We start from the raw sequence: 57,671 nt of genomic DNA, 5'->3' as shown, positions 1-57,671 counted from the left end.
GACATTGGCTTTTTTTCCCTACCTTTGCAAAGAAAAAGAATAATGATAATATAAAATTCAAAGCTTATGAAACATCTATTTTTCCTTGTAGGTTTGCTTTGCCTGACGGCAGCACCTATCAGTTCATTTGCCCAGGCACAGAATGCTAAGGACTTAAGAAAAGAACGCTTGGAGATGCTCAAGGCATCTAAGTCTGAACTCAACGAGAAAGCATCAAAGGCTGCTAAGAAAGAAGCCAAGAAGCTTCAGAAAGAAGGCTGGCAGACAGCTCCTGGTGCACTCCCACTGGAAAAGCAGTTGGATAAGTCATACGCTATGCAGTATCAGTATGACGAATCTATGTACCCAATGTACATCATGGGTGAAGCCATGAGTATCGGTGAGAACTATGACGGCGCCAAGATGCAAGCCATGGAACTGGCCAAGCAGAACCTTGCAGCTCAGATTCAGACAGAAGTTTCAGGTCTTATCGACAACTCTGTAGCTACTCAGCAGCTTGCCATGGAAGAAGCAGTTACCGTTACCAAGAGTATCATGGCCAGCAAGAGCCTCATCGTACAGAGCATCGGCAGAACTATCACTGTCATGGAGTGCTACCGTACCTTGAAGAACAAGAACAAGGAAGTACTCGTCCGCATCGCATACAATGGAGCCATGGCTAAGGCTGCAGCCAAGAATGCCATCCGCCAGAGCCTCGAAAACGAGAGTGCGGAGCTTCACAAGAAACTTGATAACGTATTGGGAACAAAATAATATTTGCAAAGTCACATGAAAAAGACTACATTGGCAATTGTTTGCCTCTTAGGATGCACTGCACTCAGCTCTCTGCACAGGAGGCTGAGAAAAGCAGCTGCACGAAATCAAGGTAAAATTCGATAAGGTACCAGACGGACTTGCCAACTACTATAGTGGCTACTACTACTACAATGGCAAGGAAATCTATAATATGCGTAACTACCTGATGTACACAGGTAATCGCATCAATGCACTTACCATCAACCCAAGCGGCAGTTCGTATGCCTTCATCGACAGCAAGAAAGACAAGAATACCGTAGATGTATTTAGTTTGATGACCAAGGATCAGCAATTGGGCAAGATTACCACCAATAAACAGTTTAAGCCACTGGCTATCTGCTATTCACCAAACGCCAAGTTCCTCTACGTGATGGGATCGGATTCCAAAATCCACATCTTTGAAACCCGCAAGACCCGCGAGGTGAAGAGTTTCGCCATCAACGAACCAGCTACTCGCCTCGATGCAAGCCCTAACGGATTCTTCCTCATCGCCAGCACCAAGGATAAGCTTCAGGTCATCAACCTGGAGAATGAAACCGTGCGCACTACCCTTCCGCTCAAGGCAGCTTTCAAGGACGTAGCCTTCTCAAGCAACAGCAAGCAGATGGCAGTTCTCACAGCAGACGGAACCTGCGATGTATATGATACCAAGACTTTCACCGTGAGCAAGCACTTCGATGCCATGGGTATCGCTGAAAGATGCTTCTTCCACCCAGAAAACAAGTATCTGGCTATCGTAACAGGCGACCAGCGTGTGGCTTTCATCAACCTGCTCAATGAGGACGACCGCCAGTACGTGGATGCCAAGGAAGGCGGAATCAAGTACATCAACTTCTCCAAGAACGTGAAGAATGATATCTACCTGGTACACAACTATACCAGCGGAATCGTCTTTACCCCGGTAGGATTCCTGAGTCCTAACCGTCAGGAGAAGCTGAAGAATGAGTTGAACAGCCGCATGGATGAGTGGATGAAGCGTATGGAAGGCGAGAGCCTTGACGACTACAATGCCCGTGTGAACGAGGAATCAAGATTGAAGCAGATGCGCCTCTTCGAGTCACAGATTGCTACCAATATGGCAGATAATCTCCTCACCACATCCGACGTAAAGCTCGGTAACTATAACTCAGATATGAATATGTTGACCCTGGAATTCAACAACATGCCAAGCATCTACCTGACAGTACCTGTTAGCGAGTTGGAAGGCATGGATGCAGGAAGCCTGGAATTCACCAATACCCAGTATGGATTGAACGACAAGGATGAATTCGAGCTTGTATATACCGAGGTTATCAACAAGAAGACAGGCAAGAAATACGTGTTCGACAACACCGAGCGTAAGTCATTGGCATTCTTGGAGTCAGACGACAACTTCGTACCATTCGAGCAGCTTCAGGGTGCCAAGATGGAAGAGTTGAAGCTTGAGGAAATCAAGAACAAGATCATGAAGAATGCCCAGGAACAGAACATCATCTCCGATCATACCAAGATTGATGTACATACCAAGGTAGCCAACGCCACCGATGCATCAGGTAAGAACATCTTCAACTATGATGTAGATGTATCTTATACCGTAGATGAGGAGTACTCGGCCAAGGATGACTTTGCACCAGGTCGCTTCAAGGTAGAAGAATCCAATGCCGCTCAGGCAATGCTCGCCATCGTGAAGAAGGCTTTGGAGGAAGATTTCGCCAAATATACCGCAGAGGGCAAGCAGGTGAAGATTCAGATTACCGGTATGGCAGATGCCTTACCATTCAGCCGCACCGTGGCATACGATGGCTGCTATGGCGACTTCGAGCAGGAACCAGTACACAAGAACGGCGAACTGAGCAATATCACCGTAACCAAATCTACCGGTATCGGCGAGAACGATCAGCTGGCTTACTTGCGCGCTATGGGTGTGAAAGATTATATCGAGAAGAATATCCCAGCACTCCAGAAGATGAAGACCTCTTATGATACTTATATCGAAGTATCTGAGAACAAGGGTGGAGAATACCGCCGAATCGGCGTGAAGTTCACCTTTATTGATGTATTCTAATATTGATGGATTCTATAATGAAGAAAGTATTTATTGCAATATCTATTTTACTCTTATCGTCGGGCAGCAAACTGGCTGCCCAGACGATAACAGACTCTAACGACGCGTACAGAGAGTTTGTTCAGCTCGCCAACAAGGACGAGGACAAATCTCAGATGTACGACGCGCTATATCGTTGCTATACGGCAACTTACGCCATCATTACCCACTCAGAGAAGACGAGTGCCGAATATTCACAGGCGATGGCCAACATGAAGAATATCATTGCTTTCCTGCCTAATGCCGCAGCCTATAACAGTAACAACCAGAGCACAGGAAACGCCATCAAGTTTGCACGCGCCTACGTGGATGTTGTCGGCTTATCCGACTTTGCCGATGGTGGCTACACCTCTCAAAAAGCCTATTCACAGCTCTCTTACTTTGCGGCAGCCAATCTGGTAAACCGCCGCCAGTATGAAGAAGCTATTCCATACCTGCAAGCTTATCTCCGTTCTGGTGACGAGAAGTACCGCAAATCGGTATTCGTCAACCTCATCAAGGCTTGCGCACAATCCAATAAATATCAGCTTGCCGTCATCACTCTCGAACAGGCATCTGATAACTATCCTACCGACTATGACATCATTTCGTCGGCAGTAAACCTCTGCATCGACCACAAGGATAATGCCAACCTACAGAAGTTCGTAGGCAAGGGTCTTGCCCTCCGCCCAGACGATGAGACCCTTCTCAACATCCAGGGAAAACTCTACGAGGAAGGTCATCATTTCGAGCAGGCACTTGACATCTATAAGAAACTGCAAGTATCTCACCCTAAGGCTCTTGACGTGTTGAAGCACCTGGCTATCAACAACTACAATATAGGTGTGCAAAACTATAACCAGGCGTTGGAACTCAAGGAAAATGATCCTCACATCAAGGACCTGGAGACCGTATATAAGGATTACTTCACCTATTCGATCGGTCACATCAAGAACATCATCATCAGCGACCCTCTTTCGCTGAAATACACCCAGGCGCTCGCTATCGCATATAAGTGTGTAGGTGATAAGGAGAACTTCAATATCATCAACAACAAGCTGGCTTCGCTCGGAGGTGGTAAGATTGAGTCGAACTTCATCCCTCAGCTCATCGAATTCAATGGCGATGTCAAGCCAACCATCGCTGCAGCAGCGCCTCAGGTACATACCGAAAGCAACGAGCAGAGTGCTGAAGAGGAGAAAGGAATCCCGGCTTACTCTGCCTTCGCCATCCCGTTCATCGAAAACCGTATCGACAAGTGGCAGAAGAAGGACAGCTACGAAACACTGGATGAATATCGTGCGCGCATGACCGAGAAGAACCGCGATGCCAAGATTGCAGAGATGCAGCGACTCGCACAGCAGGAATACATCAGCAAGTACGAATCAAGAGTAAACCTGCGCCATCTGGAACTGAAGCCATACGATGCCGACCACGAGGTATTCCTGGTAACATCGCCTGATCTCGGAGAGATGATCGTACCGGTGCCAAGAGCCAACAACGAGGCACGCATCTTCGCTTCCAACTGGAACGGTATGCAGTTTAAGGATCCAGAGTACTTCATCGACAAGGATCACCTGGCACTCGCCAAGCTCACCATCATCACCCCTTCGGGCAAGCAGTATCAGTACGATAACGCTGCAGCGCTCAACTATACCGCCACCAACGTAGAGGTACACTTCGACCCTATCAATGCCAATATGCTGGCATCCAACGAGAATGCCAACAAGCAGACGGTACAGCAGCAGAACGTGAAGCTGGGAACATCGGATGTGGATGAGAATATCCCAGAGAATCCAACCAGCAACACCAAGACCTTTGCCGTGGTCATTGCCAACCAGAACTACAGCAATGTGGCAGGCGTTCCACTGGCTCTGAACGATGGACTTGCCTTCTCCAAGTACTGCGAGAAGACACTGGGTATGCCGGCAGAAAACGTGCGCTACTATGCGGATGCATCATACGGTACGATGCTCCGCGCCATACGCGATATCAAGAACATCGCCAGCGCATTCAACGGCGACATCAACATCGTATTCTACTATGCCGGCCATGGTATTCCTAACGAATCAACAAAGGATGCCTACCTGCTTCCTACCGATGCCGATGGCACGCAGACAGAGGGTTGCTACTCTCTGAACAAGCTCTATGCCGAGTTGGGCTCTACCAAGGCAAAGGAGATTGTAGTGTTCCTGGATGCCTGCTTCAGCGGCTCGAAGCGCGAGGAAGGTATGCTGGCTTCTGCCCGTGGAGTAGCGCTGAAGGCTAAGCAGGAAGATCCACGTGGCAACATGGTGGTATTCAGTGCAGCATCGGGCGATGAAACCGCATTCCCATACTCAGCAAAGGGTCATGGCCTCTTCACCTACTATCTCCTGAAGAAACTCCAGGAAACCAAGGGTGATGTAAGCCTCGGCGAACTCGAAAGCTACATCTCTGAAAATGTGAAGCAGCAGTCAGTGGTTATCAACCGTAAGGTTCAGACTCCTACTGCCACTCCTTCTACCTCGCTTGCAGTAGGCTGGAAAGAGCTGAAGCTGAAATAAGATACAGAACTTTTGTATATCGTGGAGTTAAGAAGTTAAGGAGTTAAGAAGTTAAGACGTATGTCTTGTTGTTTAAGAACTATGCCAAAAGACAATTGTCTTAACTTCTCAGCGACCGTAGGGAGCAATAACTCCTTCAACTTCTAAACTCCTAAATTTTAATAACATTAAAAAAATCAGCAAGGATGAGACACTACATTTTTGTGATGATTCTGATGCTTTTGGGCGTAGCTACAACCAGCTATGCCCAGCGCACCAGGAAAGTGCACGGAGAATACATCTACCATGCACCGGAAAACGTATCACTGGAGCAAGCCAAGAAGACGGCTCTGAGCAGAGCGCAGATACAAGCCCTGGGCGATGAGTTCGGCACCGTGGTGGCGCAGCATAACGCTACCCTGATGAACAATACCAACGGCTCTACCCAGACGGATTTCACCTCGCTGAGCAGCAGCGATGTGAAGGGTGAATGGCTGGAAACCATCGGCGAACCTAAGTACGAAATCAGCTACGAACAGGGCATGCTGGTAGTGAAATGCTCAGTAAGCGGAAAGGCGCGGGAGCTGGTTGCCACACAGAACAGTTTCGTTGCCAAGATTCTGAGAAACGGTACAGAAGATAGATTCGAAAGCGACAACTTCAAGAGTGGCGACGATCTCTATCTTTCCTACCAGTCATCTACCAAGGGATACGTAGCCGTTTATCTGATAGATGGCAGCAAGAATGCCTACTGTCTCCTGCCTTATCAGTCATCGCAGGATGGCAAGGTGAGGTAGATGCCAACACGAGATACGTATTTTTCAATTCCAAGACGGCTGCACCGCTCTTTCAGCCAGCAGATGTAGATGAATATAACATGACCTGCGAAAAGGCGGCAGAAACGAATTATATCTATGTAATCAGTTCGCCTAACCCATTCATCAAGGCGATAGATAATGCCGCAGCTGGTTTGCCTAGAGAATTGAAGTACGAGGATTTCCAGAAGTGGCTTACCAAAAACCGTACAGCCGACAAGGATATGCAGGTAGAGATCAAAAACATCTCCGTGAAGAAATAACAGCAAAATAAAAGCCCAGGGCGGAATGCTCTGGGCTTTTATTTTTATATAGAGTTTGCACTATCTACCGTGCAAAAAAGTACTAGCGTAAAATGAAGTGAAACGCAGAAACGCTCAGCTGTTATAATCTCTTGATTACAGATTCCAGCTGCTCACCCAATCCGATGGTATAACCCTGAGAGAGGAATACCACTCTGTTGAAGGTATCAGAAATCGTGAAGATAGGAAGCAGGTTCTTGTTCTGAAGCTTCATATTCTCCACCATCTCCTTGCGGCAGGAACCATCCTTGTCGATACCGAAGATGATGTTCTTTGGCAAACCAGGGAACTCTGAGATTCTGAACTTCTTGGCAGATGCCTCATCCTCAAACAGAATAACGATAGGACGACCCCACTTCTCGAATACCTGTGCCACCTTGGCGATGTCCTTCAGGGCGTGGTTGGTTGGCTCCTGACCTACACCGATCATACCTGTTACGAAGTAGCCGCGACCAGTCTGGCTCAAAAGGCTAACCTCCTGATTGCTTGGCAAGAGGATGAACTTGGATTCTGAATTGAAGTTACCCTTTACGGTAATCTCTGTCTCAGAACTGCGCAGATTCATATCCACCTGGGTAGTGGCACCCTGCTTTACATGAAACAACTGCATCTCTGCCAGCACACCACCATTGGCAAGACGGGTACCAGAAACCAGGGCATAATCGCCCTCATCCAGATCTACACCATTCTTGAAGGTACCGCTCCATGTACATCCCTCCTCTGGATACTCCAGGAGCGAAGTAGAACCATCAGGTTGATTCGGTGGATAGTGAAGTGGCTGTAGTACTTAGGATCATCCACAGCACCATTATCCTTATAGTTCATCACGAATCTTCCCATGGCAGAAGCCTTCTGCACAGCATTGTCGAAATCTACGTCAATCCATTCGCCACCATTGGCATTCTTATACTGAGTCTTCTTGGTCACCTCATCCACCTGAGCCTCGATGCCCAAGCTTCTGGCTACATCTACGAAGAAAACCTTGCGAGAGCGGGCATCCGTAAGGCGTGAACGATATACGCCGATAGGTGTCTGGGCAATCTGCAGAGCCTTCAGGTCTGGATTGATGCGGATATTCTTCTTCACCCACTCTACCAGGAGATTAGGATTGTTCTTGAAGGCAACCTGCTGCTTGGCAAACTCCTTCTCGAAGAACTGCTTGAACGGAGTGATGATCATCTCGTTTTCCACGCGAGGAGAAAGCTGATCGCTCTTGGCATTGAAGTTATCTTCCAGGATATCCATCTGCATATCTCTCAAGTCCTTGGCACTCAAGGTACCGAGCAGCTTGATGGCACGGTCGATACGGTCCTTGTGATTCTTCAGGAAGGTGAGGATGACACGGTGGTTACCGCTTGAACCTACCAGATACTTCACCATCTTCTGGGTATTCTCCTCAGAACCTGCAGCAAGACCATTATCCTTCAGAGCCTGCAATGCACTCTCCTTATTATAGAAGGTAGCAAGATAGGCATGACGGATAGAATCCTCGTAGGCAAAGCGCTCCAGGTTCTTGGCTCTTGCCTCGGCAGAAACCTCTGGGATGTTGGCATGCTCTGGAGGAGGAACGATATCGAAGGAGTCGCGGAAGAGGATGGTCTTCTGCTCTGCGCCAGGTACAGTTACCTGATGATCCATACGAACCACTACCTTCTTGTCCTTGCCGAAAGATGCCTTGGCAAAGCCATACTTGCCGTTCTTGGATGCCCAGATCATCATATCGCCCTTGCCGGCAGAAAGGAAGGTGGCACCATCAGCACCTGTATATTTGGTTACTACGGTGCAGAACTCTGCATAGTTGTAGATTTTGAAGTCCACCTTGGCACCATCTACAGGATTGCCTGCTGCATCTACGATTTCGAAATCGATGCGGGCAGAAGAACCGTAGTTGTCGATGAGGTTGATCTCGGTATAGTTGGAAGTGCGGAGCATTACCTCCTCAGGACCATTGTAGTCGCCGAACGCCTTGGTATGCATCAGCATCGCACGGGATGCAGGAGCATTAAACCAAGCCAGGTTCAGTACAGCTTCCGGCTCGCAGGCTCCCAGGAAATACCAGGTTCCATCTGCCCAAGCCTCTACCCAGGCGTGGTTATCATCGGTATGTGCCCAGCGTGGGGTATAAACCTGGCGTGCAGGAATGCCAATAGCTCTCAGGGCAGCTACCGTAAAGGTACTCTGCTCACCGCAGCGGCCGTAAGCCGAACGGATGGTTGAAAGAGGAGCCGAAGTACGTCCATCGGATGGCTGATAGGTTACCAGCTCGTGGCACCAGTGGTTTACCTCGAGGATAGCATCCTTCATACCCATACCCTTTACGCGCTCCTTCAATTCCTTGAAAAATACCATACGCGAATTATCCAGGTTCTCATTGTTGATGCGTACAGGGAGCACGAAGTGGCGGAAGAGCAACTCTGGCACCTTGTTTCCCCAAGCCATCTGCTGGCGTGCCTCGAAGCTGGTGCGCACATTCTCCAGGAAGAAGCTGGTAGGATAGTCGGTTACATCAGCCACAGGCATATAGGCATAGAGGAACTGCAAGGCTCCCTGCTCATCGGCTGTAGCTTTCTGCTGCTTGAGCATCTTCTGGTCATAAAACTGCTTACCTACAAGATTTACCTTCTGTTTGAAGGCCGTTTCCACTTTCGTGCGATAAGCTGCATCGGTAATGAAGTGGCCGTTTGCTGCCAACATTGTCTGCCAAGAGGCTAAGAATGTAATGGCGAACATTACTAAAAACTTTCTCATTGTTAGTTAGCTTTTTAATTATATTTATTATATTCCAGTTAATATATTGATGTTACGTTACAAACTTTCTGCAAAAATAATGTTTTTTTTCGAAATAATAGCCATCCCCAAAAGAAAAAATGTTATCTTTGCAGCAAATATTGAGAAATCAAGTAAAAAGAGAAAAAATTAGTAATAATCAAATAACTAAATAGAAAGAAAAAATAGAAACTATGAACAGAGACGATTTTAAGTTTGAAATATGCGCCAACAGCGTAGAGAGCTGTCTGGCTGCGCAGGAAGGTGGAGCCAACCGTGTGGAACTGTGTGCAGGCATACCTGAGGGTGGCACTACCCCATCGTATGGCGAGATAAAAGTTGCCCGAAAGTTGTTGGATAAGACCTTGCTCCACGTCATCATCCGCCCTCGTGGTGGCGATTTTCTCTATACCCCTCTGGAGATTGAACGCATGGAGGAGGATATCCGCCTCTGCAGAAAACTGGGCGTGGATGGCGTAGTGATAGGATGCCTCACAGAGGATGGAGAAGTGGATATGGAGGCGAACCGCCGACTCGTGGAACTGGCGAAAGGCGGCAAAGAACTGAAGCGATGAGCGTTACTTTCCACCGTGCCTTCGACCGAACAGCCAATCCTCAGAAAGCCTTGGAAGACATCATCTCCCTGGGTTGCGACCGTATCCTTACATCGGGTCAGCAACCTAAGGCAGTAGAAGGCGTAGCGCTTCTTTCAGAGCTCAAGCAGGCAGCAGCCGGACGAATCATCCTCCTTGCCGGATGTGGCGTAAACGAGGATAACATCCGCACCATCTTCGATGCTACCGGTATCCACGAATATCACTTCTCAGCAAGAGTCAACGTGCCGAGCAAGATGAAGCAGCTCAACACCAACGTGTATATGGGTGCCGAAGGCGCTGATGAAAGCAACTCTCCTGTTACCTCTGCAGAAAGAGTAAAGCAAACCATAGCCAACCTTTTGGGATAGGATTTTTCTACAACGAAAAAGATTTTTCCGATAATAAGAAAGGATTGTTTCCGATAACGCAGATAGCGTTTTTTCACAAAACAAAAAAGTGTCACAATTTCCAATATTCCAGGAGATTACGACACTTTTCCAATATAATATTCACACAATCTTAGAGTGCGATTTCCACAACCTTATCCATCTCTGTAGGAACCTCACCGAGATTCAGGAGCACACCGCCTTCGCACTTCTGAACCTTCACCGGCTTCTTGCTGGCAAAGTCGAAAGCCTTCTTCACCTTCTTGTTTCCGAGAGGCAGGAAGAGGCTCTTATCCTTCAGGTTCAGGATATGAACGAAGAGACGATTGCCCTTTTGGGTAGTAACACCCCAATCGTGAGGAGCCACGATGCCGCCACGGGTACCATAGATGGTTTCACCGTAAGTCTTCATCCACTCTCCCATTTCTGCCAGGCGCTCCAATGCAACTGCTGGAAGCTCACCATCTGGCTGAGGGCCGATGTTCATCAGCAGGTTGGCATTCTTGCCAGCTGCATTCACCAGGTAATGTACCAGCGTCTTGGTAGATTTATAATCCTGGTCGGTAATCTTATAACCCCACATGCCGTTCATGGTCTCGCAGGTTTCAAGAGGCAGGCGACTGATGTCCTGACCCGACAATCCTGCCTTATTCTCTCCAGGAAGATCACGCTCGAAAGCCTGAACATCCTCACCCTCGAAAGGAGAAGAGTGATGGTTGTTTACGATCAGGCAGCCTGGCTGCAGGCGATGGATAAGCGCATACTGCTCTGGCAACTGCCAATCGAAGTTAGGATTCTGATCCTGATCCCACCATCCATCAAACCAGATACATCTCACCTTACCGTAGTTGGTAAGAAGTTCTGTAAGCTGGTTGTTCATAAACTGATAGTAGCTCTTCCAGTTACCCTCAGGGTTAGGGCGTCCGGTACCTCTACCTGTTCTTCCCCAAACAGCATCCTCACGATACCAGTCGATATGAGAGTAATAAAGGTGCAAAGCGATGCCCTGCTTGTGGCACTCATCCGCCAGTTCCTTCACGATGTCGCGGTGGAAAGGAGTAGCATCTACTATATTATAATCAGAATACTTGGTCTTGAACATAGAGAATCCCTCGTGATGGCGAGTGGTAAAGCAGATGTACTTGGCACCTGAAGCCTTGATGGCAGCCACCCATTTAGCAGCATCAAACTTAGAAGGATAGAAACCGCCAGCCAGCTTGGCATACTCCTTGTAGTTCAGGTCCTTATTGGTCATTGTCCATTCGCCGGTAGCGAGCATGCTGTACAATCCCCAATGCAGGAAGATACCGAACTTATCGTCCTGGAACTGCTTGCGTGATTCCAGGTTTTCTGCAGATGGCTGATAATGCTGAGCCTTATTTTCCTTGGCAGCATCATTCGCAACCATGGCATTAGCCGAAAGGCAAGAGCAACCCAAAGTAAGGATTGCGGCACATAATTGTGACTTAAAATTCATTTTAATTCCCATAATAAAATTGTTATAGTTAGTTATAATGGTGCAAATATACAACTTTTTTTTCAGAGCAAAGCGATAAAACACAAAAAACTATATATTATAGGATAAAAAAGATGTCTGCAACGAGGATAAGGAAGACTGGGAATGGGGATAAGAAAGGAGTTTTGGGGAAGAATTTGGGGAAAAGATACAATGTTATCATAATTTAAAAGATATAATAAAATTATAATTTATTCAATTTTATTTGGAAGTTAGAAAAACTATTTGTATCTTTGCATTGTCAGTCAGAAAGAAGTGCAGCAAAGCATCTGAAAAATAGGATATTCCCAGATATACAGCAGTACTTGTCTGATAACGACTACAAGAACAAGATTATTAATATAAAAAGAAGAAAGGAAACATTATGAAGAAATATGTATGTGACGTTTGTGGTTGGATTTATGATCCAGAAGTAGGAGATCCAGAGGGCGGCATCGCTCCAGGTACAGCATTCGAGGATATCCCTGATGATTGGGTTTGCCCTCTTTGCGGAGTAGGCAAGGACGATTTCAGCCCTGTAGAGGAGTAAGACTCTTTTGGGGAATCACCCGAAAGAAATCCTCACAAAGGAATCATCTGAATGAAAAGCCTGATATTCAGGCAACACATTCATAAAATAATAGGAGGAACCATTATGACGAAGATTAGAGAAATCTACCGCTGCCAGATTTGCGGCAACGTGGTAGAAGTAGTAAACCCAGGAGCCGTGCTCAGCTGCTGTGGCCAGCCGATGAAGCTGATGAAGGAAAACACCAGTGATGGCGCCAAGGAGAAGCACGTGCCTGTGATAGAACCTATCGAGGGCGGTTATCGCGTAACAGTAGGAAGTGTGGAGCATCCGATGCTCCCAGAGCATTACATCCAGTGGATAGAGCTGCTCACCCCTACCGATGTGCTCCGCCATGAGTTGAAACCAGGCGAAAAACCGGAAGCCATCTTCATGACAAGCGCTGAAGCCAAGGATGTTACGGCTCGCGAATACTGCAATCTCCACGGATTGTGGAAGGGGGTATTTGAAGGATAAAAACCATCATACCAACAAAAGGTTTCATGTCATTTTCCCAATGTAGGGAATATGACATGAGACCTTTTTACTTTATTTACATTCCATTTCTTGCAAAGGAATTACTTTCTACCTTTAAAGGAAAATGTTTCTAGAGTTAGCAGAAAGCTTCGTTCAATGATTTTGAATGTCCGTTCAATAGTTTTGAACGGAACTTTCTTCTAGTCTTAAAAACAATTTCGACCTGTACGATTGAAAAATCTCCTATAATACTTATATATTTCCGTTCTATAATAAAAGAGAATGATTTCATCAGCAGTTATGCATCCGAAGCGTTTCACTTGTTTTACCAACATCAATTTTCCCTCATCTATGATTTTTAGTTAATTTTCTACGATTTCTTTGTATCTTTCATTTATAATGTGTAACTTTGCACCCAGAAATTTAAACGTTTAAAGATAAAATGGCATTAAAATGTGGTATTGTAGGTCTCCCAAACGTGGGTAAATCTACACTGTTCAACTGTCTGTCTAGTGCAAAGGCACAGGCAGCTAACTTCCCTTTCTGTACTATCGAACCAAACTTGGGTGTCATCACCGTACCAGATGAGCGACTCAACAAGTTGGCAGAGATTGTTCACCCAGGACGCATCGTCCCAGCTACTTGCGAAATCGTAGATATCGCAGGTCTCGTCAAGGGTGCCAGCAAGGGCGAAGGTCTTGGTAATAAATTCTTGGGAAATATTCGTGAGTGCGATGCTATCATCCACGTAATCCGCTGCTTCGACGATGATAACATCGTTCGTGAAGGTGGCGCCAAGGTTGACCCATTGGAGGATAAGAGCGTCATCGATACAGAGTTGCAGCTCAAGGACCTGGAAACCATCGAATCTCAGCTCGCCAAGCAGCAGAAGACAGCCGCTGCCGGCAACAAGGATGCCAAGCTGATGGTTACTGTTCTGGAGGCTTACAAGGCTGTTCTGGAGCAGGGAAAGAACGCCCGTGGTGTAACTTTCGAAAGCAAGGAAGAGCAGAAGGTGGCTCACGACCTTTTCCTCCTCACAACCAAACCTGTGCTCTACGTAGCCAATGTAGATGAAGCTTCTGCCAAGACCGGCAACGAGTATAGCAAGAAGGTAGAGGAAATCGCCAAGGAAGAAGGTGCCGAGTGCATGGTCATCGCTGCCAAGACTGAGGAAGACATCGCTTCTCTCGAAACCTACGAGGACAAACTGATGTTCCTCGAAGAGCTCGGCCTGGAAGAGAGCGGCCTAAACCGACTCATCAAGAAGGCATACGCCCTGCTGAACCTTGAAACATTCATCACCGCAGGTGAGATGGAGGTGAAGGCATGGACCTATCACAAGGGCTGGAAGGCTCCTCAGTGTGCCGGAGTGATCCACACCGACTTCGAGAAGGGATTCATCCGTGCAGAGGTTATCAAGTATGATGACTATATCAAGTATGGGTCTGAAGCTGCTGTGCGCGAGGCTGGTAAGCTCGGCATCGAGGGCAAGGAGTACATCGTACAGGATGGCGACATCATGCACTTCCGCTTCAACGTATAACGATTATGATGGCAAATCTGCTTAACTATATCGTATGGGACCCGGATCCTGTTCTGGCTAACCTGGGTCCTATCTCCATCAGATACTACGCCACCTGCTGGATGGTAGGCTTGCTGCTGGGTTATCTGATGATGCACCGCCTCTACAAGGAGCAGAAGCTGGGCGAGGATAAGTTTGAACCGCTCTTCATCTACCTCTTCGTCGGCATCCTGGCGGGTGCCCGACTGGGACACTGCATCTTCTACCAGCCGGAATACTTCCTCACCCAGTGGGATCACGTGGTAGAGATGTTCATCCCGATGCATCACATGGCAGACGGCAGCTGGAAATTCACGGGATATGAAGGTCTGGCTAGCCACGGAGGCGTACTGGGACTGTTCATCGCCATCTGGCTCTACTGCCGCAAAACGAAGGTGGGCGGCTGGACATTGCTCGACAACATGGGTATCGTATCAGGCATCACCGCCTGCTTCATCCGCCTGGGCAACCTGATGAACTCCGAGATCATCGGCAAGGTAACCGATGTGCCTTGGGCATTCATCTTCGTCAAGGAAGATCAGTATCCGCGTCATCCCGGCCAGCTCTACGAGGCGATAGCCTATCTCGTCATCTTCCTCCTCATCCTCTTCATCTATAAGAAGAAGGGTCCTAAAAGTGTGGGAAGCGGACTTTATTTCGGCCTTTGCCTTACCCTCATCTTCACCTTCCGTTTCTTCGTGGAATACACCAAGGAGATTCAGGTGGCTTTCGAGGCAGGATTGCCTATGGATATGGGCCAGATATTGAGTCTTCCGCTCATCATAGCGGGTGTATGGAGCATCGCCTCCAGCCCTAAGCGAGCTGCGAAAAAGGAAAACAAAGCATAAATACGATGATAGAAGTTTCGTTCCATCCAGATGTGTGGGGCGGAACTTTTATTGTTATTACTAAATAGGGAATTTAAAGGAACTAAGGGAAGTAAGAAGAAAGTTAAGTGACAAATGTCCTACGTTTTACGGCTAAAGACTATTGTCTCTTAACTTCCCAAACGACCGTAGGGAGTGATAACTTCAGAACTCCTTTAACTTCTGTACTGCTTATATATATATAATAAGGTATAAACAACAATAAGAATATGAATAGAAGCATCATTCTCCACCTTCTCGCCGCACTTCTTCTGATAAGCTGCGGATATCAGGGCAAATCATCCTCTCCTTCCTCTCAGGATGGGGGCAAGGACAATCTGCCCGCCCACGTAAGGCTCATCAGCACCACTCCCGTCAAGGATCAGGGCGAGAGCGAACTCAGCTGGGCATACGCCATGCTCGCTACCATAGAGAGCGAACATATCATGAAGGGTGACTCCGTGAACCTCTCCGTGGCTTACATCGCCCGAATGATGCTGCAGGAGAAAGCCATAGAGTACTATCTCTCGCAGGGCAGCAAGCCCATCAGCATGCGAGGCATGGCTTCCATGCTCATACATTATATAGATAAGTATGGTGCACAACCCTACGACAGCTACGAAGATCCGAAGGATATCAACTACAAGACGCTCTGCCGGAAGGTGGAGCAGCTCTGCGATGCAGCCATCTCACAGAAGTCGGGGTTCGGAAAGCTGAAGGATGATCTCGACAATCTCTTTGATCAGGAGATAGGCTACATGCCTGCCAAGCAGGTTCACATGCTCGGTGCCGAATATACCCCGCTGGAGTTCGCCCACAGCGTATGCTACCCGGAAGAGTATGTATCGCTCACCAGCTTCACCCATCACCCTTACCGCGAGTACTTCGCCCTGGAGATTCCCGACAACCGTCAGCACGACTCCTACCTCAATCTGCCGCTGGATGAGATGATGCTCCATATCCAGAAGGCGATAGAGAACGGTCACCCGGTATGCTGGGAGGGCGATATTTCGGAAGAAGGCTTTATCCACGCCAAAGACAACTATGTGGATATCTCCAAAAACGAACGCCCCGTAACCCCTACCTCCCGCCAGAAGGAGTTTGAGCAGCTGCGCACCACCGACGACCACGTGATGGAAATCATCGGCACTTTCCTGAAAGACGAGCAGCGATACTACGTCTGCCGCAACTCAGCAGGAAAGAAATGGGGTAACCAGGGACTCATCTATCTCTCAGAAGACTATCTCCGCCTCAAGACCATTGCCGTCTTCATGAGCGAAGAAGCCTTTCTCTTCGATAGGAAGCAAAATGGTTGATGTAGGTCAAATATCTGCTTCATAACACTTGTGTGCGCACACACATAGTTGACATACATCAAAAATTCGGGCTTTTTTCGCATTTTCTCCATAAAAGTTTTGGTGGAATGGCAAAATCGTCGTACCTTTGCATCGTCAATAAGACAAAAGGTTATTAGGTTTTTAGGTTAAGATTGTTAGTTGTTTATAGGTTATTAGTTATAAGGTAATAAAAAAGATTGTTTATTCAAGGACGACGAAAAGAAATTTTGTTTAGGTTATTAGGTTTTTAGGTTTAAGATTGTTAGTTGTTTAGTTTTAGGTTATTAGTTTTAAGGTAAGAAAAAAAGATTGTTTATTCAGTGAGAACAGGATAATGTCGATAGGTTAAGCGTAACTTAAGGTAAAAAAAGACATGTATCGGATAACAAGATGATGCCTGTGAGCAGTAAATGACTGCTTCGGGCGCCGCAATGGAGAAAAGCTTGTGAAAGCGATAATCTCCTTTGAGTTATGAAAAATTTGGGAATATAGCATTAAAGGTGCGCAATTTCGAGAGAATCGAAGTTGCGCACTACTTTTTTTATGCCACACGTCAAGTTCTTATATACAATCCGCACCCTTCCTATGGGCATTCTAGAGGTATTTTAGGCATAATCCCCTCATTTTTATGATAATATACACTAAATAATTTTGTATTACCACCGAAAAGTTGTACTTTTGCAAAAGATAATAAATAACAAGGTAATATGGCAAAACATCCTCTTTGGAACGACGATTATTGGCTCCTGCTACTCCAGCTCTACCAGAAGAAGCCGATGGGAGTAAAGCCTTATATTCAAAGGTATAGTCGATTTGAGCTTGGAACTGCACATCCAGCCGGAATATTTGCACGCACAGATGTTCAAGCTGCAGCGCATCACGCCTCGCATCAAGCGGCTATGGGATAAATATGCCGATAATCCACGTCTCCTATCCCACGACATCAAGATTCTCCGATCTATGAACGGATGCGGAAATGCCAAGGATTTCTTTGCAGGAGTAGAAGTAAAGGAGTCGTTCGAGAAAGATTGGGAACCTCTCGCTGAAGAGCCATCGCTCAACCCCGTGAAGCTCATCATCATCCTCGACCTCTACTTCCAGCTCACTCCCATCACCATGGTGGCTGAAACGCCGGAAATCATCAACCTGGGAAAACTCATCAAGGTATCACCCAAGCTGATTGCAGAAGTGATGGGCGTTTACCAATACTGCGACCCTTATCTCAACCGCCAGCAAGCACCTGACAGCAAGCTGATTAGCGCATGCAAGGATATCTGGCACAGATATGGTAACGGAAACCCAGACAAGCTGAACCAGCTTGCCATCAACCTGCAGGAATACTACAAGTAGAACAGAAAAAAGAATACTGCAAGCAGAAAAAACACTGCTGGCAGAACAGAAAAAAAGAAATATAAACAGCAAAAGCTCAACTCAAAAATAAAGATATGGCTCAAAAACTCATTCAGACACAGGCACAGAAGCTGCAACAGCTACAAAAACTCTCCGCCCAGCAGATGCTGCAGGTGAAGCTCCTGGAGATGCCCCTCACCGAACTCGAGGAGAGCATCAATGCCGAACTGGACGATAATCCTGCACTGGAGAGTGAGAATCCAGACGATATGCTCAGCGAAAGCTACGATGGAGATTCTCCGCTGGAACATGATGCAGATAGCAGTAATAGCGACAGTGATACTGATTCTGATGATGCCTACGAGGCACAGTCGGAGAAGGAAGAGAGAAAAGACGAGTTCGACCAGGCACTGGAAAGCATCGGACAGGATGACCAGATGCCCGATTACAGCTCCGACAAATACGGCAACCAGGACACAGCCGAATACGAAGAAATGGTGTATGGAGACACCACGTCCTTCTACGACAAGCTGAAGGAGCAGATGGATATGCAGAACCTCACCGACAAGGAAAAGGAAGTGATGGAATATCTCATCGGATCGCTCGACGACGACGGCCTGCTTCGCAAGGATCTCGACAGCATCAGCGATGAGCTGATGATCTATCACAACATCGATGTAACCGAGAAGGAGATAGAGCACGTGCTCCATGTCCTGCAGAGCTTCGACCCTGCGGGCGTGGGCGGAAGAAGCCTCCAGGAATGCCTCCTGCTTCAGGTAAAGCGAATGCCGAAAGGCGTACTCCGCAAGACCATGGAAGAGGTATTCACAGACTACTTCGATGAGTTTACCAAGAAGCACTGGGACAAGATCAAGGCAGGATTGGAACTCAATGATACCCAGCTTGATACCCTGCAGCAGGAAATCAGGAAACTGAACCCGAAACCGGGTGCTTCGATGGGAGAAACCGAAGGCAGAAACATCCAGCAGATTACCCCCGACTTCATCGTAGATACCAACGACGACGGCTCCATCACCTTCAGCCTGAACCGCGGTCACATTCCGGAGCTCACCATATCTCCATCCTTCACCGACATGATAGAGCAATACCGCAATCACAAGGACAAGATGAGCAGAGCCGAGAAAGAAGCCCTGTTCTATGCCAAGGGAAAGGTGGACAAGGCACAGGGATTCATCGAGGCAATCAAGCAGCGGCAGCATACCCTCATCGTAACCATGAAAGCGATTATCGACATCCAGCGACAGTTCTTCCTGGATGGAGACGAAGCCGACCTGAAACCGATGATTCTCAAGGATGTAGCCGAAAGAACCGGATTGGATATCAGCACTATATCGCGAGTGAGCAACGTGAAGTATGCACAGACAAAATGGGGCATCTTCCCACTCAAGTTCTTCTTCACCGATGGCTATACCACCGAGGATGGCGAGGAACTGTCAACCCGCAAGATCAAGATTGCCCTTCAGGAAATCATAGCGCACGAAGATAAGAAGAAACCATTGAGCGATGAAGCACTTGCCAAGGCTTTGAAGGAAAAAGGATTCCCTATCGCCCGACGCACCGTAGCGAAGTATCGCGAACAATTCAATATTCCAGTAGCACGATTAAGAAAATGAAAGAGAAGAATATCATATTCACCGCACGCCTCATGAGCATGATCTTCACCCCCTTCTATCTGCCGATAGTGGGACTGATAGCATTGTTCATCTTCAGCTACATGTCATTGTTGCCGATGATGTACAAGCTGGTGATGCTTGCCATGGTGTATCTGCTCACCGTGGTGGCACCTTCGCTGCTCATCCATCTCTACCGGCTCTGCCAGGGATGGACATCCCACGAACTGGGCAGGAAGGAGCGCCGTCTCGTGCCCTATATCATCTCCATCGTATGCTACTTCGCCTGCTTCTTCTGGATGGAGTACCGCAACACTCCACGCGTCATCAGCATCATCGTGGTAGTGGCACTCACCATCCAGATGGTATGTGCCCTCATCAATGTATGGTGGAAGATCAGCACCCATACAGCCGCCATCGGAGGCGTGGCAGGCGGACTGGTATCCTATTCCATCGCCTTCTCCTTCAACCCACTGTGGTGGCTCTGTTTCGTGCTGATACTGGCAGGAGCCGTAGGAACGGCACGCATGATACTGCGACAGCACTCGCTCTCGCAGGTGGTTACGGGATTCCTCGTAGGAGCCGCCTGCGCCATTCTGGTCATCTGAAGCCTGCGCCGTCGGGGACACCTGATTCCGGTACCGTACAAGGAACATAGAAAAAGAATTAATAACATAATATAATAAGAAATGAAACCATTAGTAAGCATTATCATGGGCAGTACCAGCGATCTGCCTGTTATGGAAAAAGCATGTAAGTGGTTGAACGACAACCAGATTCCTTTCGAGGTGAATGCCCTCTCTGCCCATCGCACTCCGGATGCAGTAGAATCATTCGCCAAGGGAGCCAAGGAGCGCGGCGTAAAGGTAATCATCGCTGCTGCCGGTATGGCTGCCGCCCTTCCTGGTGTTATCGCAGCATCTACCCCACTGCCAGTTATCGGTGTGCCTATCAAGGGTATGCTCGATGGTCTTGATGCCATGCTCAGCATCATCCAGATGCCTCCTGGCATTCCTGTGGCTACCGTTGGTGTGAATGCAGCTCAGAATGCAGCCATCCTCGCTGCCGAGATGATTGCCCTTGCCGATGAGGAAGTGGCTCAGAAGGTAGAGGCATGGAAGGCTGGTCTTGGTGCCAAGATTGAGAAGGCAAACCAGGATCTGGCTGAGGTGAAATACGATTTCAAATGCAATTAATCTAATCCGATATGCCTCTTTCCAGAGACATATCCCATCTTAAACATTATGGTAGATTTATTCAATTATACCCGCCGTGCCTCTTCCGTGGCACATATCGGAGCCCTCGACCTGGGTGGCGACAACCCTATCCGCATCCAGTCGATGACCACCACCAATACCAATGATACCGAGGCTTGCGTCCGCCAGGCAGAGGAAATCATCAAGGCTGGCGGCGAACTGGTGCGTTTCACCACACAGGGTTCCCGCGAGGCAGAGAACATGAAGAACATCAATGCTGGCATTCGTGCCGACGGCTATCAGACTCCACTCGTTGCCGATGTTCACTTCAATCCTAACGTTGCTGATGTAGCAGCTCTCTATTGTGAGAAAGTGCGCGTCAACCCTGGCAATTACGTGGATCCTGCCCGCAAGTTCATCAAGCAGGAATATACTGATGAGGAGTACGCCCACGAACTCCAGAAGATAGAGGAGCGCTTCGTACCATTCCTCAACATCTGCAAGGAGCATCATACAGCCATCCGTATCGGCGTGAACCACGGTTCACTCTCCGACCGCATCCGCAACCGCTACGGCGATACCCCTGAGGGCATCGTAGAGAGCTGTCTGGAGTTCCTCCGCATCTGCAAGAAGGAGAATTTCCACGATGTAGTTATCAGCATCAAGTCATCCAATACCGTAGTGATGGTTCGCTCCATGCGCCTCCTGGTCAGCGAGATGGAGAAGGAAGGCATGAATTACCCACTCCACCTCGGCGTAACCGAAGCAGGCGAAGGCGAGGATGGCAGAATCAAGAGTGCTGTAGGTATCGGTGCCCTGCTGGCTGACGGCATCGGCGATACCGTTCGTGTAAGCCTCAGCGAAGAGCCGGCTGCAGAGATTCCTGTAGCTCGCCACCTGGTGGATTACATCGGCAGAAAGAAGGGTCAGCTGCTCATCCCGGCTGCAGCTTGTCCTAGCTTCGACTGGCTGCGCCCTACCCGTCGCGAAACCGTGGCTGTAGGCAATATCGGCGGCAACAACGTTCCTGTGGTTATCAGCAACCGAATCAACGGCGAGAGCACCGTATGTGAAAACAAGGATGCTACGCCGGATTATATCTATATCGGCGGCAAGATGCCTCAGCAGTTTGTGCCTGGTCAGAGCTACATCGTAGATTACAACGTTTACGAGACGCAGAACAGTAAGCCTGAAACCACAGGTGCCAAGCTCTACCCCATCTTCCCTGCTATGGCAATGCCACTCATCGCCAGCATCAAGGCCGACGTGAAGTTCCTCACCCTGCAGTTTGGTACTCCAGCCGAGGAATACATCGCCTGTCTGAAGGCTCATCCAGAGGTGGTAGTTATCTGCGTCAGCAATCATCAGAACCGCCTGGGCGACCAGCGTGCATTGGTTCACGAGATGATGAATGCCGGCTTGAAGAACCCTGTAATCTTTGCCGAGATGTACCAGCACGGCAAGGAGGAGAAGAGCGACTTCCAGCTGGAGGCAGCTGCCGATATGGGTGCCTTGATGATTGATGGTTTAACGGATGGTATCTGGCTGATGAACAATGGCGACATCCCTGCCCAGACCATCGACGAGACCGCCTTCGGCATTCTTCAGGCAGCCCGTCTGCGCACCAGCAAGACCGAATATATCAGCTGTCCTGGTTGTGGCAGAACCCTCTATGATCTTCGTGAAACCATCGCTAAGATCAAGGAGGCAACCAAGCATCTCAAGGGCTTGAAGATTGGTATCATGGGCTGCATCGTGAATGGTCCAGGCGAAATGGCGGATGCCGATTACGGCTACGTAGCGCCGGTCCTAACCGTGTAAGCCTCTACCGCAAGCAGGTTTGCGTAGAAAAGAACATTCCGCAGGAGGTGGCAGTAGAGCATCTGCTCGCCTCATCGACTCGGATAAGCAATAATTCGGCTCTTCTGAATAAGAGCAATCCCCCAGATAAAAGAGGAAATGCCGTTCCTGCATTTCCTCTTTTTTTAAAATAAATGACTCAGTGACTCAGTGACTCAGTGACTCAGTGACTCAGTTTATTTCAAGCCCCTATTTGGTCTATTTTCTGCTTACAGATTGTAAGCATATATATTATATATTATATATATATAATATATCTACTATAAAGAGGGTAGAACATACGGTCGGAAATAAACTGAGTCACTGAGTCACTGAGTCACTGAGTCATTTTTGCTGCTGATGGATATTCTACTTAACTATCTTACTGGAAGAACTTTAAGACAAAAAACTATATTTCCGGAAACACAACTCAACGCTTCTTTCTTCTAAAAACTACGAGTTAGGATTATTAACATAAAGCTCTAAAGCAGCCAAAGGAGAATAAGAGAAGTTGGAACGTAAACAGTTGGGAATAAGCAGATTTGCACAAAGTTGCCAAATCGGCATAAAGCAAGCGAGTGAGGAATATTGAAGTAGTTCAGTTACTAAATCGTGAGCCACAGTTACCTATGCAAAGCAGGTAACAATGCGGAAAGGCAACTTTGTGCATCAACGGATTTTATTGCGCTGATTCTCAATGTTTTGCGTGTCAAGGAACGCTTACAAAATGATTATATTTGCACACTCAAAATGTAAGCGTTATGAAAATCGAAAAATTCAAGGTGTTGCTCTACCTAAAAAAGAGCGGAATGGACAAGAATGGAAAAGCTCCCATCATGGGACGCATCACGGTGAACAGGACTATGGCGCAGTTCTCCTGCAAGTTGTCTTGCACTCCATCGCTTTGGAATCCTCGTGCCAGCCGATTGGAGGGCAAGAGCAAGGAAGCCGTGAAAACCAACAAGGACATCGAGCAGTTGTTGCTTTCCATCCAAAAGGCTTTCGATGTGCTTGTGGAAAAGAGAACGGGCTTCGAGGCTAAGGATGTCAAGGAGGCTTTGCAGGGCAGCGTCAAGACACAGACCACCCTTCTCTCCTTCGTGGACGAGCATATCAGTGAACTCAGCACCCATGAGGGCATCGATATGTCGAAGAGCAGTGTCTGGACTTACAGAAAGATTCGCAAGAATCTCGCTGAGTTCATCGGGGAGAAGTATAGGTTGACTGATTTGGCTTTCGGACAGCTGACCGAGCCTTTCATCAGTGACTTTCATCATTACCTGCTTGACGAGAAAGGCTTTTCATCAGGAACCATCACCATCTATGTGTCGCTCTTCAAGAAGATGTGCCGCATCGCCTTTGAGCGAGGCTTGTGCAAGAACCTGCTGTTCGCCCATTATCGGGTTGGCACTCCAAGGGTTACGACACCCAAGGCTCTCAGCATGTCTGATTTCATAAAAATCCGTGATGCGGAACTGCCCGAAGACAAGCCGAGACTATCCGTTAGCCGTGACCTGTTTCTTTTCGCCTGCTATGCAGGAACAGCCTTCATAGACACCGTTTCCATCACGAAAGCCAATGTCAAGGTGTTGGAGGATGGTGACAAATGGCTCGTCTATAACCGCAAGAAGACCGGAACACTTGCCAGGGTGAAACTCCTGCCCGAGGCGTTGGAGCTGATGGCGAGATACGAGGACGGGGCAAGAGATACCCTTTTCCCATTGCTGAGCACGAATCGTGTTCGTATCGATCTCATCACCATCTGCAAGTTGGCGGAAACGAGCAAGACCTATTCCTACCATTCGGGACGACACTCGTTCGCCAGCCTCATTACGCTGGAGGCAGGTGTGCCGATGGAGACCATCTGCAAGATGCTCGGTCACAAGGATGTGAAGATGACGCAGCGGTATGCGAGAGTGACCCAAAAGAAGCTGTTTGAGGACATGGACAAGTTCATCGCTGCAACCGAGAAGGACTTTATTCTCGCATTATGAACAAGGCTTTCAACTTTTCTTTTTACAGTTTCAACTACATTATTATATTATAAGGACAACAACTATGAGCAGAAGTACATTTTCAATTTTGCCTTACATCAACAGACAGAAGGTGAAGGCAGACGGAACAGCCAACATACTTTGTCGCATCACCGTTGACGGCAAAAGCGCAGCCATTTCCACAGGCATATCCTGTACCCCACAGGAGTGGAACGCCAAGAAGGGAGAGGTACGGAACGCAAGGGACAACGGACGATTGGCAAGTTTCCTTGCTGAGGTCAAGGATAAATACAACTCACTTCTTACCACCAACGGCATCATTACCGTGGAAATGCTGAAGGCTGTGTTGAAGGACAAGGACACGACAGGAAGGTTCTTGCTGAACTTTGGTGATACCATCGTGGAATGGTATCGAACCTCAAAAGCCAGACAAACCTTTCTGCACAAGCGGACATGGCAGAAGAACCTGAGAGCCTTTGTCCATTCGTTGGATAAGGACGACATCGCCTTTGAGGACATAGACGAGAATTTCGGGGAGGAATACAAGCTATTCCTGAAACGAGACCAGGGACGTATCGACAGCTACGTGAACCATTGCCTTCTCTGGCTGAACATGTTGATGTACAAGGCAGTGGACAGGAGCATTATCCGCTTCAATCCCATAGCCAAGATAGGGTATGAGAAGAAGGCAGCCCCGAAGATGACCCATATCAGCAAGGCAGACTTCATCAAGATGCTCTCTACCCCGATGGCTGACGAGCGAACGGAGCTTGCACGCAGATGTTTCATTTTTGCCTCGCTCACCTCCTTATCCTATATAGATGTAAAGAAACTGTACCCTCACCATATCAGTGAGAACTCCGAGGGTAGGAAGTTCATCCGCAAGGAAAGAGAGAAGACAGGCGTGGAGTTCTTCGTGCCGCTTCATCCGATAGCCGAGAAGATTCTTTCGCTCTACAATACCACGGACGACAGCAAGCCTGTTTTTCCACTGGGTGAGAAGAAAGACATCTATCTTGATGTGCATACCCTTGGAATGGTGCTTGGCATAAGCAATAAGTTGGGATTCCACGCCAGCCGCCATACATTCGGAGTCTTGATGCTCAACGAGGACATTCCCATCGGCAGCATAGCCAAGATGATGGGACACGCAGACATTACAAGCACACAGGTCTATGCGCAGGTGACGGAGCAGAAGATTTCAAATGACATGGATAAGCTTATTGCCAAGCGAGAAAGGAACAGATTATCGAACGAAAAAACTATTGGAAAATGAACAGAGGAGTTATAACTATCAGCGAGAGCGGAACTGTATCCATGCCGACCGATACTGTATGGATGACCATGCAGGAGATTGCCGACATGTATAATGTATTCGGCTGCTATGTGCGCAAGGCTGTCAAGGCTATATTCAAGGATGGCATTCTGAAAGAGCAGGGTGTACGCCGTCATGTCAGGAAGAACGACCGCATCAGCTATGATGTGTATAGCCTTGAACTCGTCATTGCGGTAGCCTTCCGTATTGACAGCATTGAGAGCAGAGCCTTTCGGGAGTTCATCACGGCACGTTCAAAATTGTCAACCATTCGGTTGAGGTGGTTCACGATGTGGTTCATCCACTCGCTGTTTCTTGTCATTACTTCATTGCTCATAGTTGTCTCGTTTTATTGTTGATACTTACGTTACTCGGTTTACTTGCTGCATTGGATAAAGTGGCTGTTGTATATTGACAGCCTAACCTGTGCGCTTGCGAAAACGCATGTCCTTTTTCTTGTCCTCCACTACTGCTACGATAGCCATCACGTCCTCTGGCTTGTAGTAGGTCTTGTGGCTGATTTGCGTATAAGCCAAAGTTCCGTTGTCCCGAAGCGTCTGCACTGTCCGTGGGCAGATGTTGAGCGTCTGACACACGTCCTGCGTGTCGAGCCACTTGTTCATGGTCTTGTCCTCACTGCGCTCACGGATTCTGTCCATGCGCTTCACGAAGTTCTCCAACTGGGCATCAAGATAGTTGAATGCCTCTTCCTCGAATACGATGAATCCCATACTTTTCTTTTTTCTAAGTTAATACTATGTTGTATGTCGCAAAGCTCCACGCATATGCTGTGCTCCACGTTTGTGAGTGCAAAGATAAGGCACGGCAATCTAAAAACAAGCGTTTTCAATTTCTGTGGCAGTATGTTGCCGGGGTTTGCCGACTTCAACGCCAAAAACAACAAGAAAAACTTGCACGACTGCAACGAATGCATGAACAATGGTGAGTTGAGAAATACGTTGAAGTTCTCACAACTATCTCGGTATGCAAATAAGCAAGCCACAACTAAATTGCCACGTTACACCCAATCAGTTGCATGGCTGCACTCAGTACACTTACTTTGCACCCGACAATCGGTCAATGGTGCAAACCGTGACCACTATACTAACAAATAAAACAGCATAAGCTATGGCAAGAACAAAAGATGCAGTCTTGACTCCTGAGCAAAAGGAGCTGATGGAAAAAGAGTATTTGGATTTTGTTAAACCATCTACGTATGGCAACAAAGCCAATCCTAGTAGTTGTAATTCTCTCTATGATGATTATGATGATGTAGAGAACCCAGAGTTGAGAGCAATTGTAGAGAAAGTTGCTGCAACAACTCCTTATAGAGAGGAAACATCAACGAACGAGGCTCAATCGCCACCGAATCCGCAGAAGCGCATCAGTGGCAAGCAGCGCAAGGCGACATTAGAGGAGTATCAGCAGACCTTCCTCCAAGTTCCAAGGATTGACGACCGCAAGCCAGTCTTCGTCAGTTCCGATGTACGAGACCGTCTTGATCGTGTCGTCCGCATCCTCGGAGGGAGACGCATGAGCGTATCGGGCATCATCGAGAACATCGTGCGCCACCACCTAAGCCTTTATGAAGAGGACTTCTAGGCTTGGCGCAAATTGTGAGAATTAAGGTCTGCGACCTTGGGCGTGGATAGCTGAAAGGCTGTAGTTCCAACTAACGTGTTCTGAGAGGGAGCGAGGTATGTTTTGAGTTACTCAAAACCTTTCGGGTTACTCCCGAAAGACCTTGCCCTAATCGGGATGGTAGCCCTCCAAAGTCGGGCTGCCTCAACCCAACCTTTCGATGTAAAGAGATTTTTCACAGCATTGTCAAATCAACTAAAAAAACAGAAGGTGACAAACCCATTATTATGGATATAGCCACCTACCTTTATCGTTTGTATTCTTTTGAAGAAGCTTACGTCTTCATCATACAAGATTTTCCAAATACCATTTTTACGACCTCCTCTTTTTACGACATGAGAGTTGTCTTTTACAACATCTGCTCCATAAGATAACTTCTTAGAGACTGTTCTTATTTGCAAACTTATTAGCAATCTTTACCAATACCAACATCACTGGCACTTCCACCAACACTCCTACTACCGTTGCCATGGATGCACCAGAGTTGAGACCAAATAGCGAGATAGCTACCGCTACAGCCAACTCAAAAAAAATGCTGGCACCTATCAAGCCTGCTGGTGCGGAGACACTCTGAGGAAGCCCCCACTTCTTTGCCCAACCGAAAGCCAAGAAGAAGATGAGAAAAGTCTGGGCAATCAATGGAACAGCAATCATCATGATATGGAACGGATTGGCCACAATAATTTCTCCCTGAAAAGAAAAGAGTATAATCAAAGTGAGTAATAGTCCCACTGGCGTAATCTTATCAAACTAGTGAATGAACACATTGTAGAAATATTCCTTGCCTTTTTTGGCTATTATCAAACAACGGGAAAGGATACCTGCCACCAAAGGTATTACCACAAATAGGACTACCGACAACACCAACGTATTCCAAGGAATAGAAATACCACCCACACCCAAGAGAAAAGCCACCGTAGGCACGAAAGCCACCAAGAGGATGAGGTTGTTCACCGCCACTTGCACCAAGGTATAAGCCGCATCGCCCTTGGTAAGATAGCTCCAAACAAACACCATCGCCGTACAAGGAGCTGCCCCTAACAACACACATCCTGCCAGATACTGGTTAGCAAGGTCACTTGGAATAAACTTGCCGAAGACGAACATCAAGAACAACCAAGCAATGCCAAACATGGTAAATGGCTTGATGAGCCAGTTGCTCACACAAGTTACAACCAATCCCTTCGGATTCTTACCCACATTCTTGATACTCTGGAAATCAATCTTCAGCATCATTGGATAAATCATCAACCATATCAATACCGCCACGGGTAATGATACATTAGCATACTCCAACTTGCCCAATGCCGCAGGGAAAGCTGGAAGATACTTACCTATGGCAATACCTGCGATAATGCAAGCAGCCACCCACAAAGTAAGGTATTTTTCAAAAACACCCAATCCATATTTTTCTCCATATTATTCTGTGTTATAACTGATTTCGAATCTTATTAGAATACAATTCATAGAACTTTTCCTTGATTTCATCTCGCACTCTTCGGAATTCTGAGAGTACAAAACCTTCTGTTCCATTCACCTTGGATGGGTCATCAAATCCAATATGCAAACGATGCTTCACATCCCCGATGAAAGCAGGGCAACTCTCATTGGCTCCTCCGCAAACCGTTATCACATAGTCCCAAGAATCTCCAAGATACCCATTCACGCTCTTTGGCACATGATGGGAAATGTCTATTCCCACCTCCTTCATCACTTTCATCGCCAAGGGGTTCACACATTCCGCCGGTTCCGTGCCGGCAGAATGAACCTCCAAAGTTTCAGTAAATGATTGCATCCAACCATGCCCCATTTGGCTTCGGCAACTATTGCCTGTACATAAAATCAATATTCGCATTACTTATCAAAACAAAAAATTGAACAAATATCCAGAAAGGATGATAAATAGCGTGACCGTAGTAAAGAACACGGCAATGAGTCGCCACGTCATCACTTTCTTTAGCAGGGTGGCCTCAGGAAGTGACAAGCCTACCACCGCCATCATAAAGGCGATAGCCGTTCCCAAAGGAATTCCTTTCGCCACAAAGACCTCTATGACAGGAACGATACCAGCAGCATTGGCATACATCGGCACCGCCAACATCACACTCAGGGGAACTGCATACCAATTATCGCGTGACATATATTGCTCGAAGAATCCCTCTGGCACAAAGCCATGCATGAAAGCACCTATGCCAATACCAATGAAGATATAAAGCAAGACACCTCGCACAATTCGCCAAGAATCACGGATGACAATAGGCAATCTTTGCATGAATGAAGTTCTTTCCTGTTCCCATTCTGCTGTCTGCTTCTCAGATTGCAGTTGCACTTGCTTCACCCAATCACTAAGATAAGGTTCAAGATGCATACGCCCAAGCACAAATCCACCAACACATCCCAAAAGAATGCCACTTATCACATAAACCAGCGTTGCCTTAATTCCAAACGACCCCAAGAACATAGCCACTGCCACCTCATTGACAAGCGGTGATGTAATAAGAAACGAGAGAGTTACCCCAAGCGGTATTCCTCCCTTTACGAATCCTATAAACAGCGGAATGGACGAACAAGAGCAGAATGGCGTTATCGCTCCAAAGAGAGAAGCCAACAGATACTGCAATCCATACAACCTATGAGAGGACAGGTAATTACGCAATCGCTCAACAGGAAAATAAGCATTCACTATTCCCATAAGAGCACTGATAAGAAAGAGCAATAGTAAAATCTTGATGCTGTCATAAACGAAAAAATTGACTGCACTTCCCAAAGCTGTCTCATTATCCAATCCTATTATAGAAAAAACAAGCCAATCGGCAAAATTTTGAATCATATCTTTTTACCTTTTGTTTTCCCAAATCATAGACCCAACAAATTTCTAACCTCAGCTTCGGAAGGAACTTTGCCTTTCATCACAACGGTCTCATTAATGACAATAGCTGGGGTTGACATGATGTTATAGCGCATAATCTCTCCGATGTCATCCACCTTGGTCACGGTTATGTCCAGTCCGCTATTCTTCACTACCTTCTCCACCACGGCATAAGTACTCTTACACTTGGCGCAACCAGGTCCAAGCACCTTTATCTCCTTCACCTTAGAAGCATCGACAATAGGAGCAACAGTACTTTCCTTTTCTGTAGGAATCGTATATCCAGCACTACATGAACACTTGTTGGACTTTGATGAGAATAGGGAAGCCCAGAAACCCTTCTTTTCTTTATTTTCCATAATTATTATAGATAAAATGTATACGCATAATATAGCCCCACGGTAATGAACAAGATGGCAACTAACCTATTCAACCATTGTTGGCATACCTGCATCTTCTTATAAAAGCCTGCAATGTTAGCAACACTATAAGCTATCATCCATGCCACACCCACCACAGGCAATCCTGTAGCCAGAGCATAAATGACAGGTAGAACATAGCCTCCGGAAGCTGAAGCAGACATGGGAATGAGCATTCCAAAGTAAAACAATCCACTCGTTGGACAAAATGCCATTGCAAACAACATTCCCAAAAGCAAAGCACCGCACTTGCCACGTAGCCGCTCCGCCCTATCCGAAACACCAAAGCCCAATTTAGACAAAGGCATTCTTACATCCACCAACATCAGCACACCGATAATCAGCAACAAGGGAGCTACCAACAATTCCCCCCATCGACTTATTGAGGATTGCAGATTAAACGTGTCTATGCCTCCCCTCAACATATAAATCAACAATATACCTAACAACGAGTAAGCTACAATTCGCCCTATGGCATACAGGATGCCATGAAGAAGTATTCGTTGCTTATCCTCTATATCCTTGCTGATAAAGCCTATAGCTGTTATGTTGGTAGCAAGAGGACAAGGCTTGTCGCCGTGAGTAATCCTAAAAGAAATGCTGTTATTGCAGGCATATCGCTGGCATCAAGCCATGCTTGTAAAATTTCCATAACATCATCACTTCAAAAGTTTCTTTATCATTGTACTTACCCCCTTTTTAAACTCGCCTGTATTGGAACGAGCATTCTTAAATGCAAAAGCAGTCATGTCATTACGAGTTTCTTTGCTTTTTTTCCAACCATTGATATAAAGCGAAGACCAAGTGACACGATAATCTTTAGCTATCTTTTCTCCCTCGCTGGTCGAAATATCTACCACCCTGAATACGACTCTGCCTTTCTTTCGTTCATCCGCAAAATCTTTTTCCACCACTTCTCTCGCATACTTTTCGATTGCGATACAAGTTGCACAACGTTGCTTACCATGGAAATACAAGACCTCCACATAATTCTTGCCTTTACCTTGCGCCATTGTCAGCAAGGCAAAAAGACTAAGCACTACTAATAATAAGTTTCTTTTCATCATAGTTATATATATTAATTGTAATTCGTAAAACAACGAACAGTATGGTTATAAAAAAGGGTTAGCAACACCCACCCTTTTTACACAGGCATTGCTCCAAGAAACCATCAAACAGTTCCTTAGCCAATAGCCAATTATCACGATTGATGCAATATTTCACTTTAGGAGCCTCCACCTCTCCCTGTATGAGTCCTGCATCTTTCAATTCTTTCAGATGCTGAGAAACAGTAGCCTTTGCAATAGGAAGTTCCTCATGAATATCGCCAAAATAACAAGTCTCTTGCTTAGCAAGAAATTGCAAAATTGCAATGCGAGCAGGATGCCCCATCGCCTTCGCAAATCGGGCAAGCTGCTCTTGTCTGATACTATAATCTTTATTTGCCATATATATTTGCATTAAATCCGTTCGCGGATATACGAACAGATTTCTAATTGGCAAAATATAGGAGGTTAAAGAAACTTAAATACAGATTTATTTGGCAATATTAACATCTCTAAAGGAATAAACACCAACTTTATGTCACAACCTACCAATTCATAAATAACTGCAAAAAGAATATAATATAAAACCGTTTTTCAGAAATTATATTTATCTTTGTACACGAAATCAAAGCGTTCTTTGTATATTGTAAAGTTGTGAAAGAAAAAGAATATAGCTCGTTTCAAATCGTTAGCAGTTACATTCCTTAAAACACTTAACTCACAGATATTCAGTCGATAAAAGATTTTGTTATGACTCAGGAGGTGCAACATCTTCAATTATCAATCTCCTATTTTGTAGTAAGACTAATTGTTCAATATATATCAGTTGTTTGTCGTAGCTCATATATCCAAATAAAAAGTAAAGCCTCATCTTAGTACACATCATTGAGAGGAGTGGTGGGATTTATAGCTACAAAAATGTGGCTTTAATTCGCCTTCTCCAAATATTTTCTAAGAAACCAGCTTATCGGGTAGAGAATTTTACGCAAAAGTTCTAAATTCCATAAATTTCTCCTAGATAGTCATGGGATATTTAGAAAAATATCGTATCTTTGTCCCCGAATTGAGGCGTTCTTTGCATATTGCAAAATACAGAAACGAGCAGAAGTCCGCTCGTTTCCATATTGTTACCTATATAATATAGGCAAACGCCCAACTTCTTGATTTTCAATCAAAGTCCAATTTAGAGCGAGTTAGTAATTTTAACGAAGTTTCAAATTGAAAGCTGCTGAAAATCGCCCCTTATCGCCACCCAAAATTTGGTGGTTCCCCCAAAAATCCGTATCTTTGCACTGTCATTCTGAGATAAGGCGCCAACGTTATCTTTAAGTTAATCTCCCTCTTTTAATATGGCTTTTTCATAAAAAAGATGTATCTTTGCAGCGGAAAAGGGGACAAAGGCTAATCTGGCTCCCAAAACATCAAAAATTGATAAGATTATGGCTGATACTAAGTTACTCCTGGTTGAGGATGACGAAAACCTCGCCTATATGGAGAAAAGCTGCTTCGAGGATATCATCGGAGGATATGAGGTGAAAACCGCCGTTAACGGCAAGGAAGGACTGAAGGCGTGGAGAGACTTTCAGCCCGATGTCATCGTATCGGATATCGACATGCCCATCATGGACGGCATCGAAATGGTGAAGAATATCAGAGAGGTGGATGGAGAAACCATCATCCTCTTTACTACCGGTCTCACTTCGCCCAAGGATCTGAAGGCAGGTTATGCCGCCGGAGCCAACAACTATATCAAGAAGCCTTTTATTCCTGAAGAGCTGGATGCACACATCCACAGCCTTATCCAGCTGAAAGCCGGAAAACGCAGCGAGAACGCCAGCAGCCAGATCAAGCTGGGAAGATATACACTGGATGCCAACCACGCCACCCTGAAAGATACGCAGGAAGGCAACGAGAAGATGCTTACCGCCCGGGAGGCAAAAATCCTCGAACTGCTGGCGGTAAACAAGAACGAGGTGGTGCGCCGGGAAGCCGTACTGAGCCGCTTCTGGGGCGTGGAAGACAAGGATTACTTCGCTTCCAGAAGCCTGGATGTATTCATCAAGAAAATCCGCACGGCACTGGAAGACGAACCAGCCGTAGAACTGAAAACCATCAGAGGAGTGGGATTCAAGCTCATCGCAGAATGAGCATCCCCCACCCCTTCATAACATTATACGAGAATCAAATTAGAATAAAGAAAAAAAGACAGAAAAGACATCATTATGCTGAAAGCGATATTATACTACATACTGTTCCTGGCTGAATATCTCAGCACCATCTTCCTGGGAGGATTCCTGGTGGGACTCTACATGGCACTGAACATCCCTTCGGGCTCCCACAGCCAGCAGATAGGAGCCCTGGAGGAATCCATCTATCCGTTTATGTTTGTCATCGGATTTCTGGGCATACTCATCGTATGGTTCACCTTCGGACATTACAAATTCTCCAGGTTCTCGCTTGGAAAGGTGGTTCCTGCTGCCAAATGGAAGGCGATGACCATTTGCACCATACCGATTATGGGCTTCACCATGGTCTTCTATTCCATCATGAACCTCTTCCATCTCGACTTCCTGCCCAAGCAGATGATGGAGATGAGCTATCTCGGCTTCCTGCCTTACAATATCATCGGATCTTTTATATCTGTCTATATCTTCTTCGGTGCCATTCAGGAAGAACTGATCCGCTGCGGCAAGAAGAGATGGGTGCAGCTGCTTACCCTCTCGATCATGATGCTGCCTGCATGCATGATGTCGGTAACAACCAGTGGTGATATCAATGTAGATCTGACCGTGCTCGGTTTTATCTCCCTCTGCTATTGCAGCTGGATATACAGCAAGACGCGCAGCACCATCATTCTCATCGTGCTCTATTTCATATCCAGTCTGGTTCCCTTCCATTTTGAATCGAAAGTGCTCGGCATATTGCTCCTGATAGCCGGCACAGCCTTAACTATAGGTGGATTCGCTGCCCTGAGCAGGAAACTGCCTGAAATGCTTGTGAAAGATGAAGACGAATAGAGCCAAGGCACTCAGCACCACGGCACTGATAGCCGTGCTCTGCATGCAGCTGTTCTGGATGTGGAACTCGCTGCAGATGACCGTTCATCAGATGGGATATGAGACGCCCTGGAACCTGGCACCGGATGTCAGGGCACAGGCATTACTCGCTGCTTTCTACGAAAGCAAATTCACCCTTCTCACCTCGCTCCTTACAACGGTGGTGATCATCCTGAGCCTCATCGACCAAATCAACTACATCGATGAGCAGGAAAGGGTGCGACTGCTGCGCGAGGACTTCTCCTATGCGATGGTTCACGACATGAAGTCGCCGCTCACCTCCATCATCATGGGAACCAAGTATCTGCACAGCGGTGTACTGGAAAAGAAGCCGGAAATGAAGGAGAAATATTTCTGCATCGTAGAAGACGAGGCGCAGCATCTGCTTGCCCTCATCAACCGCCTGCTCACCATCTCAAAACTGGAGCACGGCAAGCTGCATATTCAGAAGGCGGAAGTAAATTTGGAAACGATGATAGAGGATGTGGTGGATAAATACAAGGCGAAATCAGCGAAACCGATCCATATCATCACCCGGTTTGGAGCCACCTCTGCCCTAGCCGACGAGGAATATCTGAAGGAGGCAATCAGCAATCTGGTGGATAACGCCACCAAGTACTCGAAGGAGGAAATCAACATTGAGATTTCCACCCTGGAGGATGACAGTAACGTGTATATCAAGGTTTTCGATGAGGGTATCGGCATAGCCAAGAGCGAACTGAAGACCATCTTCAACCGCTTTGAGCGCGCCGCTGAGCACGAAAAGGATGCCCGTAAGACCCGTGGCGGCTTCGGCATCGGTCTGAACTACGTGCTGCAGGTAATCAACGCCCATGGCGGCAAGATAAGTGTGAAGAGCGAGAAAGACAAGTGGTCGGAATTCACCATCTCGCTGCCGAAATAATCAGACAGCAGCTTATCTGTGGCTTATCTGTTATAAATGCCCTATATCTCTTCCTTTAAACTTAATTTCAGAAACTTATCGCATAGCTGATATACTCCCTCATCCTGCGTGATAAAATCCCTTTCGAGCAAGGTCTTCACGGCTCCCTGCACGGTACTGGCACCCAGACGATACTTATGCAGAAACTCCTGCGACATCAGCGAGGAAGGACTTCCCTCCCTGGCAATGGCTATGAGCAGCTGCTTCTGCTTGCTGGTAAGCTGGAACAGCAGAGCCTGATAGGCAAAACGATGCTGCGAAAGAATGCTCTCTATGCAATATTCCACATCCTCTTTTCCCAAAACCCTGGAATCAGAAATCGAAGTATAGAGCATGTTGAGCACATACTGAATATACCAGGTAATACCATCAAAACGATGATAAAGATAGGAGAACGCTTCCGCAGAAATCTGCTTGTTGATCTTAGACAGATGATGGTTGGCAAACTCCAGATAGGTCTGTTCGTTGATAGCCTCCAATCCCATGATGCTCGAACTGTGATAGAAAGGACGTGACCTGGAGGTAAACATCAGTGCCATCATGTGGCGCTTGGAACCAGAGAAGATGAAGTTAGCGTTATGACAGTTCTGGATGCGCTTGCGCAACGTAGCCTCCACCGTTTTCTCAGGATAACCGGCAATGGTCTGGAATTCATCAATGGCTATCAGGCAAGGCTTATCTGCCTGGGAAAGATAGGCAAAGATCTCATCCAGCGTAATATCAGGCGACTGAATATCTCCGATGCCCACGCTCCATTCCGGATTTCCATTGATATCGAAAGAAATGGTAGATTTCAGCGACTGAAGCATATTCAGGAAGAACTCCCACACCTTTCTGCCCTTGGGTTTCAAGGCTGCAAGAATCCCCTTGCCCAGTGCATAAACAAACTCCCCGAGATTCTTGGTATCGTAAATATCAATATATATGCAATGATACTGCTCCCGGATTTCCTTCTGATAGAAACAATGATAAATCAATCCCGACTTTCCTAATCGTCGTGGTGCTATCAATGCCACATTGCATCGGTTGGTTAGATGCCGTGTAAGCAAGGCGGTTTCTTCTATCCTGTCGCAGAAGAAATCTGGGGATAAATACCCTTCTATGAGAAACGGATTGGTCTGTACCATAAGCATTTACTGAATTATGAATTTTACGTAACGAAGATTTCATAATCTCCGGATGCAAAGATACATATTATATTTGAAACCCGCAAGTTATTTGGGGAAAAAATATAAAAGCTGCACAAATGTAAACCTCATTTATAATAAATGACGGTTTACATTATAAAGTTTTACAGATTTTTAAGAGCAACTTTCCACCCATTTCTAAAAAAAAGCAATACCTTTGCTGCAGAATAAGATATTCAAACATAAATAAATAGGAATAAAGATGGACTTAAAAGGAATCTACACAGCCGATGCCAACCGCTATAGCGATGCAGAGGCACTTTATCAGAGATGTGGCAAGAGCGGAGTCTTGCTGCCTAAGGTTAGTCTGGGATTCTGGCACAACTTCGGAGGAGTGGATCCTTACGAGAGAAGCCGTGCCATCACCCATTATGCCTTCGACCACGGAATCACCCACTTCGACCTTGCCAACAACTATGGTCCTCCTTACGGAAGTGCCGAGGAAACGATGGGAAGACTGATGACGGATGATTTCCTGCCTTATCGCGATGAACTCTTCATCTCTACCAAGGCGGGATATGATATGTGGGAAGGTCCTTACGGCAACTGGGGCTCTCGCAAGTATCTGATGGCGAGCCTCGACCAGAGTCTTAAGCGTATGAATCTGGACTATGTTGATCTCTTCTACAGTCATCGTTACGACCCGAATACGCCACTTGAGGAAACCCTCCAGGCAATGGTAGATATCGTGAAACAGGGCAAGGCACTCTATCTCGCATCAGCCGATGGCCATTGGAGCACTGAAGTTTGCCGATCAATACCTGAAGGAGCGCGACTGTCCGCTGCTCATCTTCCAGGACAGACTCAACATGCTCGACCGTGCGCCGCAGGAGAACGGAACCCTCGACTACTGCCACGAAAACGGCATCGGATTCATCTCCTTCTCTCCCCTCGCCCAAGGTCTCCTTACCGACCGCTATCTCAACGGCATCCCAGCCGATAGCCGCATGGCAAAGGAGCACTTCCTGAAGCACAGCGTCCTGACCCCGGAACTCCTGGAGCAGTTGAAGCAATGGAATACAGAAGCCGGCGAACGAGGCGAAACCCTTGCCGAAATGGCGCTGGCATGGATTCTGCACCAGAAAGGCGTAACCAGCGTACTGGTAGGTGCCAGCTCTACAGCCCAACTGGAAAAGAACATGAAATGCGTTCATGCCAAGGCATTCTAAAAATAGATAGTAGCCAGCTAGAATACCAAGTTCTAGTGGCTACTATTTTTGTTTTATACCTTATTATATATCTTTATACACCTTATTATATATCTTTATACACCTTTTAGTATGATTTTTCAAAGAAAAGCAGTAACTTTGCACCCAAAAATAGAAATTTGCATTCATGAATACAAAGATAAACGAATTTGAGGTGATGGCACCTGTGGGCTCGCGCGAGTCTTTGGCTGCCGCTATTCAGGCTGGTGCCGACTCCGTATATTTCGGAATCGGCAAGTTGAACATGCGTTCACATTCTGCCAATCATTTTACAATCGACGACCTGCGTGAGATTGCTGCCACCTGCAACGAGCATGGCATCAAGACTTATCTCACCGTCAACACAGTGATTTACGACAACGACATCCCTACGATGAAGGAAATCATTGATGCTGCCAAGGAGGCAGGCATCTCTGCCGTCATCGCCAGCGATGTGGCTGTGATGAGCTATTGCAATGAAGTAGGAGAGGAAGTGCACCTTTCCACACAGTTAAATATCTCAAACACAGAGGCTTTGAAGTTTTATGCACGCTTTGCAGATGTTTCCGTTCTGGCACGTGAATTGAATATGGACCAGGTGAAGCATATCCATGAGCAGATAGAGCAGCAGAACATCTGCGGCCCTATGGGCAAGCAGATTCGCATCGAAATGTTCTGCCATGGCGCCCTGTGCATGGCTGTATCGGGCAAATGCTATATGAGCCTTGCCAATGCCAACCGCTCTGCCAACCGTGGCGAATGCGTTCAGATTTGCCGCCGCAGCTATACCGTTACGGATAACGAAACCGGCAACCAGCTGGAAATAGACAACAAGTATGTAATGAGTCCGAAGGACCTGAAGACCATCCGCTTCATCGACCGCATGATGGATGCCGGTGTACGCGTCTTCAAGATTGAGGGTCGTGCCCGTGGACCTGAATACGTATATACCGTAGTGAAGTGCTACAAGGAGGCGATAGCCGCCGTGCTAAACGGTACCTTCACCGAAGAGAAGAAAGATGCCTGGGATGAAAGACTTGCCACCGTATTCAACCGCGGTTTCTGGGATGGTTACTACCAGGGTCAGACCCTCGGCGAGTGGAACAAGCACTATGGTTCTGTGGCTACCGAGAAGAAGGTGCTCGTTGGCAAGGTGATGAAATACTTCTCCAAGCTGGGCGTGGCAGAGGTTGCCGTAGAGGCTTCTACCTTCGACAAGGGCGAGAAACTTCTGATTACGGGTAACACCACCGGCGTGATGTATCTCAATGCCGATGAAATCCGCTACGACCTGAAGCCTGTGGAAACAGCGCAGCAGGGTTGGAGAGTGTCTATCCCTGTACCGGATAAGGTGCGCCCTAACGATAAGCTCTATAAGTTGATTACAGTAAACGAAATTAAAGAAATAAAATAATGGCAACAATTAATGAATTGCAGGATGAAGTGGTAGAGGAGTTCCAGGACTTCTCCGACTGGATGGATAAGTATCAGATGCTCATCGACTTGGGCAACGAGTTGGCTCCTCTCGACGAGAAATACAAGAACGAGCAGAACCTTATCGACGGCTGCCAGAGTCGCGTATGGTTGCAGTGCGACTACGAGGATGGCAAGCTCGTTTTTACAGCCGATAGCGATGCCCTCATCGTAAAGGGAATCATCGCCCTCCTGATTCGTGTGCTGAGCGGTCATACTCCAACAGAGATTATGGATGCCGACCTCTATTTCGTAGAGAAGATTGGCCTGAAGGACCACCTCAGCCCAACCCGCAGCAATGGTCTCTTGGCGATGATCAAGCAGATTCGCATGTATGCCCTGGCTTACAAGACCAAGGAGGCAGAGGCATAAATATACAAAAGAGTAGGGGATAGCCCCCTCATTTCAGAATAACTATGCGTAAATTAAGAACGATAGAGATGAATCGCCTCACGCTGGAGGAATTCAAGGAGGCAGAGAAGCTTTCATTGATAGTAGTCCTGGATGATGTGCGATCATTATATAATGTGGGAAGCGTGTTCCGCTCCTGCGATGCCTTCCGTGTAGAGGCGGTGTATCTCTGCGGTATCACCGCCACTCCTCCTAATGCCGAAATCCACAAGACGGCACTGGGCGGCGAGGATAGCGTGGATTGGGAGTACTTCAAGACTACCGAAGAGGCTGTGGAAAAGCTGAAACAGAAAGGCTATTTTGTGTATAGCATTGAGCAGGTAGAGGGTTCTACCAAGCTTCAGAACCTCGAAGAATCCCATAAAAGAATTTTCGGAAAGGAAGTAGGGGAGAAGCCGTCAGATTCTTCACTCTCCGCTCTTCACTCTTCACTACCAAAGGGTTACGCCGTTATCTTCGGCAACGAGGTAAAGGGTGTGAAGCAGAACATCGTGGATATGAGCGATGGCTGTCTGGAGATTCCTCAGTTTGGCACCAAACATTCCCTGAATGTCAGCGTAACAGCCGGCATCGTGGTCTGGGAATTCGCTAAACTTCTGAAGTTATAAACAAAAATCAGGCTATCAATACAATAATCCCCGATAAAGCAGCCAGGCTTTATCGGGGATTTTCTTATTTCAGATATTCTCCGAAATCAGTCAATCTCATATCGCCCTTCTTCAGGAAGGTATCGTGCATGGCGAGGGCGGCACGCATGCTCTGTGGCTCGTGTCCCTTCTCTGCGAATTTCAGATATTCGCGGAGCATAGGGCGATAATCCGGATGCGCACAGTTTTCGATAATCTCCTTGGCACGGCGCAAAGGCCCCTTGCCACGAAGATCGGCAACGCCCTGTTCGGTAACGATAACATCCACATCATGCTCGGTGCTATCCACGTGACTGCACATAGGAACAATGGCAGAGATGCAACCATTCTTGGTGGTACTCTGCGTGGTGAAGATAGAAATGTAACCATTGCGCTCGTAATCGCAGGAACCGCCAATACCATTCATCAGCTTGCTGCCGCAGATATGGCTGGAGTTCTCGTTGCCGTAGATATCACACTCGATAGCGGTGTTCATAGCGATGACACCCAGTCGGCGAATCACCTCAGGAGAGTTCGAAATCTCGCTCTGACGAATGGTGAGATGCTTCTTGAAGTAATCAATATCATCATACACCTCTTTCAATGTATCATTGGTTACGGTGAGCGAAGAGCAGGAAGCATCCTTGATTCTTCCCTCGCGCATGTATTTCACTACGGCATCCTGAACCACCTCGGTATAAACGCTGAACACAGGCACGTTAGGATTCTGTCCCAAAGCCTCCAATACGGCGTTGGAAGTTACACCCACACCGCTCTGCAAAGGCAGGAACTGTGGAGGAATATGCCCCTTCTTCAAGTCGCTGACCAGGAAATCAGCCACATTGTGTCCCATCTGCTCGGTTACAGGGTCGAGTGGCTTGAAGGCACGCGCCTCCTCCGGAATGCAGCATTCCACCACACCGATAATCTTATGTGCATCAATCTCCACATATTCCTTACCGATTCTATCGCCCACATTCAAGATTGGGATAGGGGTGCGGAACGGGCATTCGGCTATCTCATACACATCGTGAAGATAGCGGGAAGCAGGACTATGGAAGGTATTCTTCTCGATGAGCACCTTCTTTGCCAATCTAACGATGGTAGGAACGATGCCGCCGGCAGAGGTAAGGAATGCCTTGCAGGTGGTTTCGCCTTCCTCCAGGTCGGAAACCTCAATGATGGCAAGGTCTATCTCGCCATAGAACCCACGGCGCAGGCGCTCAGCCATGTGACCGAGATGCATATCCTCATAATCTATCTCGCCCAGGTTGGTATGAGTTCTAAAGTCCTTGTTGGTAGAAAATGGCGCACGGAACTTGATGGCATGGGCTGCTGCCATGTCACCTTCAATACTTTGTGAAGTAGAAGCACCTGTCAGGATACCTACTTGGAATGGTCTGCCTGCCTCATGCTCAGCCACGGCTCTCTTGGAGAGTTCGCGGAAGGTAGCCTTAGGCACACCGTTTGGAGTAAAACCACTCAAACCGATTGTATCTTGATCATTAATCATCGCTGCTGCTTCGGCAGCGCTTAATCTAATATACGCCATTTTCTTCTTTCTTAATATTCATTAGCGGAACTGATAGCCGCATTCTAAATAATTGATACCTATTTGTGGCTGCAAAGTTACACATTATTTTCGATATATGCTAATCATTTGATGATTTTATACAGATATTAGGCAAAAAACTTACAGTTCGTGAATAGATATGCAGATTTCACTTACTTTATGCAAAAATAAGGCTGGCATCCATGCGCCCTGAAAGGTAGGGCGTAGGGGGCAGAGCCTGCTTGCAAAAGTCTTTCTCCTGATATTCTCTCTCTTTTTCTAAGATAAAAGTGGTATTTTCGAGGTATTTAATAACATTTTGCGGATGATTTGGCGGATATGTCAGAAAAATGAGTTAACTTTGCAGAAAAATATAAATAATATAAAAGAAAGGTTCATACAAGATGGAACAGAAATTACTGATTTACAACACTCTCACTCGTACGAAAGAGAGATTCACCCCGCTCCACGCTCCTAACGTGGGCATGTATGTTTGTGGCCCTACCGTGTATGGCGATCCGCATCTCGGTCATGCGCGTCCTGCCATCACATTCGATATACTCTTCCGCTATCTCAAGCACTTGGGATACAAGGTTCGCTATGTTAGAAACATCACCGACGTGGGCCATCTGGAGCACGATGCAGATGAGGGCGATGACAAGATTGAGAAGAAGGCTCGCCTGGAGCAGTTGGAACCAATGGAGATTGCACAGTACTACACCAACCGCTACCATGATGCCATGGAGGCGCTGAACGTACTCCCTCCTAGCATTGAGCCTCATGCCACAGGCCATATCATAGAGCAGGAGAAACTGGTTCAGGAAATCCTGGACAATGGCTATGCCTACGAGAGTAACGGCTCTATTTATTTCGATATCGAGAAGTATAACAAGGACCATAAGTATGGTATTCTCTCTGGTCGTAACCTGGAGAACGTCATCAACGAGAGTCGTGAGCTTGCCGGTATCGGTGAGAAGAAGAACCAGGCAGACTTCGCCCTCTGGAAGAAGGCTTCGCCAGAGCATATCATGCGTTGGCCTAGCCCATGGAGCGATGGCTTCCCAGGCTGGCACTGCGAGTGTACAGCAATGGGGCGCAAGTATCTGGGCAATCACTTCGATATCCACGGAGGTGGCATGGACTTGATCTTCCCTCACCATGAATGCGAGATAGCTCAGGCTGTGGCATCACAGGGTGACCAGATGGTTCACTACTGGATGCACAACAATATGATTACCATCAACGGACAGAAGATGGGTAAGAGCCTCGGCAACTTCATCACCTTGGAGCAGTTCTTCACTGGCAATCACGACAGTCTGGAGCAGGCTTACTCGCCTATGACCATTCGCTTCTTCATCCTCTCTGCCCACTATCGCAGTACAGTGGACTTCTCTAACGATGCCTTGAAGGCTAGCCAGAAGGGATTGGAGCGCCTGATGAATGGTTTGAACGATCTGGAGCGTATGCCTGTGGCTAAGCAGAGCGATGAGCAGGTAAAAAAGTTTGTAAGCGACTTGCGTCAGCGTTGCTATGATGCGATGAACGATGACTTCCAGACTCAGCTCGTCATCAGCTACCTCTTCGAGGCTTGCCACATCATCAACACTGCCCTCGACCATAAGGCAAACATCTCTGCCGAAGACTTGAAGGAGCTTTCAGATACCATGCATCTCTTCACCTTCGACCTCCTCGGTTTGAAGAGTGAGAAGGGAGCCAACAATGATGCTCGTGAGGAGGCTTACGGCAAGGTTGTGGATATGGTTCTCGACCTCCGTGCCAAGGCTAAGGCTGCCAAGGACTGGGCTACCAGCGACCAGATTCGCGATGCCCTGGCTGGTGCAGGCTTTGAGGTTAAGGACACCAAAGATGGTGTAACTTGGAAACTGAACAAGTAAAAAATATATGATATAAAATGAGAAAAGGCTTGGAAGTTGCAATAACTCCCAAGCCTTTTATTTTTGTGCTGCTGCAGAATCTTTCTTCTTTGCAGCAAGTGAATCTTTCAGTCTGCCAGATATAGAATCCCGCAACATCTTATCTTTCTTACTCTTATACTCCTTATACTCTTTTTCGTAATAATGGGCATAGTTGGCAAAAGGCTCTGTTGTCGCCTCGTCACTCGATGCCATATAGGTATTTCCATAAGGATCGGATGCTTTGATGATGATTCTGGCATTCGGATTCCTAGGAGTATAATAATAAAGGTGGTTCATGATGAGATAACCGTTGCCCTTGCTCACAAACCGATAGGATACACTCTCGCTGTACTTATGATGATAGCCAGCGGCAAAGGCATCCTGACCCTTGCTGCTGATGCGGCGCATCAGGTATTCCTTACCATCCTCTATGGCTACCACGCGCCAGTGACTGGTAGCATTGAAGACATTGGCTACCAGGATATTCCTGTTGTTTGCCAACTGCCAGTCCTTGGCATATTTCTCGCCGTTGAAATCGGTCTGCGCCCGGAAGATGGTCATCTGCTTGCTCTTGTCCCAGAAGGTGCCCTTGTAGTAGCAATCGCTGATGCTGGTACCCACAAAGCTATAGACATAATATCCGTTCGGAGTTCCGCAGATGTTGATGTTCGACTGCCAGATGTTGCCACACGCTGCAGCATGGCAATGCTCCATCACATCCTCGCCCTCATAATTGATTTCGTGGTTGCAGGCAAAATGAGTATGTCCGCAGAAGAGTTCATATCCTCCCTTAAACTGTTTCAGCAGAGAGAGCAGGAGAGAGAGGCGGGAAGAGGAATAATGCCCCTCCTCGTTGGCATTGGTCAGCGGCTTCGCCTTGCTGAAAGGCGCATTGCCGAAGGTAAAAGGAATATGATAGCAGAGCACCACCTTCTTATCCTTGGGCGTAAGAGCCAGATTCTGCTTCAGCCACTTCACCTGGCGCTCACGCAATTCTCCTGGAGAATAATAGGACATCCCACGATGGAAGAAGCAGTTGTTGATGCAGACATAATGCACATCTCCACGGTCGAAGGAAAAATCGGTAGGACCGAAATTTTCCTCCCACTTCCGGCGATAGAGTGCCTTGCCATCCTGGTCGTGATTACCGATAACGGAGAAGAGGCGCATCTCCGAAGAACCCAATGCCTGGCGTATCTGACGCTCCAGCTTGGCGTTGTAGCCGCCATAATACTGCACGTCATCACCCATGCTCAGTCCATATACGGGAGTTCCGGCTGGAAGACTCTGGATGGTCTGCCTGATGTCTGCCATCGTCTGGGTAGTGAATCTTTCTACATCGCTCTTCCTGATGGGATTATCATCCGGAGAAGTATAATAAGGACTATAGGCATTGGTAACCTGCGGGTCGCCGATGACTATCATCTTATGATGCGTTTCCTTACCCCCAGGCAATCGCCTCAGGGTAAAGTTATAAATCTTCTTCTTGCTGGAAACTGCCTGGTAAAAACAAGCCGTGCGATCGGTAGCCGAATGGGTAGGAACCTCGAACTCGGCAGGCACGGAAAAATAGATGAAGCGAGCCAAGCTGTCCCGCTTCATCTTATATCTTCCTCGGGAATCGGTCTTCACACATTTGAAGCCATCGCTTACGATGACGCCAGCCACACCGTTTCCCTCGGTATCCTTTAAAGTACCAGAGATTTTGAAATCTCTCTTCACCACAGGCTTTTTCTTCTTCACCGTATCCACCTCAGTGGTAGTCGTACTATCCACTACCTTGTGGATGATAGGGAGCATATCATGCTTCCGGAGATGCAGGGTAACTCCTATAGCCACAAGAACGCAGCAGATGAAGACGACCAAGCCTGTATTCATCTGTTTTTTATTCATTTTCCCTCCTATACATCACTTTTTCTGTCGTACTTCTACTTCACGATAGAAGTTACCGGGTTACGGCTACCCTTGGCATTCACGAGGAAAGCCTTGGCACTGCCGAACTTCAAGAACATATCCAGGCGAACAGGGATGTGGTTCTCATCATCCGTGATATAGAAATCCACGATCTTCTTCCACTTATCATCCTCATACTCCTGGTATTCCAGACGCAGACAGCGGTACTTGATGCCGTTATCCGCCTTTACGGTCACCTTGCCACCATACTTGAGCTGGGCAGGAGTGCGACCGCCACCATCACAGATAGGGAATTTCACACTATGACCTTTCTGCCAGTTGGCAGGGTCGAAACTGCGGGCACGCAGGAAGATGTTCATCATATCAAAGACACAATCGTCATAAGTCGCCTTCTTCCATCTGTGCTCACCATGCCTGTTCATATAATGCAGGTTTACATTGCAATTGCCACCGGCATAGTTGTAGAAAACCTCATCCACGGTATATCGCTTGCCTTCGCGGGCTCCCTTGCGGAAATACATCGGAGCCATATCGGTGCCTGTATAGCAGAGCAGGGTATCGCGGAGAACGAAGAAATCGTCCACTCTCTTATTACCGCGGGTTACCAGCGAACCACGATAGGCAGGCTTGCCCTTGTGGGTGGTCTGCAACACCGACATGCTGGCTGTGCCAGCCTTAACCCATACAAACTTCCAGTTGTAATAGAGATTGTAAGTCAGGAATTCGCCCGACTTGAATGCTGTATTACGGAAAGTACACTGGGCCGATACAGAAGTATTGACCAAAAGCAGCAACATGGCTACTATAAATGACTTGAGTAACTTCATATCCTTTACATTTTAGGAACATACTGAATGCCGAGCTTAGCGGCACGCTGTACATTCTGATTCTTAACTTTCTTCTCCTTATCAGGCTTCTGCTTTGTGATGGCTCCCGGTTTCTGCAGCGAGAGTTCACGGGCCAGCGGATCCCAGCTTTCTGTGAGATCCCATTTCGCCTTACATTCTATTGCCTCCGGATAGTAATATACTTCCTCAGCCTGCTGGTCGCTATCATAATTACCCGTATCCCATTTGCCGTTATTGTTGCGATCTACGATGAGACGCATATAATACTTCTGTGGTTTGAGATAATAGAATTCAGCCACGCCATTCACAGTCTTGGTCTCCTTTACCACTTTATCCTGTGCATCAAGCAGTTGCACGATGAGCGGCAGGTCGTGGAGCGAGGTGATGTTCACAAGCAGCGTACCATAGGTATCCAGCGAGTTGACCTTGAAGCCCTGCTTGATAGGCTTGGAAGCCAATCCGTAGATATCCTCAAAGGCAGCAGAATCTACCTCCAGACTGTATTCTATATCCGGTCGCCATTCTCCCCGGAGTTCATATTTCCGGTTCTCCAGCGGCAGGAATTCCATCGGAGCCCGATACCAGAGCGTATCATGCTTGGCATAGAGATGGATGGCGGCAGTATCTACCTTAGCCAATGGAGTAGGGAAGGAGAAGATGACATTCTGGTCGGGATCAAACTGTGATGATACACTCAGCTGTACATCGAGCGGTTTCACCTCCATCACCGAATCGTAGGGTTCACCTTTCTTCTTCTTTTTCTCCTGCTTCTTGGTCCAGGCAGCCAATTCCTTTTCCATATCCTTCATACGCTTGGCGTATGGTTCCTTTGACAGGATTTCCTGGGCAGAATCGGTCTTGTTGACCAGCACTCCGGTACTATCCGTCATGCGGTAAGTAATATCCATCAGCAGCGTATCCTGATTTACCAGTGCCGTATCCTTCAGCCAGTAGGTTATGGTATCCTTCTTCTCTGAAGCCTCAACCAGGAAAGCATTTTCAGCATCAAAATTGAGACCCTTGATCTGTGGAAGAATGGAATCACCATAACTGAAGAAGAGGGTGAAGCTATTTGCCTTCTGGCGCTCTGCCTTCAGGAAGAATCTGTCGGTCAGAGGCTCCGTAAAGGCTCTGAGCACGATATTATCAGGAAGGAAATGGGTGTAATCCACCTGGTCTATCGACTTGATGTGCAGGGAATCCACCCAGGTGGTATCCTGTCTTACATCCGGTTTGCAGGAAGGCACGATGATGTCGTGGGAGAAAGCAATCTTCTCGCTCTTCTGACTGAACTTATAGTCGCCATCCTGATCCTGCAGGGCATAGATGCGGTAAGAACCCGGTGCCACACCCTTGATGACAAAGCGGCCGCGACTGTCGGTACGGCTCACTCGCAACATCGGTTTGGTGCGGAAGGCAGAATCGGCATGGTCGGCATACAATCCCACCAGGATACCCTTGACAGGTTCCAGATTCTCCGATTCCAGCACATGCCCCGATACCTCCATAGTATCAATGGCAGCTCCTGTAGAGAAACTGTAGGTATAGTTTCCCATCGGATTGCCCTCGTTGTTATCGCTGATGGCATCCGAGAAGTCGATGGTGTAGGTGGTATTCGCCTTGAGTGAATCCACAAGCGATATCTGTATTCGCCTGCCGGCACCCTTGATTTCAGGCTGTTCCAGCTGTGGTGGCGAAACCACCACCTTCTCCGAAGGGTTATCGAGCTTGATAAACTCATCGAAGTAGATATTGATTTTCTTCTGGTTTACATTCACGGCGCCATCAGCTGGCGAAGCTCCTATCACCTTGGGAGGAGTCTCGTCAAACCATCCGCCATCCGGCTGTCCCATCTTGGCACAGGAAACCAGCAATAGGAAGACAAGCAGATAGAAAGGCAAAAACAGGGTATTTGCCTTTATCCGATTCTTCAACAATTGTATGATGTCGTTCTTGTTTGTCATTCTTTTCTATCTTACATGTCCACTATTCCTGCAGATTATGCAGTAAAAGCCTTATTCATAAAGGCTTACTATATAAAAAGCCTTATTTGTTCATCATGAGCATCTCATCGATGTTCTTGCGGCTGTTGCTCAGACGAGGAATCTTATGCTGTCCGCCCAACTTGCCCTTGCTCTTCAACCATTCATTGAAGAGTCCCGGCTTAGCCTTCACTATCTCCAGGTGCTGGAGGGTAACATCGTGGAAGCGCTTTGCCTCGTAATCGCTGTTGATCTCCTGCAACTTGGTATCGAGCAGACTGGCAAACTCATTCAGGTCCTTTGGTTCCTCAGAGAACTCGATGAGCCACTGGTGGCGGCACTTGGCATTGCTGTCCATATAGACAGGAGCAGCGGTATATTCCGCAATCTGCGCACCCGTCTTCTCGCAGGCATAGGCAAGTCCCTTCTCGGCATTGTCCATAATCAGCTCCTCACCAAAAGCATTGATAAAGTACTTGGTACGGCCGGTGATGACAAACTTGTATGGATTGGTGCTGGTAAACTGTATGGTATCGCCAATCATATAGCGCCACAAACCGCAGGAGGTGGTAATCACCATCGCATAGTTCTTGCCTACTTCCACGCCCCAGAGAGGCACCACGGTAGGATGATCGCTTCCAAACTCATCCATCGGGATGAATTCGTAGAACACATCGTAATCTACCATCAGCGACATGGCTGGATCTGACGGATCATCCTGCAGACCGAAGAATCCCTCGCTGGCATTATAGGTCTCCATATAATGCATGTTAGAAGATGTGATGAGCTGCTCATACTGCTTGCGGTAAGGCGTGAAGGCGATGCCGCCATGGAAGAACACCTCCAGGTTAGGCCATACCTCCTCCAGATGCTGCTTGCCGGAAAGTTCCATCACGCGTACCAGTACGCTGAGCATCCAGCTAGGCACACCCGAGATATTGGTTACGTTCTTGTTCAGCGTTTCATGGGCGATGCGGTCGCGCTTCACCTCAAAGTCGCTCAGCAATGCGGTTTCCTTCTTAGGTACGCGCACCATGTTGGCAAGCGGATTGATGTTCTCGATGAGGATGGCACTCAGGTCACCCACCAGACTGCCCGAAACATTATAGTTAGGCGAATGGCTTCCACCGAGAATCAGGCTCTTGCCGTCGAATATCTTACTCTTTGGGTTGTTGCGCAGATAGTAAGCCACAGCATCGAATCCACCCTTGTAGTGGATGTTCTGCAAACCATCCTGCGAAACAGGGATGAACTTACTCTTGTCGTTGGTAGTACCCGAAGATTTGGCGTACCACTTCACCTGTCCTGGCCAAAGGATGTCTCTTTCGCCATGACGCATTCTGTCGATGTCGCCCTTCAATTCCTCATAGGTATTGACCGGCACATTCTGCGCAAACTTTTCGTAGCTATTTGTCGTATTGAGTAGATGTTTCACACCATATTCGGTGTTTTTGCCAGATGCCAAAAGGCGCATCAGTACCTCATGCTGCAATTCCTCTGCATCATGTACATACTTTTCCAAGCTCTTCTGGCGAGGCTTGAATACATTACTTACTATCGTTGTTAAACTCATATCTAGATATATATACCTTATAAAGTACTTGCAAAAGTACTTCAATCTTTTGATATAGAGAAAGTTTTTACTGTTTTTTAATACAAAACATAACCTATCGGGCAAGATAGGGGATAAGAATGTAAAATATCAAACAAAAAACTCCCTTGAGACTACCATATCCGTCAGTCTCAAGAGAGTCTTTCCCTTATCTTAATCCAGTTCTATCATCATAGATTATTCCTTATCTTCTGCAAAGGCAGCTGCCTCGGCGGCTGCGATGATGTCCTCGCGGCTCATTTCCTTTGGCTCTGCAGAGATATCACTCAAGTCAAACTCGTCTTCGCTTTCCTGAGTGGCTGTAGTGGTTATTTCTTCAGTAACAGTAGAAGCAACAACATCTTCAGCCTCCTGTTTTTCTGCGTCTTGCGAGATGATGAAATCATTCTTTACCTCGGTGGTAGGCACAGCCAGCACAGGTTCTTCTTCCATCTTTGTACGGTTTGCCTTGGCTGTAAACACAGAATCAATATACTGCGGTTCCTTGCGCAATCGTTCCAGGGTAAGCTGGAAGCCAGCTGCTGGCTCTCCTTCTTGGAGTAACCCTTGCCTTCTCCGCCCTTTACACCTTCCATCACCACCTGATAGGTGAAAACAGGGCTTCCGTTCTTGTCTTTCTCCTGTCCCAGCATTACGAACTCCAGCTTCACGCGGTTCTTCTGGCTCCATTCAATGAGTTTGCTCTTGAAGTTCACCTCCTTGTAAGCCACCTTATCGATGTTTATCATTTTTGCCAGGATGCGCTTCTGCATGAATTTCATGCAGGCATCATAACCACGGTCCAGATAAATGGCACCAACCAACGCTTCGAAAGCATTTCCTCCCATATAGCTGTTATGAGAAGAACTGTGTCCATTAGATAAAACAAGTTGATTGATTCCCATCTCCTGGGCGAGCTTGTTGAGCGTATCACGCTGCACCAGTTTGCTTCGGGTATTGGTGAGGAATCCCTCTCGCTTGCCAGGAAAGTGCTGATACACGATATCACCCACTACAGCATCCAGTACGGCATCACCCAGAAACTCCAGGCGCTCGTTGTTCACAGGCTTGCCCTTGGAATTGCGGTGCATGATGCTCTTGTGCATCAGTGCCATCTTGTAATAACTGATGTCGTGGGGATAAAAACCTAGGATTTCGTACAAAGAAAAATAAAGCTCTTTATCCTTGCGGAAAGAGAGCTTTATTCTATCTATTAAATTATTCAGCATACTTCTTGAATACTACACAGCAGTTATGACCGCCGAATCCGAATGTATTGCTCAATGCAGCACGAACCTCACGCTTCTCAGCTTTGTTGAATGTGAAGTTCAGGTTGTAATCGAGCTCTGGATCATTGTCACCCTCTTCGTGGTTGATAGTAGGAGGAACGATATCGTTCTTCACACTAAGAACACAAGCCATAGCCTCTACTGCACCAGCAGCACCGAGGAGGTGACCAGTCATTGACTTAGTAGAACTGATGTTGAGCTTGTAAGCAGCATCACCGAAGACAGCCTTGATAGCCTTAGCCTCAGAGATATCACCTACGTGGGTAGATGTACCGTGAACATTGATGTAGTCAATGTCCTCTGGCTTGAGGTTAGCATCAGCAAGTGCGCGCTCCATCACGAGCTTAGCACCGAGACCTTCTGGATGAGAAGCTGTGATATGATAAGCGTCAGCGCTCTCGCCTTCACCTACCATCTCAGCATAGATCTTCGCACCACGAGCCTTAGCGTGCTCAAGCTCCTCGAGAATCAAGCAGCCAGCACCCTCGCCCATGATAAATCCATCACGGCTTGCGCTGAATGGACGTGAAGCATGCTCAGGGTCATCGTTACGAGTTGACAACGCGTGCATGGCATTGAAACCACCTACGCCACAAGCGCAGATAGCAGCCTCAGCACCACCACTGACAATGATGTTTGCCTTGCCCAGACGAATCAGGTTGAAGGCATCTGCCAATGCGTTGCTTGAAGAAGCACATGCAGATGTTGTGGTATAGTTTGGTCCGTGGAATCCGAAGTGGATTGAAATCTGACCAGATGCGATATCTGCAATCATCTTAGGGATGAAGAATGGGTTGAACTTAGGACCGTTCTCCTCATGAGTAGCGAAGTACTTCACCTCATCCTCGAAAGTCTTGATACCACCGATACCTACACCGAAAACAACACCAACGTTGTTCAAATCTTCTGTTTCAAGATCAATGTTTGCATCCTTTACACCCTGCATAGCGGCAATCATAGCCAACTGGGTATAACGGTCGAGCTTGCGGGCCTCCTTACGGTCAATCCATTCATTGATGTTCAGGTCCTTTACTTCGCAAGCGAACTTGGTCTTGAAATTAGTTGTATCGAAATGAGTAATAGGGGCAGCACCGCTCTTTCCAGCGAGGAGGTTCTCCCAAGTTTCCTCAGGAGAATTACCAACTGGAGTCACAGCACCAAGACCTGTTACTACAACTCTCTTTAATTCCATTTATAAAATTTTAGTTGCTAATTTACTTAGCGTTCTCCTCGATGTAAGCGATAGCGTCACCTACAGTAGCAATCTTCTCAGCCTTATCGTCTGGGATAGAGATAGAGAACTCCTTCTCGAACTCCATGATCAACTCTACAGTATCCAAAGAATCTGCACCGAGATCATTTGTGAAGCTTGCCTCTGGCTTAACTTCTGCTTCATCAACACCGAGCTTATCTACGATAATTGCCTTTACTTTGCTTTCAATTTCTGACATAATTGTAACCTTTAAAATGTTTATAATTTAATTTCTAATTAAAAATCTGGGTGCAAAGGAACACTTTTTTTTGATATAAACAAATATTTTAGCAAAAAAAGTGCTTTTCAGTGCACAAACACCCCCCAATTGTGCATCTTTTTCGCCTTTTTTCGCTTTTTTGTTGGCTCTTTAAGATTATTTTGTTACTTTTGTACGGTATTAAATCAAATAGTTCAAACCGTATGACATTTACAGAAAACGCTAACAAGATTTTTAATCAGGCGATAGCCGATTATCACATCAAAGACAACATTGATACTCCTATCAATAATCCATTCGAGGAAGGTACCATCGAGAACCGTCTCTACCTCAAATGCTGGATCGACACCGTTCAGTGGCATTTCGAGGATATCATCCGCGACCCTCAGATTGACCCTGCAGAGGCGCTCGTACTGAAGCGCAGAATCGATAAGAGCAACCAGGACCGTACTGATCTCGTAGAGCAGATTGATTCTTACTTCCGCGAGGTTTACAAGGATGTTAAGGTGCTGGATGATGCACGCATCAATACTGAAAGTCCTGCATGGGCAGTTGACCGTCTCAGCATCCTTGCCCTCAAGATCTATCACATGAAGGAGCAGGTGGAGCGCCCAGAGGCTTCTGAAGAGCACAAGGCAAAGTGCCAGGCTAAGCTCAACGTACTCCTCGAGCAGCAGGTGGATCTTTCTACTGCCATCGACCAGCTCCTGGAGGACATCGAGGCTGGAAGAAAGTATATGAAGGTTTATCGACAGATGAAGATGTACAACGATCCTTCTACCAACCCTGTACTCTACAAGAAGTAAAACCGCATCAATCAGAATAGGGGCAGAGTAGGCTTTGTTTTTTACCATAAAAAGCGAAGCCCGCTCTGCTTTACACCTTATTATATATATAAAGAGACTAAAAAAGATGAAGACAGAACATATTCTCGTTATTAGATTTTCGGCCATGGGTGACGTTGCCATGACTGTACCCGTGATTTATTCATTGGCAAAGCAGTATCCTCACGTAAGAATCACCGTGTTAAGCCGTTCCTTTGCTCGCCCGTTCTTCGAGAATCTTGCCCCAAATGTCGGTTTCATGGAGGCTGACCTCAAGGGGGAATATAAGGGTGTAAAAGGTCTCAATGCACTCTATCGCCGGCTCATCGCCAAACAGTTTACCGCGATAGCCGACCTTCACAGCGTTTTGCGCTCCAGTTATCTGCGCATGCGCTTCAATCTCTCCAACTTCAAGGTGGCTCATATCGACAAGCATCGCAAGGGAAAGCGCAAGCTGGTGGCTTCCTCCGGCAAGGTGATGGAGAAACAGCCATCTTCCTTCCAGAATTACGCCGATGTCTTTGCCAAGTTGGGTTATCCTGTACAGATGGATTTCACTTCTCTCTTCCCGGAAGAAGGAGGAGACCTGAGCCTGCTCCCTGAACAAGTTTTCCAGGTTACTGTTGATAACAGCAAGGATAAATCCACAGTTATCAACAAGGATGCTCATAACCCAGCGGAACCTTGGATAGGTCTGGCTCCATTCGCTGCCCACGAGGGCAAGATTTATCCGGTACAGCAGATGGAGAAGGTAGTAGAGCGCCTGATTCACAATCATCCTCACTGTCGCATCTTCCTTTTCGGAGGCGGACAGACCGAAACTCCGGTGATGGATGCCTGGGAAGAGAAATATCCACAGGTAGTGAATGCATCAGGCAAGCTCCACGGCATTTCCGACGAACTCATCCTGATGAGTCATCTCCGCCTGATGATCAGTATGGACAGCGGCAACATGCATCTGGCATCTTTGGTCAATACCCCAGTGGTAAGTATCTGGGGAGCCACCCATCCTTACGCCGGTTTTATGGGCTGGCATCAGAGTCCCGACAATGCCGTACAGCTCGATATGCCTTGCCGCCCATGCAGCATCTATGGCAACAAGCCGTGCATGCGTGGCGACTTTGCCTGCATGAAGAACATCTCGCCGGAGCTGATTGTGGAAAAGGTAGAGAACGTTCTGAACAGAAAATAAAGAGAATCTTTTCCTTCATAAAAGAAGAAGAGATGGATAAAGAGATAGAAGAAGCAGATTTTCCGATGACGCAAAAGTCAGGGGAAAACCTGCTTTTTTCATTATCCACAAACCCGTGGAAAAGTATAAGGAAAACCACAGGAATAACTATTTAATAACTTTGTGGATATCCACCGCTCCCATCCCGAAACCCGAAGAATAGGGATATCCACAGGATTATTAATAAGTTTTTAGAAACTTTTTCGCAGTTTTTGACGGAAAAAAGATATAAACTTATTAACTTTGCACCGAATTGGGGAAATGTTGATAAAAGAGCTAATCCTTTAAAGACCAAGAAAAAGATTTCCAAGTTGAATACGGATAACTCTGCATAAGATATGGATAATGAAAAAAACAAATTTAGAAGGTGTTTTTTATCCACTTATCCACGACATATCATCATCCTTATAATCTCTTTTTAAAAATAAGAAATAAAAAATATAATATTAATGTTATGGTGAAAAAAGAATGGATTGAGAAAGGTTACGTGGATGAACCGATCGACGAAACCTTAGACTTGAAAGCTGAAATCAGAAAGCTTTGCAAGGAGAAAGATGCGATTATCCTGGCGCACTACTACACAGTAGGCGAGATTCAGGATATTGCCGACTTTGTGGGTGATTCTCTGGCTTTGGCTCGTAAGGCTGCTGAAACAGAAGCTAAGGTGATGGTGATGTGCGGTGTGCATTTCATGGCTGAAACCTGCAAGCTCTTGAGTCCAGACAAGATTGTGCTCTGCCCTGACCTGAATGCCGGCTGCTCGCTTGCCGACAGCTGTAAGGCTGAGGATCTGAAGAAGTATAAGGAAGAGCACCCAGGCTACCAGGTGGTAAGCTATGTGAATACCACTGCTGCCGTGAAGGCTTTGACCGATTGCGTGGTGACTAGTGGCAATGCCAAGAAGGTAATCGACAGTTTCCCACAGGATGCGAAGATTATCTTTGGTCCTGATTACAACCTCGGCAACTATATCAACAGCGTAACAGGCAGAAACATGCTGCTCTGGAACGGTGGCTGCCATGTACACGAGAAATTCTCGGTAGAGGCTATCATCAAGTTGAAGCAGGAGCATCCTGAGGCTGTTGTGATGGCTCACCTGGAGTGCAAGGCACCAGTGCTTGCCGTAGCCGACGTGAAGGGTTCTACCGCCACGATGCTGCATTATGCCCAGGAGCATCCTGAAATCAAGGAGTACATCATCGCCACAGAGGCAGGTATTCTGCATGAGTTGGAGCGCAACTGCCCTGACGTCATCTTCTATCCTGTACCACCAGAGGTAAGTGAGGGTGGAGTAGGTTGCAGCTGCAATGAGTGCGAGTATATGAAGATGAATTCATTGAAGAAGATCTACAATAGCCTGAAGTTCGGCTGGCCTACAGTAGAAGTGGCTCCAGAAATAGCCAAGGATGCCGTGAAGCCTATAGAAAAGATGCTTTCGCTTTCATAGGAAAAAGGTTATAGGCTTATGGGAGATATCTTATAGAATTATAGAAAAAAGGTGATAGGCTTATAGAAAAAATGGATAAGCCCTAACGATTTTTTATATTCAATGATTTTGAATCTCCGTTCAATAGTTTTGAATGTGCGTTCAGAAGTTTTGAATGTACGTTCAAAACTATTGAACGGAGATTTTCTTTAATAGTATCAGCTTTTACCCTTAAGGATATTCCTATTTTCCTTTAATGGTGTTTTTATTTTCCCTTAAGGATAATTCTATTTTCTTTTAATAGTATGCCTATTTTCCCTTATGGGATTGAGCCGTCATTAAACTAGTTTTGCCACTATTTAATTAATTAAAATAGAAACGACAAGGCTTATGAAAAGACTATACTTGCAAAAATCCCTCAATGAGGGATAAAAATGATTAAATTCATCCCTCAATGAGGGATATTTTTAAAAGAATTCATCCCTCATTGAGGGATTATTTGTATCTTTGCTGCAGTTTTTAATGATATTCATTTAAAAGAGCAAGATAAGTCTTACGCTGACGGCTCAATCTAAAAGATGTTAAACAATAATAATTTAAAGGAGATTATCTTCTAAGCATCTTTATTTTTTCGTATCTTTGCGAAAAGTTTCGTTACGAAAAAAATCGATTATGGAAAATCCGTTTAAATTTGGCTCATTGGTTGATGCCCCATACTTTACAGACAGAGTGAAAGAACTGGACTACATCGTACAGTTTCTCAAGAGCGAGAACCATCTCGTTCTTATGTCACCACGACGTTTTGGCAAATCAAGTCTCGTAAAAAAGGCTGTTGTCCAAACCCAACGACCATACCTATGGCTCAATATGCAAGCCGTGCTCAGCAAAG

General features: G+C 46.8%; 43 protein-coding genes and 9 pseudogenes. 33 read left to right on the top strand and 19 right to left on the bottom strand.

The features are described from left to right. Positions 1-66 precede the first annotated feature (66 nt). The 5 genes from DW830_RS08770 to DW830_RS16535 all read left to right on the top strand — a co-directional run bounded on the left by DW830_RS08770 (position 67) and on the right by DW830_RS16535 (position 6,460). A complete protein-coding gene (locus DW830_RS08770; RefSeq protein ID WP_089543072.1) occupies positions 67-753 on the top strand; it encodes a hypothetical protein in 687 nt (228 codons plus the stop codon). Positions 754-946: 193 nt separating this feature from the next. Further along, the gene (locus DW830_RS08765; RefSeq protein ID WP_119249596.1) at positions 947-2,839 is read left to right on the top strand and encodes a WD40 repeat domain-containing protein; all 1,893 of its coding nucleotides are present in this window, start codon (positions 947-949) and stop codon (positions 2,837-2,839) included. Positions 2,840-2,856: 17 nt separating this feature from the next. Beyond that, positions 2,857-5,403 (top strand): caspase family protein, encoded by a 2,547-nt coding sequence (locus tag DW830_RS08760; RefSeq protein ID WP_158573467.1) that lies wholly within the window; start codon positions 2,857-2,859, stop codon positions 5,401-5,403. Between the two features lie 185 nt (positions 5,404-5,588). Further along, positions 5,589-6,179 carry a DUF4384 domain-containing protein gene (locus DW830_RS08755; RefSeq protein WP_233544452.1) on the top strand — a complete coding sequence of 197 codons (591 nt, stop codon included), beginning with the start codon at positions 5,589-5,591 and terminating at the stop codon, positions 6,177-6,179. Between the two features lie 80 nt (positions 6,180-6,259). After that, positions 6,260-6,460 carry a hypothetical protein gene (locus DW830_RS16535; protein ID WP_233544451.1) on the top strand — a complete coding sequence of 67 codons (201 nt, stop codon included), beginning with the start codon at positions 6,260-6,262 and terminating at the stop codon, positions 6,458-6,460. A gap of 121 nt (positions 6,461-6,581) precedes the next feature. Here the strand turns inward: DW830_RS16535 and DW830_RS08750 are convergent. Beyond that, a pseudogene (locus DW830_RS08750) lies at positions 6,582-9,247 on the bottom strand (transglutaminase-like domain-containing protein). Between the two features lie 212 nt (positions 9,248-9,459). On the opposite strand from DW830_RS08750, the pseudogene DW830_RS08745 reads away from it, so the two are divergent. Next, positions 9,460-10,229 (top strand): annotated as a pseudogene (locus DW830_RS08745) (copper homeostasis protein CutC). A 151-nt stretch (positions 10,230-10,380) separates the two neighbouring features. On the opposite strand, the gene DW830_RS08740 reads toward DW830_RS08745, so the two are convergent. Next, positions 10,381-11,655: an alpha-L-fucosidase gene (locus DW830_RS08740; protein WP_119249601.1), complete on the bottom strand. Its 1,275-nt coding sequence runs from the start codon at positions 11,653-11,655 to the stop codon at positions 10,381-10,383. Positions 11,656-12,127: 472 nt separating this feature from the next. On the opposite strand from DW830_RS08740, the gene rd reads away from it, so the two are divergent. From rd to DW830_RS08670, 13 genes and pseudogenes are all read left to right on the top strand, one after another. Next, entirely contained in the window at positions 12,128-12,292 is a 165-nt protein-coding gene (gene rd, locus DW830_RS08735; protein WP_117663589.1) for a rubredoxin, read from the top strand. Between the two features lie 105 nt (positions 12,293-12,397). Further along, positions 12,398-12,787, top strand: coding sequence for a desulfoferrodoxin (locus DW830_RS08730; RefSeq protein WP_119249594.1), 390 nt, complete (start codon positions 12,398-12,400; stop codon positions 12,785-12,787). Between the two features lie 442 nt (positions 12,788-13,229). Further along, positions 13,230-14,333, top strand: a complete 1,104-nt coding sequence (gene ychF, locus DW830_RS08725) for a redox-regulated ATPase YchF (RefSeq protein WP_119249593.1) — start codon at positions 13,230-13,232, stop codon at positions 14,331-14,333. 8 nt (positions 14,334-14,341) lie between these two features. Continuing rightward, entirely contained in the window at positions 14,342-15,199 is an 858-nt protein-coding gene (gene lgt, locus DW830_RS08720) for a prolipoprotein diacylglyceryl transferase (protein ID WP_119249600.1), read from the top strand. A gap of 248 nt (positions 15,200-15,447) precedes the next feature. Continuing rightward, positions 15,448-16,533, top strand: a complete 1,086-nt coding sequence (locus tag DW830_RS08715; protein WP_119249592.1) for a C1 family peptidase — start codon at positions 15,448-15,450, stop codon at positions 16,531-16,533. A gap of 728 nt (positions 16,534-17,261) precedes the next feature. Then, a pseudogene (locus DW830_RS08710) lies at positions 17,262-17,904 on the top strand (hypothetical protein). Between the two features lie 95 nt (positions 17,905-17,999). After that, positions 18,000-19,538, top strand: coding sequence for an RNA polymerase factor sigma-54 (rpoN, locus tag DW830_RS08705; RefSeq protein ID WP_119249591.1), 1,539 nt, complete (start codon positions 18,000-18,002; stop codon positions 19,536-19,538). Continuing rightward, positions 19,535-20,143: a phosphatase PAP2 family protein gene (locus DW830_RS08700; protein WP_119249590.1), complete on the top strand. Its 609-nt coding sequence runs from the start codon at positions 19,535-19,537 to the stop codon at positions 20,141-20,143. Before rpoN ends, DW830_RS08700 begins: the two co-directional genes overlap by 4 nt. Positions 20,144-20,224: 81 nt before the next feature. Next, positions 20,225-20,731 (top strand): 5-(carboxyamino)imidazole ribonucleotide mutase, encoded by a 507-nt coding sequence (gene purE, locus DW830_RS08695; protein ID WP_117663600.1) that lies wholly within the window; start codon positions 20,225-20,227, stop codon positions 20,729-20,731. A gap of 48 nt (positions 20,732-20,779) precedes the next feature. Next, a pseudogene (locus tag DW830_RS08690) lies at positions 20,780-22,725 on the top strand (4-hydroxy-3-methylbut-2-en-1-yl diphosphate synthase). A gap of 606 nt (positions 22,726-23,331) precedes the next feature. Then, complete coding sequence (locus DW830_RS08680; RefSeq protein WP_119249589.1) at positions 23,332-24,564, top strand: site-specific integrase; 1,233 nt, start codon at positions 23,332-23,334, stop codon at positions 24,562-24,564. Positions 24,565-24,628: 64 nt separating this feature from the next. Further along, positions 24,629-25,840 carry a site-specific integrase gene (locus DW830_RS08675; protein WP_118161256.1) on the top strand — a complete coding sequence of 404 codons (1,212 nt, stop codon included), beginning with the start codon at positions 24,629-24,631 and terminating at the stop codon, positions 25,838-25,840. After that, on the top strand, positions 25,837-26,238 hold the full coding sequence (locus DW830_RS08670; protein ID WP_233544450.1) for a hypothetical protein: 402 nt from the start codon (positions 25,837-25,839) through the stop codon (positions 26,236-26,238). The genes DW830_RS08675 and DW830_RS08670 overlap by 4 nt, the downstream gene beginning before the upstream one ends. 60 nt (positions 26,239-26,298) lie before the next feature. Here DW830_RS08670 and DW830_RS08660 read toward each other — a convergent pair whose 3' ends face one another. Further along, positions 26,299-26,610 (bottom strand): helix-turn-helix domain-containing protein, encoded by a 312-nt coding sequence (locus DW830_RS08660; RefSeq protein ID WP_008656559.1) that lies wholly within the window; start codon positions 26,608-26,610, stop codon positions 26,299-26,301. Between the two features lie 397 nt (positions 26,611-27,007). Between DW830_RS08660 and DW830_RS08650 the strand changes: the two genes are divergently transcribed. After that, a complete protein-coding gene (locus DW830_RS08650; protein WP_119249587.1) occupies positions 27,008-27,481 on the top strand; it encodes a DUF3408 domain-containing protein in 474 nt (157 codons plus the stop codon). A 417-nt stretch (positions 27,482-27,898) separates the two neighbouring features. On the opposite strand, the pseudogene arsB reads toward DW830_RS08650, so the two are convergent. From arsB to DW830_RS08615, 7 genes and pseudogenes are all read right to left on the bottom strand, one after another. Next, positions 27,899-28,921 (bottom strand): annotated as a pseudogene (arsB, locus tag DW830_RS08645) (ACR3 family arsenite efflux transporter). 28 nt (positions 28,922-28,949) lie between these two features. Then, the gene (locus tag DW830_RS08640) at positions 28,950-29,375 is read right to left on the bottom strand and encodes an arsenate reductase ArsC (protein WP_117588078.1); all 426 of its coding nucleotides are present in this window, start codon (positions 29,373-29,375) and stop codon (positions 28,950-28,952) included. A gap of 6 nt (positions 29,376-29,381) precedes the next feature. Continuing rightward, the gene (locus DW830_RS08635) at positions 29,382-30,350 is read right to left on the bottom strand and encodes a permease (RefSeq protein WP_118201195.1); all 969 of its coding nucleotides are present in this window, start codon (positions 30,348-30,350) and stop codon (positions 29,382-29,384) included. Positions 30,351-30,376: 26 nt separating this feature from the next. After that, positions 30,377-30,613: a thioredoxin family protein gene (locus DW830_RS16530; protein WP_233544454.1), complete on the bottom strand. Its 237-nt coding sequence runs from the start codon at positions 30,611-30,613 to the stop codon at positions 30,377-30,379. Between the two features lie 140 nt (positions 30,614-30,753). Next, positions 30,754-31,460, bottom strand: a pseudogene (locus tag DW830_RS08625) (aromatic aminobenezylarsenical efflux permease ArsG family transporter). A gap of 7 nt (positions 31,461-31,467) precedes the next feature. Further along, on the bottom strand, positions 31,468-31,875 hold the full coding sequence (locus DW830_RS08620) for a nitrophenyl compound nitroreductase subunit ArsF family protein (protein WP_410524508.1): 408 nt from the start codon (positions 31,873-31,875) through the stop codon (positions 31,468-31,470). Positions 31,876-31,933: 58 nt separating this feature from the next. Then, positions 31,934-32,257 carry an ArsR/SmtB family transcription factor gene (locus tag DW830_RS08615; protein WP_117588079.1) on the bottom strand — a complete coding sequence of 108 codons (324 nt, stop codon included), beginning with the start codon at positions 32,255-32,257 and terminating at the stop codon, positions 31,934-31,936. A 1,036-nt stretch (positions 32,258-33,293) separates the two neighbouring features. Between DW830_RS08615 and DW830_RS08610 the strand changes: the two genes are divergently transcribed. The 3 genes from DW830_RS08610 (at position 33,294) to DW830_RS08600 (ending at position 35,814) form a co-directional block, all read left to right on the top strand. Further along, positions 33,294-34,001 carry a response regulator transcription factor gene (locus DW830_RS08610; protein ID WP_119249586.1) on the top strand — a complete coding sequence of 236 codons (708 nt, stop codon included), beginning with the start codon at positions 33,294-33,296 and terminating at the stop codon, positions 33,999-34,001. A gap of 75 nt (positions 34,002-34,076) precedes the next feature. Then, positions 34,077-34,871, top strand: a complete 795-nt coding sequence (locus DW830_RS08605) for a hypothetical protein (RefSeq protein ID WP_119249585.1) — start codon at positions 34,077-34,079, stop codon at positions 34,869-34,871. Further along, positions 34,858-35,814, top strand: a complete 957-nt coding sequence (locus DW830_RS08600) for a sensor histidine kinase (RefSeq protein ID WP_119249584.1) — start codon at positions 34,858-34,860, stop codon at positions 35,812-35,814. Before DW830_RS08605 ends, DW830_RS08600 begins: the two co-directional genes overlap by 14 nt. A 41-nt stretch (positions 35,815-35,855) precedes the next feature. Here the strand turns inward: DW830_RS08600 and DW830_RS08595 are convergent, their stop codons facing one another. Next, a complete protein-coding gene (locus tag DW830_RS08595) occupies positions 35,856-36,980 on the bottom strand; it encodes an AAA family ATPase (RefSeq protein WP_119249598.1) in 1,125 nt (374 codons plus the stop codon). A gap of 262 nt (positions 36,981-37,242) precedes the next feature. Between DW830_RS08595 and DW830_RS08590 the strand changes: the two are divergent. The 4 genes and pseudogenes from DW830_RS08590 to DW830_RS08575 all read left to right on the top strand — a co-directional run bounded on the left by DW830_RS08590 (position 37,243) and on the right by DW830_RS08575 (position 40,719). Continuing rightward, positions 37,243-38,209 (top strand): annotated as a pseudogene (locus DW830_RS08590) (aldo/keto reductase). Between the two features lie 166 nt (positions 38,210-38,375). Further along, positions 38,376-39,641, top strand: coding sequence for a peptidase U32 family protein (locus tag DW830_RS08585; protein ID WP_119249583.1), 1,266 nt, complete (start codon positions 38,376-38,378; stop codon positions 39,639-39,641). Next, on the top strand, positions 39,641-40,072 hold the full coding sequence (locus DW830_RS08580) for a SufE family protein (protein ID WP_118312686.1): 432 nt from the start codon (positions 39,641-39,643) through the stop codon (positions 40,070-40,072). Before DW830_RS08585 ends, DW830_RS08580 begins: the two co-directional genes overlap by 1 nt. Before the next feature lie 44 nt (positions 40,073-40,116). Further along, entirely contained in the window at positions 40,117-40,719 is a 603-nt protein-coding gene (locus DW830_RS08575) for an RNA methyltransferase (protein WP_119249582.1), read from the top strand. A gap of 64 nt (positions 40,720-40,783) precedes the next feature. Here the strand turns inward: DW830_RS08575 and DW830_RS08570 are convergent, their stop codons facing one another. Then, the gene (locus DW830_RS08570; protein ID WP_119249581.1) at positions 40,784-42,289 is read right to left on the bottom strand and encodes an acetyl-CoA hydrolase/transferase C-terminal domain-containing protein; all 1,506 of its coding nucleotides are present in this window, start codon (positions 42,287-42,289) and stop codon (positions 40,784-40,786) included. A 404-nt stretch (positions 42,290-42,693) separates the two neighbouring features. On the opposite strand from DW830_RS08570, the gene cysS reads away from it, so the two are divergent. After that, complete coding sequence (cysS, locus tag DW830_RS08565) at positions 42,694-44,184, top strand: cysteine--tRNA ligase (protein WP_119249580.1); 1,491 nt, start codon at positions 42,694-42,696, stop codon at positions 44,182-44,184. Positions 44,185-44,241: 57 nt separating this feature from the next. On the opposite strand, the gene DW830_RS08560 is transcribed toward cysS, so the two are convergent. The 7 genes and pseudogenes from DW830_RS08560 to DW830_RS08530 all read right to left on the bottom strand — a co-directional run bounded on the left by DW830_RS08560 (position 44,242) and on the right by DW830_RS08530 (position 53,280). Continuing rightward, positions 44,242-46,083 (bottom strand): calcineurin-like phosphoesterase C-terminal domain-containing protein, encoded by a 1,842-nt coding sequence (locus DW830_RS08560; protein WP_233544449.1) that lies wholly within the window; start codon positions 46,081-46,083, stop codon positions 44,242-44,244. Between the two features lie 50 nt (positions 46,084-46,133). Beyond that, positions 46,134-46,946, bottom strand: a complete 813-nt coding sequence (locus DW830_RS08555; RefSeq protein WP_119249578.1) for a DUF3108 domain-containing protein — start codon at positions 46,944-46,946, stop codon at positions 46,134-46,136. Positions 46,947-46,951: 5 nt separating this feature from the next. Then, positions 46,952-48,931 (bottom strand): Ig-like domain-containing domain, encoded by a 1,980-nt coding sequence (locus tag DW830_RS08550; RefSeq protein ID WP_119249577.1) that lies wholly within the window; start codon positions 48,929-48,931, stop codon positions 46,952-46,954. Between the two features lie 82 nt (positions 48,932-49,013). Continuing rightward, entirely contained in the window at positions 49,014-50,522 is a 1,509-nt protein-coding gene (locus tag DW830_RS08545; protein WP_119249576.1) for a GH3 auxin-responsive promoter family protein, read from the bottom strand. 216 nt (positions 50,523-50,738) lie between these two features. Continuing rightward, positions 50,739-51,769, bottom strand: a pseudogene (gene rnc / locus DW830_RS08540) (ribonuclease III). After that, positions 51,759-53,021, bottom strand: coding sequence for a beta-ketoacyl-ACP synthase II (gene fabF / locus DW830_RS08535; protein WP_119249575.1), 1,263 nt, complete (start codon positions 53,019-53,021; stop codon positions 51,759-51,761). The pseudogene rnc and the gene fabF overlap by 11 nt, the downstream one beginning before the upstream one ends. A 22-nt stretch (positions 53,022-53,043) precedes the next feature. Further along, positions 53,044-53,280: an acyl carrier protein gene (locus tag DW830_RS08530; protein ID WP_004342032.1), complete on the bottom strand. Its 237-nt coding sequence runs from the start codon at positions 53,278-53,280 to the stop codon at positions 53,044-53,046. A 224-nt stretch (positions 53,281-53,504) separates the two neighbouring features. Between DW830_RS08530 and DW830_RS08525 the strand changes: the two genes are divergently transcribed. The 5 genes and pseudogenes from DW830_RS08525 to DW830_RS16525 all read left to right on the top strand — a co-directional run. Continuing rightward, positions 53,505-54,107 (top strand): DUF4254 domain-containing protein, encoded by a 603-nt coding sequence (locus DW830_RS08525; RefSeq protein WP_089543027.1) that lies wholly within the window; start codon positions 53,505-53,507, stop codon positions 54,105-54,107. A gap of 106 nt (positions 54,108-54,213) precedes the next feature. Further along, complete coding sequence (locus DW830_RS08520; RefSeq protein WP_119249574.1) at positions 54,214-55,317, top strand: glycosyltransferase family 9 protein; 1,104 nt, start codon at positions 54,214-54,216, stop codon at positions 55,315-55,317. A gap of 32 nt (positions 55,318-55,349) precedes the next feature. Then, positions 55,350-55,472, top strand: coding sequence for a hypothetical protein (locus tag DW830_RS16920; RefSeq protein ID WP_255415621.1), 123 nt, complete (start codon positions 55,350-55,352; stop codon positions 55,470-55,472). A gap of 338 nt (positions 55,473-55,810) precedes the next feature. Next, positions 55,811-56,803 (top strand): quinolinate synthase NadA, encoded by a 993-nt coding sequence (gene nadA, locus DW830_RS08515; protein ID WP_089543025.1) that lies wholly within the window; start codon positions 55,811-55,813, stop codon positions 56,801-56,803. Positions 56,804-57,454: 651 nt separating this feature from the next. After that, a pseudogene (locus tag DW830_RS16525) lies at positions 57,455-57,671 on the top strand (ATP-binding protein); the annotation flags it as partial.

The organism is Prevotella sp. AM34-19LB, from assembly GCF_003468525.1.
Classification (GTDB): domain Bacteria; phylum Bacteroidota; class Bacteroidia; order Bacteroidales; family Bacteroidaceae; genus Prevotella.
Note: the sequence above shows the minus strand (reverse complement) of the source record. Positions and strands in the feature narration are given on the sequence as shown.

Bases quoted from the DNA above. Each gene is read 5' to 3' on its own strand.
- DW830_RS08715 (WP_119249592.1), top strand. From the start codon at position 15,448: ATGAATAGAAGCATCATTCTCCACCTTCTCGCCGCACTTCTTCTGATA.
- DW830_RS08585 (WP_119249583.1), top strand. From the start codon at position 38,376: ATGAATACAAAGATAAACGAATTTGAGGTGATGGCACCTGTGGGCTCG.
- cysS (WP_119249580.1), top strand. From the start codon at position 42,694: ATGGAACAGAAATTACTGATTTACAACACTCTCACTCGTACGAAAGAG.
- DW830_RS08730 (WP_119249594.1), top strand. From the start codon at position 12,398: ATGACGAAGATTAGAGAAATCTACCGCTGCCAGATTTGCGGCAACGTG.
- DW830_RS08525 (WP_089543027.1), top strand. From the start codon at position 53,505: ATGACATTTACAGAAAACGCTAACAAGATTTTTAATCAGGCGATAGCC.
- DW830_RS08600 (WP_119249584.1), top strand. From the start codon at position 34,858: ATGAAGACGAATAGAGCCAAGGCACTCAGCACCACGGCACTGATAGCC.
- DW830_RS08550 (WP_119249577.1), bottom strand. From the start codon at position 48,931: ATGACAAACAAGAACGACATCATACAATTGTTGAAGAATCGGATAAAG.
- lgt (WP_119249600.1), top strand. From the start codon at position 14,342: ATGGCAAATCTGCTTAACTATATCGTATGGGACCCGGATCCTGTTCTG.
- DW830_RS08575 (WP_119249582.1), top strand. From the start codon at position 40,117: ATGCGTAAATTAAGAACGATAGAGATGAATCGCCTCACGCTGGAGGAA.
- DW830_RS08680 (WP_119249589.1), top strand. From the start codon at position 23,332: ATGAAAATCGAAAAATTCAAGGTGTTGCTCTACCTAAAAAAGAGCGGA.
- DW830_RS08530 (WP_004342032.1), bottom strand. From the start codon at position 53,280: ATGTCAGAAATTGAAAGCAAAGTAAAGGCAATTATCGTAGATAAGCTC.
- DW830_RS08620 (WP_410524508.1), bottom strand. From the start codon at position 31,875: ATGATGAAAAGAAACTTATTATTAGTAGTGCTTAGTCTTTTTGCCTTG.
- purE (WP_117663600.1), top strand. From the start codon at position 20,225: ATGAAACCATTAGTAAGCATTATCATGGGCAGTACCAGCGATCTGCCT.
- DW830_RS08650 (WP_119249587.1), top strand. From the start codon at position 27,008: ATGGCAAGAACAAAAGATGCAGTCTTGACTCCTGAGCAAAAGGAGCTG.
- nadA (WP_089543025.1), top strand. From the start codon at position 55,811: ATGGTGAAAAAAGAATGGATTGAGAAAGGTTACGTGGATGAACCGATC.
- rpoN (WP_119249591.1), top strand. From the start codon at position 18,000: ATGGCTCAAAAACTCATTCAGACACAGGCACAGAAGCTGCAACAGCTA.
- DW830_RS08740 (WP_119249601.1), bottom strand. From the start codon at position 11,655: ATGGTTGCGAATGATGCTGCCAAGGAAAATAAGGCTCAGCATTATCAG.
- DW830_RS16535 (WP_233544451.1), top strand. From the start codon at position 6,260: ATGACCTGCGAAAAGGCGGCAGAAACGAATTATATCTATGTAATCAGT.
- DW830_RS16920 (WP_255415621.1), top strand. From the start codon at position 55,350: ATGGATAAAGAGATAGAAGAAGCAGATTTTCCGATGACGCAAAAGTCA.
- DW830_RS08610 (WP_119249586.1), top strand. From the start codon at position 33,294: ATGGCTGATACTAAGTTACTCCTGGTTGAGGATGACGAAAACCTCGCC.
- fabF (WP_119249575.1), bottom strand. From the start codon at position 53,021: ATGGAATTAAAGAGAGTTGTAGTAACAGGTCTTGGTGCTGTGACTCCA.
- DW830_RS08675 (WP_118161256.1), top strand. From the start codon at position 24,629: ATGAGCAGAAGTACATTTTCAATTTTGCCTTACATCAACAGACAGAAG.
- rd (WP_117663589.1), top strand. From the start codon at position 12,128: ATGAAGAAATATGTATGTGACGTTTGTGGTTGGATTTATGATCCAGAA.
- DW830_RS08605 (WP_119249585.1), top strand. From the start codon at position 34,077: ATGCTGAAAGCGATATTATACTACATACTGTTCCTGGCTGAATATCTC.
- DW830_RS08765 (WP_119249596.1), top strand. From the start codon at position 947: ATGCGTAACTACCTGATGTACACAGGTAATCGCATCAATGCACTTACC.
- DW830_RS08635 (WP_118201195.1), bottom strand. From the start codon at position 30,350: ATGATTCAAAATTTTGCCGATTGGCTTGTTTTTTCTATAATAGGATTG.
- ychF (WP_119249593.1), top strand. From the start codon at position 13,230: ATGGCATTAAAATGTGGTATTGTAGGTCTCCCAAACGTGGGTAAATCT.
- DW830_RS08700 (WP_119249590.1), top strand. From the start codon at position 19,535: ATGAAAGAGAAGAATATCATATTCACCGCACGCCTCATGAGCATGATC.
- DW830_RS08595 (WP_119249598.1), bottom strand. From the start codon at position 36,980: ATGGTACAGACCAATCCGTTTCTCATAGAAGGGTATTTATCCCCAGAT.
- DW830_RS08640 (WP_117588078.1), bottom strand. From the start codon at position 29,375: ATGCGAATATTGATTTTATGTACAGGCAATAGTTGCCGAAGCCAAATG.
- DW830_RS08560 (WP_233544449.1), bottom strand. From the start codon at position 46,083: ATGAATACAGGCTTGGTCGTCTTCATCTGCTGCGTTCTTGTGGCTATA.
- DW830_RS08660 (WP_008656559.1), bottom strand. From the start codon at position 26,610: ATGGGATTCATCGTATTCGAGGAAGAGGCATTCAACTATCTTGATGCC.
- DW830_RS08760 (WP_158573467.1), top strand. From the start codon at position 2,857: ATGAAGAAAGTATTTATTGCAATATCTATTTTACTCTTATCGTCGGGC.
- DW830_RS08755 (WP_233544452.1), top strand. From the start codon at position 5,589: ATGAGACACTACATTTTTGTGATGATTCTGATGCTTTTGGGCGTAGCT.
- DW830_RS08555 (WP_119249578.1), bottom strand. From the start codon at position 46,946: ATGAAGTTACTCAAGTCATTTATAGTAGCCATGTTGCTGCTTTTGGTC.
- DW830_RS08570 (WP_119249581.1), bottom strand. From the start codon at position 42,289: ATGGCGTATATTAGATTAAGCGCTGCCGAAGCAGCAGCGATGATTAAT.
- DW830_RS08520 (WP_119249574.1), top strand. From the start codon at position 54,214: ATGAAGACAGAACATATTCTCGTTATTAGATTTTCGGCCATGGGTGAC.
- DW830_RS08670 (WP_233544450.1), top strand. From the start codon at position 25,837: ATGAACAGAGGAGTTATAACTATCAGCGAGAGCGGAACTGTATCCATG.
- DW830_RS08545 (WP_119249576.1), bottom strand. From the start codon at position 50,522: ATGAGTTTAACAACGATAGTAAGTAATGTATTCAAGCCTCGCCAGAAG.
- DW830_RS08770 (WP_089543072.1), top strand. From the start codon at position 67: ATGAAACATCTATTTTTCCTTGTAGGTTTGCTTTGCCTGACGGCAGCA.
- DW830_RS08615 (WP_117588079.1), bottom strand. From the start codon at position 32,257: ATGGCAAATAAAGATTATAGTATCAGACAAGAGCAGCTTGCCCGATTT.
- DW830_RS08580 (WP_118312686.1), top strand. From the start codon at position 39,641: ATGGCAACAATTAATGAATTGCAGGATGAAGTGGTAGAGGAGTTCCAG.